This window comes from Hydrogenovibrio thermophilus, assembly GCF_004028275.1.
GTDB classification, from domain to species: Bacteria; Pseudomonadota; Gammaproteobacteria; order Thiomicrospirales; family Thiomicrospiraceae; genus Hydrogenovibrio; species Hydrogenovibrio thermophilus.
In genome coordinates, this window is sequence record NZ_CP035033.1 from 749,160 (window position 1) to 806,830 (window position 57,671).

The 57,671-nt window shown below is 50.9% G+C and carries 51 protein-coding genes (2 of these 51 cut by a window edge); 39 read left to right on the forward strand and 12 right to left on the reverse strand.

Features of this window, described 5'->3' with window-relative positions:
- The 16 genes from rsmH to EPV75_RS03520 all read left to right on the forward strand — a co-directional run.
- Positions 1 to 807 carry the 3' portion of a 16S rRNA (cytosine(1402)-N(4))-methyltransferase RsmH gene (gene rsmH / locus EPV75_RS03445; protein WP_128384473.1) on the forward strand. It extends 132 nt beyond the left edge of the window, so 807 of the gene's 939 nt are visible here — the last part of the coding sequence; its start codon lies beyond the left edge, outside the window; its stop codon occupies positions 805 to 807.
- A 96-nt stretch (positions 808 to 903) separates the two neighbouring features.
- Positions 904 to 2,100 carry a cell division protein FtsZ gene (gene ftsZ, locus EPV75_RS03450; RefSeq protein ID WP_128384474.1) on the forward strand — a complete coding sequence of 399 codons (1,197 nt, stop codon included), beginning with the start codon at positions 904 to 906 and terminating at the stop codon, positions 2,098 to 2,100.
- A gap of 49 nt (positions 2,101 to 2,149) precedes the next feature.
- Positions 2,150 to 2,506, forward strand: coding sequence for a cell division protein FtsL (gene ftsL / locus EPV75_RS03455; RefSeq protein WP_029939849.1), 357 nt, complete (start codon positions 2,150 to 2,152; stop codon positions 2,504 to 2,506).
- Positions 2,478 to 4,250, forward strand: coding sequence for a peptidoglycan D,D-transpeptidase FtsI family protein (locus tag EPV75_RS03460; RefSeq protein WP_225972384.1), 1,773 nt, complete (start codon positions 2,478 to 2,480; stop codon positions 4,248 to 4,250). The genes ftsL and EPV75_RS03460 overlap by 29 nt, the downstream gene beginning before the upstream one ends.
- Entirely contained in the window at positions 4,247 to 5,734 is a 1,488-nt protein-coding gene (locus EPV75_RS03465) for a UDP-N-acetylmuramoyl-L-alanyl-D-glutamate--2,6-diaminopimelate ligase (protein ID WP_128384475.1), read from the forward strand. The genes EPV75_RS03460 and EPV75_RS03465 overlap by 4 nt, the downstream gene beginning before the upstream one ends.
- Before the next feature lie 4 nt (positions 5,735 to 5,738).
- Entirely contained in the window at positions 5,739 to 7,145 is a 1,407-nt protein-coding gene (locus tag EPV75_RS03470) for a UDP-N-acetylmuramoyl-tripeptide--D-alanyl-D-alanine ligase (protein ID WP_128384476.1), read from the forward strand.
- 31 nt (positions 7,146 to 7,176) lie between these two features.
- Positions 7,177 to 8,262, forward strand: coding sequence for a phospho-N-acetylmuramoyl-pentapeptide-transferase (mraY, locus tag EPV75_RS03475; protein WP_029939853.1), 1,086 nt, complete (start codon positions 7,177 to 7,179; stop codon positions 8,260 to 8,262).
- 90 nt (positions 8,263 to 8,352) lie between these two features.
- On the forward strand, positions 8,353 to 9,702 hold the full coding sequence (gene murD, locus EPV75_RS03480; RefSeq protein WP_128384477.1) for a UDP-N-acetylmuramoyl-L-alanine--D-glutamate ligase: 1,350 nt from the start codon (positions 8,353 to 8,355) through the stop codon (positions 9,700 to 9,702).
- Entirely contained in the window at positions 9,699 to 10,883 is a 1,185-nt protein-coding gene (gene ftsW, locus EPV75_RS03485; protein WP_128384478.1) for a putative lipid II flippase FtsW, read from the forward strand. The genes murD and ftsW overlap by 4 nt, the downstream gene beginning before the upstream one ends.
- Entirely contained in the window at positions 10,880 to 11,941 is a 1,062-nt protein-coding gene (gene murG / locus EPV75_RS03490) for an undecaprenyldiphospho-muramoylpentapeptide beta-N-acetylglucosaminyltransferase (RefSeq protein ID WP_128384479.1), read from the forward strand. Before ftsW ends, murG begins: the two co-directional genes overlap by 4 nt.
- Positions 11,942 to 11,968: 27 nt before the next feature.
- Entirely contained in the window at positions 11,969 to 12,781 is an 813-nt protein-coding gene (locus tag EPV75_RS03495) for an SDR family NAD(P)-dependent oxidoreductase (RefSeq protein WP_128384480.1), read from the forward strand.
- Positions 12,782 to 13,083: 302 nt separating this feature from the next.
- Complete coding sequence (locus tag EPV75_RS03500; RefSeq protein WP_127120042.1) at positions 13,084 to 15,108, forward strand: HAMP domain-containing methyl-accepting chemotaxis protein; 2,025 nt, start codon at positions 13,084 to 13,086, stop codon at positions 15,106 to 15,108.
- 207 nt (positions 15,109 to 15,315) lie between these two features.
- A complete protein-coding gene (lgt, locus tag EPV75_RS03505; RefSeq protein WP_128384481.1) occupies positions 15,316 to 16,119 on the forward strand; it encodes a prolipoprotein diacylglyceryl transferase in 804 nt (267 codons plus the stop codon).
- Positions 16,120 to 16,154: 35 nt separating this feature from the next.
- Positions 16,155 to 16,988, forward strand: coding sequence for a thymidylate synthase (locus EPV75_RS03510; protein WP_128384482.1), 834 nt, complete (start codon positions 16,155 to 16,157; stop codon positions 16,986 to 16,988).
- Positions 16,985 to 17,503 (forward strand): type 3 dihydrofolate reductase, encoded by a 519-nt coding sequence (gene folA / locus EPV75_RS03515; protein WP_225972385.1) that lies wholly within the window; start codon positions 16,985 to 16,987, stop codon positions 17,501 to 17,503. Before EPV75_RS03510 ends, folA begins: the two co-directional genes overlap by 4 nt.
- Before the next feature lie 157 nt (positions 17,504 to 17,660).
- On the forward strand, positions 17,661 to 20,126 hold the full coding sequence (locus EPV75_RS03520) for a methyl-accepting chemotaxis protein (RefSeq protein ID WP_128384483.1): 2,466 nt from the start codon (positions 17,661 to 17,663) through the stop codon (positions 20,124 to 20,126).
- Positions 20,127 to 20,157: 31 nt separating this feature from the next.
- Here the strand turns inward: EPV75_RS03520 and EPV75_RS03525 are convergent, their stop codons facing one another.
- Positions 20,158 to 20,964, reverse strand: coding sequence for an iron chelate uptake ABC transporter family permease subunit (locus tag EPV75_RS03525; RefSeq protein ID WP_128384484.1), 807 nt, complete (start codon positions 20,962 to 20,964; stop codon positions 20,158 to 20,160).
- Positions 20,961 to 21,737 (reverse strand): ATP-binding cassette domain-containing protein, encoded by a 777-nt coding sequence (locus EPV75_RS03530; protein WP_128384485.1) that lies wholly within the window; start codon positions 21,735 to 21,737, stop codon positions 20,961 to 20,963. The genes EPV75_RS03525 and EPV75_RS03530 overlap by 4 nt, the downstream gene beginning before the upstream one ends.
- Before the next feature lie 99 nt (positions 21,738 to 21,836).
- Here EPV75_RS03530 and EPV75_RS03535 point away from each other — a divergent pair, with 99 nt between their 5' ends.
- From EPV75_RS03535 to argJ, 14 genes are all read left to right on the forward strand, one after another.
- Complete coding sequence (locus tag EPV75_RS03535; protein ID WP_128384486.1) at positions 21,837 to 22,838, forward strand: zinc ABC transporter substrate-binding protein; 1,002 nt, start codon at positions 21,837 to 21,839, stop codon at positions 22,836 to 22,838.
- Between the two features lie 6 nt (positions 22,839 to 22,844).
- Positions 22,845 to 23,540, forward strand: coding sequence for a hypothetical protein (locus EPV75_RS03540; protein WP_128384487.1), 696 nt, complete (start codon positions 22,845 to 22,847; stop codon positions 23,538 to 23,540).
- Positions 23,541 to 23,704: 164 nt separating this feature from the next.
- Positions 23,705 to 25,189 (forward strand): Fe-S cluster assembly protein SufB, encoded by a 1,485-nt coding sequence (gene sufB / locus EPV75_RS03545; RefSeq protein ID WP_128384488.1) that lies wholly within the window; start codon positions 23,705 to 23,707, stop codon positions 25,187 to 25,189.
- Positions 25,190 to 25,288: 99 nt separating this feature from the next.
- The gene (gene sufC / locus EPV75_RS03550) at positions 25,289 to 26,065 is read left to right on the forward strand and encodes a Fe-S cluster assembly ATPase SufC (RefSeq protein ID WP_127120033.1); all 777 of its coding nucleotides are present in this window, start codon (positions 25,289 to 25,291) and stop codon (positions 26,063 to 26,065) included.
- An 8-nt stretch (positions 26,066 to 26,073) separates the two neighbouring features.
- Entirely contained in the window at positions 26,074 to 27,387 is a 1,314-nt protein-coding gene (gene sufD, locus EPV75_RS03555; RefSeq protein ID WP_128384489.1) for a Fe-S cluster assembly protein SufD, read from the forward strand.
- A 53-nt stretch (positions 27,388 to 27,440) separates the two neighbouring features.
- Positions 27,441 to 28,655 carry a cysteine desulfurase gene (locus tag EPV75_RS03560; RefSeq protein ID WP_128384490.1) on the forward strand — a complete coding sequence of 405 codons (1,215 nt, stop codon included), beginning with the start codon at positions 27,441 to 27,443 and terminating at the stop codon, positions 28,653 to 28,655.
- A 95-nt stretch (positions 28,656 to 28,750) separates the two neighbouring features.
- Positions 28,751 to 29,092, forward strand: coding sequence for a hypothetical protein (locus tag EPV75_RS03565; protein ID WP_127120030.1), 342 nt, complete (start codon positions 28,751 to 28,753; stop codon positions 29,090 to 29,092).
- A gap of 109 nt (positions 29,093 to 29,201) precedes the next feature.
- Complete coding sequence (gene murC / locus EPV75_RS03570; protein WP_128384491.1) at positions 29,202 to 30,587, forward strand: UDP-N-acetylmuramate--L-alanine ligase; 1,386 nt, start codon at positions 29,202 to 29,204, stop codon at positions 30,585 to 30,587.
- Between the two features lie 24 nt (positions 30,588 to 30,611).
- A complete protein-coding gene (locus EPV75_RS03575) occupies positions 30,612 to 31,550 on the forward strand; it encodes a D-alanine--D-alanine ligase (RefSeq protein ID WP_128384492.1) in 939 nt (312 codons plus the stop codon).
- Between the two features lie 28 nt (positions 31,551 to 31,578).
- On the forward strand, positions 31,579 to 32,277 hold the full coding sequence (locus EPV75_RS03580) for a cell division protein FtsQ/DivIB (RefSeq protein WP_029939874.1): 699 nt from the start codon (positions 31,579 to 31,581) through the stop codon (positions 32,275 to 32,277).
- Between the two features lie 57 nt (positions 32,278 to 32,334).
- On the forward strand, positions 32,335 to 33,588 hold the full coding sequence (gene ftsA, locus EPV75_RS03585; protein ID WP_029939875.1) for a cell division protein FtsA: 1,254 nt from the start codon (positions 32,335 to 32,337) through the stop codon (positions 33,586 to 33,588).
- A 71-nt stretch (positions 33,589 to 33,659) separates the two neighbouring features.
- Complete coding sequence (gene lpxC / locus EPV75_RS03590; protein WP_128384493.1) at positions 33,660 to 34,580, forward strand: UDP-3-O-acyl-N-acetylglucosamine deacetylase; 921 nt, start codon at positions 33,660 to 33,662, stop codon at positions 34,578 to 34,580.
- A gap of 244 nt (positions 34,581 to 34,824) precedes the next feature.
- Complete coding sequence (secA, locus tag EPV75_RS03595) at positions 34,825 to 37,563, forward strand: preprotein translocase subunit SecA (RefSeq protein WP_128384494.1); 2,739 nt, start codon at positions 34,825 to 34,827, stop codon at positions 37,561 to 37,563.
- A gap of 369 nt (positions 37,564 to 37,932) precedes the next feature.
- Positions 37,933 to 39,141, forward strand: coding sequence for a bifunctional glutamate N-acetyltransferase/amino-acid acetyltransferase ArgJ (gene argJ, locus EPV75_RS03600; RefSeq protein WP_128384495.1), 1,209 nt, complete (start codon positions 37,933 to 37,935; stop codon positions 39,139 to 39,141).
- A gap of 127 nt (positions 39,142 to 39,268) precedes the next feature.
- On the opposite strand, the gene hisC is transcribed toward argJ, so the two are convergent.
- A complete protein-coding gene (gene hisC, locus EPV75_RS03605; RefSeq protein ID WP_128384496.1) occupies positions 39,269 to 40,327 on the reverse strand; it encodes a histidinol-phosphate transaminase in 1,059 nt (352 codons plus the stop codon).
- A gap of 157 nt (positions 40,328 to 40,484) precedes the next feature.
- Between hisC and EPV75_RS03610 the strand changes: the two genes are divergently transcribed.
- Entirely contained in the window at positions 40,485 to 41,435 is a 951-nt protein-coding gene (locus EPV75_RS03610; protein ID WP_128384497.1) for a Nudix family hydrolase, read from the forward strand.
- Positions 41,436 to 41,448: 13 nt separating this feature from the next.
- Here the strand turns inward: EPV75_RS03610 and EPV75_RS03615 are convergent, their stop codons facing one another.
- Positions 41,449 to 41,874 carry a hypothetical protein gene (locus EPV75_RS03615; RefSeq protein WP_128384498.1) on the reverse strand — a complete coding sequence of 142 codons (426 nt, stop codon included), beginning with the start codon at positions 41,872 to 41,874 and terminating at the stop codon, positions 41,449 to 41,451.
- A gap of 155 nt (positions 41,875 to 42,029) precedes the next feature.
- On the reverse strand, positions 42,030 to 42,620 hold the full coding sequence (gene coaE, locus EPV75_RS03620; protein WP_128384499.1) for a dephospho-CoA kinase: 591 nt from the start codon (positions 42,618 to 42,620) through the stop codon (positions 42,030 to 42,032).
- Between the two features lie 209 nt (positions 42,621 to 42,829).
- Between coaE and EPV75_RS03625 the strand changes: the two genes are divergently transcribed.
- Both EPV75_RS03625 and grxD read left to right on the forward strand, forming a co-directional pair.
- Positions 42,830 to 44,647, forward strand: a complete 1,818-nt coding sequence (locus tag EPV75_RS03625; protein ID WP_128384500.1) for an N-acetylglutaminylglutamine amidotransferase — start codon at positions 42,830 to 42,832, stop codon at positions 44,645 to 44,647.
- A gap of 157 nt (positions 44,648 to 44,804) precedes the next feature.
- A complete protein-coding gene (grxD, locus tag EPV75_RS03630; RefSeq protein ID WP_068647764.1) occupies positions 44,805 to 45,152 on the forward strand; it encodes a Grx4 family monothiol glutaredoxin in 348 nt (115 codons plus the stop codon).
- An 81-nt stretch (positions 45,153 to 45,233) separates the two neighbouring features.
- On the opposite strand, the gene rnt is transcribed toward grxD, so the two are convergent.
- Both rnt and argA read right to left on the reverse strand, forming a co-directional pair.
- Entirely contained in the window at positions 45,234 to 45,854 is a 621-nt protein-coding gene (gene rnt, locus EPV75_RS03635; protein ID WP_128384501.1) for a ribonuclease T, read from the reverse strand.
- Positions 45,847 to 47,103: an amino-acid N-acetyltransferase gene (gene argA, locus EPV75_RS03640; RefSeq protein ID WP_237260321.1), complete on the reverse strand. Its 1,257-nt coding sequence runs from the start codon at positions 47,101 to 47,103 to the stop codon at positions 45,847 to 45,849. Before argA ends, rnt begins: the two co-directional genes overlap by 8 nt.
- A gap of 131 nt (positions 47,104 to 47,234) precedes the next feature.
- Between argA and ilvD the strand changes: the two genes are divergently transcribed.
- Together ilvD and EPV75_RS03650 are read left to right on the forward strand one after the other, a co-directional pair.
- Complete coding sequence (gene ilvD, locus EPV75_RS03645; protein WP_029939887.1) at positions 47,235 to 49,088, forward strand: dihydroxy-acid dehydratase; 1,854 nt, start codon at positions 47,235 to 47,237, stop codon at positions 49,086 to 49,088.
- 46 nt (positions 49,089 to 49,134) lie between these two features.
- Entirely contained in the window at positions 49,135 to 49,533 is a 399-nt protein-coding gene (locus EPV75_RS03650; protein WP_029939888.1) for a TerB family tellurite resistance protein, read from the forward strand.
- A gap of 220 nt (positions 49,534 to 49,753) precedes the next feature.
- On the opposite strand, the gene soxA is transcribed toward EPV75_RS03650, so the two are convergent.
- The 5 genes from soxA to EPV75_RS03675 all read right to left on the reverse strand — a co-directional run bounded on the left by soxA (position 49,754) and on the right by EPV75_RS03675 (position 53,544).
- Positions 49,754 to 50,584 (reverse strand): sulfur oxidation c-type cytochrome SoxA, encoded by an 831-nt coding sequence (gene soxA / locus EPV75_RS03655; RefSeq protein WP_128384502.1) that lies wholly within the window; start codon positions 50,582 to 50,584, stop codon positions 49,754 to 49,756.
- Between the two features lie 104 nt (positions 50,585 to 50,688).
- Positions 50,689 to 51,000 (reverse strand): thiosulfate oxidation carrier complex protein SoxZ, encoded by a 312-nt coding sequence (gene soxZ / locus EPV75_RS03660; protein WP_029939890.1) that lies wholly within the window; start codon positions 50,998 to 51,000, stop codon positions 50,689 to 50,691.
- Between the two features lie 66 nt (positions 51,001 to 51,066).
- On the reverse strand, positions 51,067 to 51,534 hold the full coding sequence (gene soxY, locus EPV75_RS03665; protein WP_029939891.1) for a thiosulfate oxidation carrier protein SoxY: 468 nt from the start codon (positions 51,532 to 51,534) through the stop codon (positions 51,067 to 51,069).
- 37 nt (positions 51,535 to 51,571) lie between these two features.
- On the reverse strand, positions 51,572 to 51,946 hold the full coding sequence (soxX, locus tag EPV75_RS03670) for a sulfur oxidation c-type cytochrome SoxX (protein WP_029939892.1): 375 nt from the start codon (positions 51,944 to 51,946) through the stop codon (positions 51,572 to 51,574).
- A 182-nt stretch (positions 51,947 to 52,128) separates the two neighbouring features.
- Positions 52,129 to 53,544 carry a M48 family metalloprotease gene (locus EPV75_RS03675; RefSeq protein ID WP_128384503.1) on the reverse strand — a complete coding sequence of 472 codons (1,416 nt, stop codon included), beginning with the start codon at positions 53,542 to 53,544 and terminating at the stop codon, positions 52,129 to 52,131.
- 77 nt (positions 53,545 to 53,621) lie between these two features.
- Between EPV75_RS03675 and EPV75_RS03680 the strand changes: the two genes are divergently transcribed.
- The 4 genes from EPV75_RS03680 to EPV75_RS03695 form a co-directional block, all read left to right on the forward strand.
- The gene (locus EPV75_RS03680; RefSeq protein WP_128384504.1) at positions 53,622 to 53,852 is read left to right on the forward strand and encodes a sulfurtransferase TusA family protein; all 231 of its coding nucleotides are present in this window, start codon (positions 53,622 to 53,624) and stop codon (positions 53,850 to 53,852) included.
- A gap of 84 nt (positions 53,853 to 53,936) precedes the next feature.
- A complete protein-coding gene (gene galU / locus EPV75_RS03685) occupies positions 53,937 to 54,815 on the forward strand; it encodes a UTP--glucose-1-phosphate uridylyltransferase GalU (RefSeq protein ID WP_029939895.1) in 879 nt (292 codons plus the stop codon).
- Positions 54,816 to 54,874: 59 nt separating this feature from the next.
- Complete coding sequence (gene pgi / locus EPV75_RS03690) at positions 54,875 to 56,506, forward strand: glucose-6-phosphate isomerase (RefSeq protein WP_128384505.1); 1,632 nt, start codon at positions 54,875 to 54,877, stop codon at positions 56,504 to 56,506.
- Positions 56,503 to 57,671, forward strand: the 5' portion of a protein-coding gene (locus EPV75_RS03695) for a UDP-glucose dehydrogenase family protein (RefSeq protein WP_029939897.1). Its footprint extends 142 nt past the window's final position; 1,169 of the gene's 1,311 nt are visible here — the first part of the coding sequence; it begins with the start codon at positions 56,503 to 56,505; its stop codon lies beyond the right edge, outside the window. The genes pgi and EPV75_RS03695 overlap by 4 nt, the downstream gene beginning before the upstream one ends.

Below are 57,671 nucleotides of genomic sequence, written 5' to 3' on the forward strand. Positions count from 1 at the left end.
TTGAATCAGCTGGGGCCGGATGGTCGTTTGATGGCGATTGATCAGGACCCGGAAGCGGTGCAATACGCACAGCAATATTTCAAGGATGACCGTTTTCAGATTCAGCAAGGCAGTTTCGAGTGTTTGGCGCAGTATTGCGAACAACGCGACTGGCTGGGAAAAGTGGACGGTGTCTTGATTGATTTAGGGGTGTCGTCCCCGCAACTGGATCAGGCTGAACGTGGATTCAGTTTTATGCGTTCCGGACCTTTGGACATGAGAATGAATCCGGAAAGTGGTTTAAGTGCACGCGAGTGGCTTAAACAGATTGACGAAAAAACACTGGCACAAGTGTTACGGCAATACGGTGAAGAAAAGTTTTCCGGTCGCATTGCCCGTCAAATAAAAGAAGCGGTGGCGGCCGATGGCTTGCACACCACGAAGGAACTGGCGGAACTGGTGTCGAAAGCGACACCGAAAAAGGACAAAAACAAACATCCGGCGACACGCACGTTTCAAGCGATTCGCATTGCAGTGAATCGCGAGCTGGATGTATTGAAGACGGTGTTGGAAGCGTCTGTCGAGGTGTTGGCACCCGGCGGGCGTTTATCGGTTATCAGTTTTCATTCGCTGGAGGACCGAATCGTCAAACAATTTATCCGGGACCAATCTCGTATTCGGGATTTGTTTCCGGATTCGCCGGTTCAGCTGGAAGTGGTGGAACCGGTGTTGCGGAAAGTCGGGAAGCCGGTTTTCCCAACCGAAGAAGAATGTCAGGAGAATCCGCGATCGCGTAGTGCGGTCTTGCGGATTGCCGAACGAATTTAATGCGATGACAGCATCGCGTAATCGAATTTATTGATTCGCTGACGCCGGCGGTTCGATAAGTCATGGCAACATTGTGTTGATTAAGGGGAGTATCACATGAAGTTTAATTTACAAGAAACCATTTCCGCAGATGCGGGCATGCCGAAGATCAAAGTCGTTGGTCTAGGCGGTGGTGGCGGTAATGCCGTCGACTATATGGTGCGCTCGGAAGTCGAGGGCGTCGATTTTATCTGTGCCAATACCGATGTTCAGGCGTTGAAAAACGCCAATGTCGAAACCTGCATTCAGTTGGGTGCCAATGGTTTGGGCGCGGGTGCGAATCCTGAAAAGGGCATGGAAGCCGCTAAGGAAAATATCGAACAGGTGAAAGAAGCGCTGAAAGGCGCGGATATGGTGTTTATCACCGCCGGTATGGGCGGTGGCACTGGAACCGGTTCTGCTCCGGTTGTTGCACAAGCAGCCCGTGAAATGGGTATCTTGACCGTCGGTGTTGTCAGTAAGCCGTTCAGCTTCGAACGTCGTGGCAAGGTGGCGGAAGCCGGTATTCAGCAGTTGGCGGAACATGTCGATTCTTTGATTACGGTGCCGAACGACAAATTGCTTAAGGTGCTTGGAAAAGATTTTGTGTTGGCAAAAGCGTTTGATTACGCCAACGAAGTATTGCACGGTGCCGTGCAAGGGATTTCGGAATTGGTCACTCGTCCGGGCATGATCAATGTCGACTTTGAGGATTTGCGTACCGTAATGACGGAACGTGGTGTCGCCATGATGGGTGTCGGACATGCGACTGGTGAAGCCCGTGCGGTGAAAGCAGCGGAAAAAGCGATTGCCAACCCGTTGCTGGAAGACATTTCGGTTTCCGGTGCGCGAGGGCTGTTGGTCAATATTACATCCGGCTTGGATTTCACCCTGGGTGAATTCAACGAAGTGGGTGACGTGATTGACCAAGTGGCGTCGGAAGATGCCAAGGTCATTATCGGGACCTCCATTGACGAAAGCATGAATGATGAAATTCGTGTCACCGTCGTGGCAACCGGTTTGTGCGAAGTGGCGGAAGCCAAACGCCCGGAAGTGGTGAAGCCGAATTTGCAGGCGGTTGAAGCCAGCAAAGCCGAAGAAAAACAAGAAGTGCAACGCCATGCCGCGCCGAAAGCTGAGACTGCACCAGAGGTGTCCAAATCACCGGAAACGGTTCGTCCGAAAATGGTTGTGAACGGGGGTGTCACCGGCAGCGTGGATTCCAGTTCCAACTACTTGGACATTCCGGCGTTCTTGCGTCGCCAAGTCGATTAATCGTAATCGACGTCGCTAAACTCGTTTAGCACGCTCCAAACACTTGCAAATGGTGTCGCAAAAACTCCCCAGTCTGGGCCAGTTTTCTTCTGTGAACTGGCGTGGGCTTCTTGCGCTCCTTTTGCTTGTCATCGTTTTAATCTCCCTCATTGCCATTATTCTGGTTCAACATCAGGTTCGTCATTTGGAAACCCAGTATGCACGTGCTTTGAAGCAAGAAGTTGCTTTGCATGAAGAGCATGGCAAGTTGACATTGGAAAAACATCACTTGACCGCTCTGGCCCGCGTCGAGCACATTGCTCGTACCGAGTTGAAAATGACTTTGGATAAAACGCCGGAAAATCACAACGCCCAAACCATTATTTTGGAAAAGAAAGATGCATCTGCAGTCGAACACCAGAATTAGACGGGATTGGATTATCTATGGCTTGATTGTCTTATTGTTTTCGGCCATTTTCGCAAAAGCCTTCCATGTTCAGATTCTGGAAGCCGACTTTTTACAATCGGAAGGCAATAAACGTCAGATTCGCAGTTTGGAAATTCCCGCACCGCGCGGTGAAATTTACGATCGGAACGGCAAGGTGTTGGCGTTGAGCACGCCGATTGACTCGATTTGGGTCGATCCGAAAATTCTCTCCTTTTATCTAGATCCGGCTCAGCAGCAGGCGCAATTGCTCAAGGAAAATCTCACCACTCAGCAGGTGGCGAAACGCAAAGCGTTGATAGACGCTAAGTACCTCGCCTATCAACAGATGTTGAAACTGCTGAATGTCTCGGAGGAAACGTTTACCCGTCAGGTGTTGGCAAAGAAAAATCGGCGTTTTATGTATGTCGAGCGCGGGGTCCTGCCGGAACTGTCCGCGCAGATTGAAGATTTGGATGTACCCGGGTTGTATGTTCAAAACCAATATAAGCGTTATTATCCGGCCGGTGAAGTGGTCGGGCACCTGATTGGTTTTACCAATATCGATGATACCGGCATCGCCGGCATTGAAAAAACCTATGATGACTGGCTGTCCGGTCATGCCGGTAAAAAACAGATCATTAAAGACCGTGCGGGGCGGGTCATTGAGTTCGTAAAAGACATTGAACCCGCCGAACCCGGCCAGCCTCTGGTGCTGAGTATTGATGAAGATCTGCAGTTCTTTTTATATCATGCGTTGAAAAAAGCATTTATTCGTCACCAGGCGCAGTCCATTATGTCGGTGATTCTGGATGCCCAAACCGGGGAAGTGCTGGCGATGGTGTCCTTGCCGGGCTTTAACCCGAACGATCGCAGTCAATTGACCGGCAACCGCTTGCGAAACCGTGTGATTGCGGACCGTATTGAACCGGGTTCCACCGTCAAGCCGTTTATTGTCGCCAAAGCGTTGGATTTGGGCGTGCTTCACTTGGATGATGAAATCGATACCCGTCCCGGTTCCTTGCGCATTCAAGGACAACGCATTACCGATACCCGCAATCACGGTGTGATTACGCCGGGTGAAGTGATCAAATTATCCAGTAATGTCGGGGCCAGTAAAATCGCGTTTAAGATGACACCGCAACAAGAGTGGCAGATGTATCATGACGTCGGGTTCGGCCAGGATTTGGGACTTTTCCTGCCGGGTGAAACCCTCGGGTTTATTCGTCCGGCGACCGAATGGCAGAAAATCGACCAGGCCTCGGCTTCATTCGGCTATGGTTTTAACATCAATTTGATGCAATTGGCCCAGGCCTATTTGATTTTCGCTAATGAAGGCAAAATCAAACCGGTGAGTCTTTTGAAGTTGAACAAGGTGCCGGAAGGCACGCAAGTGGTGTCGAAGGAATCGGCGCAAGCGGTGCTGGGCATGATGGAAAAAGTGGCGGCGCGCAAGGGCACAGCCCCGCAAGCGAATATCGAGGGCTACCGTGTGGCTGGGAAAACCGGTACGGTGCACCGGACCAAAATCGGCGGCTACGAACAGAATAAATACATTTCGTTATTTGCCGGCATTGTGCCGGTGTCGAATCCGAAATACATTATGGTCACCGCCATTAACGAACCCAGTCGCGGCATTTATTATGGCGGGAAAGTGGCGGCGCCGGTTTTTCACGAAGTGATGCAGGAAGCGTTGCGCTTGAATAACATTCCACCGGACGAAGTTCTGGAGGAGGGAGCACCGTGAAAACCTTGTCCGCGTTGTGCGACTTTCTGAGGCTGGAGGTTTCCGGAGTTGCAGACCATTCAGTCACTCGTTTGACGATCGATTCCCGGCAGGTGGACGTTGGCACAGTGTTTGTCGCGCTGCCGGGCGCATCTTGCCACGGGATGACGTTTGCCGGTCAAGCCGAACAAGCGGGCGCCAGCGCCATCCTAACCGATGCGGCAGGCCTGGCGGATTTTGATGTTTCTGGGCTGAAGTGCCCGGTGTATTCGGTACCGAATTTACAAAACCGTTTACCGGACCTGGCGAAATGGTTTTACGACGATCCGAGTCGCCGGGTGAAAATTATTGGCATTACCGGCACCAATGGTAAGACATCGACCAGTCATTATATTGGCCAATTGTTGCAGTCAGCCGGTTACAAAGTGGCTTTAATGGGCACCTTGGGCAATGGCTTGATTGGAGATTTGCAGCCGAGTCGTAATACGACTTTGGAAGTGCTGGTGTTGAACGAATGGCTGGCACATTTTGCGGAACAGCAGGTCGATTATGTGGTGATGGAAGTTTCGTCCCATGCCGTCAGTTTGAACCGCATTGCCGGTTTGCAATTTGATGTGGTGGCTTTGACGCAGGTGACGCGTGATCATTTGGATTTTCACGGTTCCGAAGCCGGATACCGTGCCGCAAAAAAACAATTGTTCGAGGCGTATCCGAGCCGCTGTCAGGTGTTGAATCTGGAGGATGAAACCGGTGCGGATTTGGCTGAAAAAGCCCATCAAAGTATTTTGACTTACGCTCAAGTGGCGCCGAACGCCGATGTCCGTTTACAATCGGTATCGTTTCAACCGACGGGCTTGAAAGGCCGATTGCAATTGCCTGTCGGTGAGTGCGATTTCGATTTGCCGCTGATGGGCGGTTTCAATGTGGAAAATCTATTATGCGCCGTCAGTTGTGCTTGGTGCTGTGGGTTGGAGTCCGGCGATATTCAAAAAGCCGTCACACATTTACGGGCCGTGCCGGGCAGAATGGAAGTGTTGACGCGCTCGAATCAACCGACGGTGGTGATTGATTACGCTCATACACCGGATGCCTTACAAGCTGCTTTGGCGGCGGTCGGGCAACATTTACCGACGGGGCAAAACGACTTGTGGGTCGTGTTTGGTTGCGGCGGGGATCGGGATAAGGGAAAACGACCGCTCATGGGGCAAGTGGCGGCTCAATTGAGTGGTCATGTGATTTTGACCGATGATAATCCTCGGTCGGAATCGCCTGAAGCGATTGTGGCGGATATTCAAGCCGGCTTCGATAAACCGGCCGACGTGATTCATGACCGTGAGCAAGCGATAGCCACCGCCATCCAACAAGCCGGACCGCAAGCGGTGGTCGTCGTGGCGGGGAAAGGGCACGAAGATTATCAGGAAATCAATGGTCAGCGATGGCCGATGAGCGATCAAGGCGCCGTGGAAAAGGCGTTCCAATCGTTATCAAGACAAGGGGAGGCATAGGCAAATGGCCTGGACATTATCACAATTGGTGGAGGCGACAAACGGTGTCCTGACGGGTGAGCTGTTGGGGGAAGACCCGATTCGGTTCGACTCGGTCAGTACCGATACGCGGACGTTGAAATCGGGGGCTTTGTATGCGGCCCTGAAAGGCGCTAATTTTGACGGCCATGCCTTTATTGCCGAAGCGGTCAAACAGGGCGCGGTGGCGGTGTTGATTTCCGAACCGGTGGAAACGATTGTTCCATCGGTGTTGGTCGAAGACACTCGCATCGCGTTGGGCGAATTCGCCGCCTGGCACCGTCAGAAAATGCAGTTGAAAGCCTTGATTGGCGTGACCGGTTCCAATGGTAAAACCACCACCAAAGCCTTGCTGGCGAATATTCTCGCCAAGCAGGCGCAAGTGTTGGCGACGGCGGGTAATTTGAATAACGATTACGGTTTGCCACGCACCTTGCTGGAGTTGACGTCGTCTGACGATTACGCGGTGATTGAAATGGGTGCGAATCATCACCGGGAAATACATTATTTGACCAAGATCGCCCGCCCGGACGTTGCCGTCATCACCTTGGCGGCGGGCGCGCATTTGGAAGGTTTCGGGTCGCTGGATGGGGTGATCGAAACCAAGGGCGAAATCATGGACGGTTTGAAACCGGGCGGCACCATCGTGCTGAATACCGATTCGCCGGGGTTTGAGGTTTGGTGCGCCAAGGCCAAGCGTCTGGATTTAAAGGTCTTCAGTTTCGGAGAGAGCGAGCAGGCCAATGTCCGTTTGGCTGCGTTTCAGCAAAACCATGATCGCATCCATTTCACCTTGCGGTTGACCTGTCTGGACGGGGCGGAGCGTTCGGTTCAGACCAGCATGCCGATGCTCGGTTTTCATAATGCCATGAATGCGGCGGCGGCTGTGGCCGCGTGTTTGGCGGTCGGGTTGACGTGGGAACAAATTCAGCCAGGCCTGGAAGATTTTGATGGTGTGGCGGGACGCTTGCAAAAGTCAGCCTTACCGCAGGGTGTCTTAATCGACGATACGTATAATGCCAATCCGGCGTCGGTCAAGGCGGCGATTCGAACCTTGGCGGGCTTGCCGGGTGAGTCGGTGGCTTGCTTGGGGGCCATGGCGGAATTGGGCGCCGAATCGCAAAGTCTGCATGAGGACGTGGCCCGTTACGCCAAGGAAAAAGGTGTGGCGTCTTTGTTGGTGTTCGGCGTGGCCGCGCAATCCATGCCGGAGGCTTTTGGCGAAGGTGGAGAGTATTTCGAAACGCAGGACGCTTTAATCGCTCGTGCGATTCAATTACTCGAACAAAACCAGGTTCAGAATGCTTTGGTGAAAGGTTCGCGTTCAACACAAATGGAAAAGGTCAGCCAAGCCATAGTGGCGACGGTGGCGGACCGGAATGATAACGGGTGAGAGCCCCTGAAGCAGATTTAAGGAAATCAGCATGTTAATTTATTTGACGGATTACTTAGCACAATTCATTTCCGGGTTCGGGGTGTTTAACTACATTACCATGCGCACCATTATGAGTGTGTTGACCGCCTTGATCATTTCCTTCATCATCGGCCCGAGAGTCATCCGTTGGCTGGTTCGCCTGAAGGTTGGACAAAGCGTGCGTTTGGACGGGCCGGAAAGTCATTTGGTGAAAAGCGGTACCCCGACCATGGGCGGCGTGATGATTCTGTTCTCGGTGTCCATTGCGGTGTTGTTGTGGGGCAATCTGAGCAACCACTATTTGTTGATTGCCACCCTGACCATGTTGGGATTCGGCATTATCGGGTTTATTGATGACTATCAAAAAGTGGTGTACAAAGACCCGAACGGCATGCGTTCGCGGACCAAATTCTTTTGGCAATCGGTGATTGGGGTGGTGGCGGCTTACAGTCTCTACGCTCTGGCAAAGGTGCCTGCGGAAACCCAGCTGTTGATTCCATATATGAAAGACACCTTTATTTATCTGGGCGCCTGGACCGTGGTATTGGCGTACTTTGTGATTGTAGGAACCTCGAATGCGGTGAACCTGACGGACGGGCTGGACGGTTTGGCGATTATGCCGACGGTGATGGTGTCGAGTGCTTTGGGTGTGTTCGCTTATATGTCCGGGCATTTGTATTTTTCCGACTATTTGCAGATTCCGTATATTCCGGGCGTCGGTGAATTGGCGATTTTCTGTGCGGCTCTGGCCGGTGCCGGGCTAGGCTTTTTGTGGTTCAATGCGCACCCGGCACAGGTGTTTATGGGTGACGTGGGATCTTTGGCGATCGGCGCGGCCTTAGGGGTTGTGGCGGTCGCGGTGCGCCAGGAATTGGTGCTGTTCATTATGGGCGGTATTTTCGTGGCGGAAACCCTGTCGGTAATCTTGCAGGTGGGATCTTACCGTTTACGAAACGGCAAGCGCATTTTCTTGATGGCGCCGTTGCATCACCATTTTGAACAAAAAGGCTGGCACGAATCGCAGGTCATTGTGCGTTTTTGGATTATCACCATTATTTTGGTGCTAATCGGTCTGGCCAGTTTGAAAATTCGTTAACGAATCGCATTCGAAAATAAAAGTGTGTTTGAACACCTATAAGAAATTAACCAGCAAGTTAATCAGAACGTAAATCAAAAAAGGGTTGCCATGTATCTTGTTGCAGGGTTGGGAGTGACCGGCCAAAGTGTACTGAAATATTTCACCAGTCAGGGCGAAGCCTGTTACGCTTTCGACACCCGTGAGCAGCTTGACACGAGCGAACTTCAGGCACAGTTTCCTGAAGTGCAGTTTAAGACCGGGCAGATTCCCCCCAGTTGGTGCGATAAAATCGATACCATCGTATTGAGTCCGGGCATTGCCAAGTCCGAACCCTGGGTCAAAGCGTGTATTCAAGCCGGAAAGGAAGTCATTGGCGACATCGAGTTGTTTGCGCGTGCTGCCGGCCAACCGATTGTGGCAATTACCGGTTCCAATGGGAAAAGCACGGTCACCACCTTGGTAGCGGAAGCCTTGAGTGAAGCCGGTTATCAAGTCGGTGTGGGCGGCAATATTGGTTGTCCGGCGCTGGATTTGTTGACCGATGACACCGAATTCAATGTCTATGTGCTCGAACTGTCGAGCTTCCAGCTGGAAACCACCTATTCGTTACGAACCATCTCTTCAACGGTTTTGAATATTTCAGAAGATCATATGGACCGTTACGTCGGCCTGGAAGATTATATTCAAGCAAAAATGACGGTGTTGAACGATACCGAACTGGCCGTGTTGCCGCAGGAGTTCGAAATTTTGCATATGGCTAAACCGGATGAAGAAGTGCGTTTCGGACTGATGGAAGCCGAACGTCTGCCGGAAAAACGTTATGGTCTGATTACCCGAAACGGCCAGGCCTGGCTGGGTTGGGAAGACCATCCGTCGGTGCCGGTTTCTGCTATGGCGCAACAGGGGATGCATCACCAATTGAATGCCTTGGCGATGATGGCCTTATGCCGTCCGTTTCAGGTGTCGGATGCGGTGTTTGAAAAGGTTCTAAGTCATTTTCAGGGGCTGCCGCATCGCACTCAGTTGGTATTGGAAGCGGACGGGGTTCAGTGGATTAACGATTCCAAAGGCACCAATGTCGGCGCTACCGTCACGGCCATTGAGTCCGCGGCGGAAGCCTCGAAAGGTCGAGTGATTTTATTGGCCGGCGGTGTCGGTAAAGACGCCGACTTTTCCGAATTGGGCGACGCGGTGGAACAGTATTGCCGTCAGGCGGTCCTGTTTGGTCGGGATCGGCAATTGATTGCTCAGAGTTTACCGCCGGCTAAAACCGTCTTTGTGGAAACGTTGGAAGAGGCCATTCAGTTGGCAAAGTCGGTCGCGAAAGCAGGTGATATCGTGTTGTTTTCACCGGCGTGTGCCAGTTTTGACCAGTTTAAAAATTACGTTGAAAGAGGCTTGGCCTTTGAAAATTGGGTGCATGAAACCGTGGGCGGCTTGCCCAAGGTGGCGCCATGAGCGTTCGGGATTGGCGTGAACACAGTGCCGGTTGGCAGACCGATTATTGGTTGATTGGTGCGATAGCGGTGTTGATGACCCTCGGGCTGGCGATGGTGGCGTCGAGTTCGATTGCCATCAGTGAAAAACGTTTCGGGGACGATACCCATTATTTTTTACGGCAATTGTTTTCCATGGGGTTAGGGACTCTGGCCGCTTACATTGTTTTCCGAATCCCTTTGTCTTTTTGGCGAAAGCATCGTGGTCAGCTGTTTATTTTGGGCTTGGTCTTGCTGGTGGCGGTGCTGATCTTCGGGCGGGAAATCAACGGCAGTAAACGTTGGTTGCCGCTGATCGTCATGAATTTCCAAGTGTCGGAGTTTATGAAAATCGCTGTGGTGGTGTTTATGGCCGGCTACTTGGACCGGCACGCCACCGCCGTGCGGGAAAGCTTTGAAGCGGTGATTCGCCTGGCGTTACCGTTCGGGGTGATGGCGATTTTGCTCTTATTGGAGCCGGATTTCGGCAGTACCTTCGTGATCGCGGTCATTATTACCGGTATGTTATTGATTGCCGGCGCCCCCTGGCGTTTCTTCGCTATGACGGTATTGCCAATCGGCACCTTGCTGGTGATGATGGTCATTACCTCGCCGTACCGTATGGCGCGGGTGACCAATTTCCTTGACCCCTGGTCCGATCCGTTTGGTCACGGTTATCAGTTGACGCAGGCACTCATTGCGTCCGGTCGTGGTGAATGGTTTGGGGTCGGTATCGGTGAAAGTGTGCAAAAGCTGTTGTATCTTCCGGATGCGCATACCGACTTTCTGTTCTCGATCTATGCCGAAGAGTTCGGGTTGCTGGGGGTGGCGTTTCTGATTTTGCTGTATTTGTTTATTCTGCACCGTTGTTTCCGCATCGGTGGGAAGGCGTTTGACAAGCAGGAATACTTCGGCGGTTTGATTGCCTATGGTGTCGGTATTTGGGTGGTGTTGCAGGCGATGATTAACATGGGCGTGAACCTAGGGCTTTTTCCAACCAAAGGCCTGACCTTGCCTTTGATGAGTTATGGCGGTTCCAGTGTGTTGATTTTGATGGCGGCATTGGGGTTGGTGCTGCGCGTCGATTATGAAACCAAACAAAAACCCTTGTCGGCGCTGGAACCGGAAGAGACACGTGAAATGGAACGGGAGGCCGCGAGATGAAACGGGTGTTGATTATGGCCGGCGGAACCGGCGGGCATGTGTTTCCGGGTATTGCCGTGGCACAGGCCTTGGCAAAGCAGGGCGTGGAAACCGTTTGGCTGGGGACGGCCGGCGGAATGGAAAAAAATTGGGTAGAACAGGCGCAATTACCGTTTTATGCCATTTCCATTAAAGGGCTGCGCGGCAATGGTTTAGTGGGGTGGTTGAAAGCGCCGTTTAATATTGCACGTGCCTGGTGGCAGGCCAGAAAGATTATTTTGCAAACGCAGCCGGATTTGGTGCTGGGCATGGGGGGCTTTGTATGTGGCCCGGGCGGTTTGGCAGCTTTGTCGTTAGGGAAAAAGCTGGTGCTTCATGAGCAGAATGCCATTCCCGGTCTAACCAATAAATTGTTGGCACCGTTTGCTAAACGGGTAATTTGCGCCTTTCCACAACACAAAATTCAGGGCCGTCAGGTGGTTCAGCTTGGCAACCCGGTTCGCGAAGGTTTGGAAACCTTGCCGACGGTGAGGCCGCATCATCCGCGTCAGCTGTTGGTCGTCGGTGGTAGCCGTGGGGCTTTGGCGTTGAATGAAACGGTTCCAAAAGCGCTGGCGTTGTTGCCGCCGGACGTGCGCCCTTGGGTGCACCATCAAACGGGTGAGAAAACACTGGCCGCCGCGCAACAGGCGTATGCCGAGGCGGGGGTTGAAGCCGAAGTCGTCCCTTTTATTGACGATATGGTTCAAGCGTATCGCGAAGCCGATTTGGTGATTTGTCGATCCGGCGCCTTGACGGTCTCGGAATTGATGGCGGCGGCCCGTCCGGCGATTATGGTGCCTTATCCACATGCGGTGGACGATCATCAGACGGCGAACGCTGGCGCATTGGTGGATTTGAAAGGTGGGGAAGTGATTCAGCAAACCGAATTGACGCCGGAGCGATTGGTTCAAGGATTACAGCATTGGTTGGATGAAACCGTCTGCCGCGACGCTTCCGAATCGATTCGAGCCGGCGCGCCGAAAGCCGCCACTGAACGCATTGTCGCGGAATTGGAACAGGTGGCGAAAACGTCTTGAGGCATGATAATACTGAAAGGAGCAAGCATGACGAATAGCGTGACATCGACACCACAATTTCCAGATTTAAAGCATAAACGCATTCTGGTTACCGGCGCATCGAGCGGTATCGGTGCCGGGATGGCGAAAGTCTTGGCGCAAGCCGGATGCCGGTTGGTGTTGCACTACAACCGCAATGAGACCGGTATCGAACAGACGCTTGAAGCGGTACAGGCGATGGGGGCCGAAGCGGACGTCTTGCGGTGCGATTTTGCGGAGCTGTCATTGGTTCAACCCTTTTTTGACCAGGCCTGGTCGATTTTCGATGGGTTGGACGGGTTGGTGAATAATGCTGGCGTGGTGACCAAATCCTTGAGTTTGAAAGACAAACAGGGCGATCAGTTCAATCGAACCCTGGCGGTGAATTTACAGGCGCCGTATTTGTTGAGTACCGCCTTTGCCGATGCCTGTAAGCAAGCCGGGCATAAAGGTGCGATTGTCAATAACAGCAGCATTCACGGCCAGGCGACGTGCGAGTGGTTTGCCGCTTACGCCGCTTCCAAAGCGGGGATGGATGCCATGACCAAAGTCCAGGCTGTGGAATGGGGGCAGTTCGGGGTGCGCGTCAATGTACTGGCACCCGGTGTGGTGCCGGTGGAACGAACGTTTGATGTGTTGTATCGTCCGGAAATGGAACGTAAATGGGTGGGTGCCATGCCTGTCGGACGTTATGGTACGGTCGAAGATATGGGGATGGCGACGGCCTATTTATTGTCCGACGCCACGGAATGGATGACCGGTTCGATTCTGACGCTGGATGGCGGCTTGATTGCCCGAGGGCATTATCCGTATCGCGATTAAATCGAGCAGAACTCGGAAATGAGATAAAGAGATGACGTTGCTTGTGATTTTGCCATTGGAAAGGATGTGGTATTTTTTACCGGGTCGAGAGAAAATCATGACAAAATTTTGACGAACATACGGAAAAAGCTGTATTTTTATAAAAGCCACGGATGTGGCTTTTTTCATTTTTAGATGTTAAATCTATTGTTTTTAAAGGTTTTTTGGTTTTTTAAGAATCGGCTCTGAAAAGACGTTTCTTAAAGTGGCACTGGCCTTGCTTGTTGCCACTATCGAATCAATGGTTTCAAAGTGGAATGGATATGGAAAAGTTTTTACAGAAACTCACCATTAAACAAAAAATGCGTTTCGGCTTCGGGGTGATTTGGGCGGTATTGGCCATTATCACCATTCAGGCCGCGGTGAATTTGTTTATTGTGCGTCAGAATGTGGAAGAAGTGGTGGAAGTGCGTCAGCCGATTGCGCTGCAAGCCAATGCCATGACCAATGTGCTGGAAAAAAGCATGAATGCCTTGAGCATGTATATGCTGACCGGCGATTCGGAAAACCTCCAATCCTATGCGAAAGGCATCGAAGCGTCCGAAGCCATGTTGGTCCAACTGACCGAAAAAATGAGTGGTGAAACCTCGGCCGAAGATATGGCGATTTTGAAACGTATTTCAGAAGACCTGAAACGCTTGCCGCAATTCATCGAGCAGGTACAGGTGTTCCAAGCCGATCGCAGTAAAAAGTTCCCGGCCTTCGATTTCGTGAATCGCGAAATGATGCCTTATGCCGTGATTATCCAGCAGCAAATCAACTTAATGCTGAACTCGGAACTGGCGGACTTGAATGCCGAGCGTCAGCCGATTCTTAATACCTTGTTGGGCATGCAGAAAGATTGGCTCAACGTGCTGAGCGGTTTGCGCGGCTATGTGGCTTTCCGTAACGAAGGCATGGCCGCGGATACGGAAAATTATCTGAATTCGTTCGAGCGTGCCTTGGAGTTCATGATGACCCAACAGGATTACGAACTGACGTTGGAAGAAGAAGACGGGGTGGAAAAAGCCAAGACCGCTTATGAAGCTTACCGTGAAAACTTTATGCGTTTGAAGCAGATTCATCAGGGACCGAAGTGGCGGATGGACACCTGGATGATGAAGAACCAGATTCAGCCGGTTTTCTTGGCGCTGGAACACGATTTGGAAACCATTTCCACCAGCTCCGTCGGCCATATGCAAGAAACCAGTCAGGATGTATTGGACAGCACTCTGCGCAATCTCATCTTATTGTTGAGCTTGTCGGTCATCGGCCAGTTGGTGGGCATGCTGATTTCGCGTAAAGTAACCAACTCTGTGGTGCGCCCGGTGATTCGTTCCGCCAATGCGATGAAAGACATCGCTTACGGCGAGGGCGACCTGACTCGTCGTTTGCATGTGGACGGCAAAGATGAACTGGCCGATTTGGCACGTTACTTCAATGAGTTCATTGGTCGTATTCAGGATACATTGCGTGAAGTGACGGAAACGGTTCGCGAGCTGGAAATTTCGTCGCGCGGCCTATTGGAAGTGTCGCATGAAGCCAAAGAAGGCGCGGAACAGCAGTTGGCGGCGTCGCATCAATTGACGCATTCGATGGTGAGCATGTCCGAGAAAGCGAAGAGTGTGGAAGACCATTCGCACAATACATCGCGCGCCACGGATCAGGCGGCGGCCAGAGTCAAAGAAGGTGGCCAGGTGGTTAAGGATGCCGCGGAAGACATTCGTAATGTGTCTGAAGGCATGGAAAAAATCACCCAGGCTGTCATGCAGTTGAGCGACGACAGCCAGACCATCAGCACGGTCATCAATGTGATTCGCGAAATTGCCGAACAGACCAACTTGTTGGCCTTGAACGCGGCGATTGAAGCGGCGCGTGCCGGTGAGCACGGGCGTGGCTTTGCCGTGGTGGCCGACGAAGTTCGCGGTCTGGCGCAACGAACTCAGGAGTCTACGGTCCAGATTGAACGTGTGATCGAGAAGATTCGTAAAGCCACGCATGAGACCGTGAAAGTGGTTGAGCTGGGGCGCGAAACCACTCAGTCGGGCTACGAGTCGGTGATGACGGTCGAGCGCGTGTTGAGTCCGGTGGTGATTTTGATGGACGACATTAACAAAATGAGTTCGGAAATGCTGACGTCGGCTCAGTCTCAGACCGGTTTGGCCAAAGAAGTCAACGAGCACATTAATCAAATCCATAATGTGACCGAGCGGACGGTGGAAGGTACCGTCAATACCGAATCGTCCAGTAATCGTCTGCAACAGTTGGCGGATAAACTGGATCAACTGGTCCACCAGTTCAAAATTTGATTTTCGAGTCTTGTACGGTTTTGAAAAAGCGGTCTTTGGGCCGCTTTTTTTATGGGCGTATTGCTGGTCCAAAAACCGAAAGCCACCAGGCCTGGCGGTTTTGTCTGTTTTAGGATTCACGGCGCGAAATCCTAGTTTTTTGTGTCTGATAACGGTATGATTAAGTCCGTTTTAAATTCCCTTTCCTAAGAGATTCCAAGAGAACGTATGTGGACTTATCCTGAAATCGATCCCGTTGCCCTCAGTCTGGGGCCCTTGCAAATTCATTGGTACGGATTGATGTACCTGTTCGGCTTTGCTTTCTTTTGGATTTATGGCTCGCTGCAGGCCCGTACCTCGCCGAACTGGAATAAGGATCTGGTGAGTGACTTCCTGTTTTACGGCGCTCTCGGGGTGATTCTCGGCGGCCGTCTCGGTTACATTCTGTTTTATGACTTGGCGCACTATCTGCAACAGCCGCTGGACGTTTTTCAAGTTTGGAAAGGCGGCATGTCGTTCCACGGCGGTATGTTGGGGGTGATTCTCGCATCCTGGCTGTTCGCGCGCTATAAGATGAAAGTATCGATTTTCGTGGTGTCGGATTTTGTGGTGCCGATGGTGCCGGTCGGACTGTTTTTCGGGCGAATCGGTAACTTTATCAATGGCGAACTCTGGGGGCGTACCACCGACTCTAACCTGGGAATGAAAGTCTATGACCCGACCGTACAACAAGTGGTCGCCAAGTATCCGACGCAGTTATTGGAAGCCCTTTTGGAAGGGCTGGTATTGTTCATTATTTTATGGGCTTATACCCGTCAACCACGCCCTTTGGGCGCGGTGTCCGGTTTGTTTGTCGGTTTCTACGGGTTGTTCCGTTTTTACGTGGAATTCTTCAGAATGCCCGACCCGCAGCTCGGGTACCTGCTGTGGGGCTGGGTGACGATGGGGCAGATTTTGTCCCTGCCGATGATCCTGCTCGGGTTCGGTTTGGCGGTTTGGGCCTATCGTCGCAGCCCGGTCGTCAGACCTTGAACGGCGTGAATATATATTAAGTAAATGAGGTAAGCATGAAACAGTATCTGGAATTGTTGAAACACATCACTGAAAACGGTGTACAGAAAGGCGACCGGACCGGCACCGGAACGCGTTCGGTGTTTGGCTATCAGATGCGTTTCAATCTGCAGGACGGCTTTCCGATGGTGACCACCAAGAAGCTACACTTGAAGTCGATTATTTATGAATTGCTGTGGTTTCTGAAAGGGGACACCAATAATACTTATCTGAAAGAGCACGGCGTCCGAATCTGGGACGAGTGGGCGACCGAAAACGGTGACTTGGGACCGATTTACGGCAAGCAATGGGTGGCTTGGGAAAAGCCCAACGGCGAGACCATCAACCAGATTGCGGAAGTCATTGAAACGTTGAAAAACAATCCGAACAGTCGCCGTATGTTGGTGTCTGCCTGGAACCCGGCGGATTTGCCGGACGAATCCATGAGTCCGCAGGAAAACGTTCAGCAAGGACGAATGGCTTTGGCCACCTGTCATGCGTTTTTTCAGTTTTACGTTGCGGACGGCAAATTGTCCTGCCAGTTATATCAGCGCAGTGCAGATACCTTTTTGGGTGTGCCGTTCAATATCGCCAGTTATGCCTTGTTGACGCACATGATTGCGCAGCAGGCGAATCTGGATGTGGGCGATTTTGTCTGGACCGGCGGGGATGTGCATCTTTATAACAACACCTTGGAACAAGCAGAGCTGCAAATGGCTCGTACGCCTTATGCGCTGCCGAAACTGGTCATCAAACGCCGCCCCGAATCGATTTTCGATTACGAATTCGATGACTTCGAAGTGGTGGGCTATGAGTCGCATCCGCACATCAAGGCCGAGGTGTCGGTATGAAGCTTGCTAATGAATTGAAAGGATTGAATATTTCCTTGATTGCCGCGATGGATCGGAATTTGGTCATCGGGGCCGATAATCAAATGCCATGGCATTTGCCGGATGATTTGAAGTTCTTCAAGGTCAATACGTTGGATAAACCGGTGATTATGGGACGCAAGACTTTCGAGTCTATTGGCTCCAAAGCCCTGCCGAAACGCCGTAATCTGGTGGTGACTCGTCGGGACGATTTTTCCGCGTCGGGTGCCGAGGTTTTCGATTCGTTGGAAACCGCGGTGCTCAGTTGCTCGGATGCCGATGAAATTATCATTATGGGCGGTGGGGAACTGTATCGGCAAATGTTGCCTTATGCCAATAAACTTTATGTCACCTTGGTGGATGCCGATGTGGCGGGCGATACCCATTTCCCACAGTGGTCGGAGTCGGAATGGGATGAAGTCAGCCGGGAAAAACATCCTCAGGACGAGCGTCATGCCTTTGCTTTTGAGTTTGTGATTCTGGAGCGGACCAAATAAGGAATTGGTTCTATAAGTCGACCCTCTCTCGTCCATAAGGAAAATCAATCCTGTAAACGGTTATTTTCTATAGAATGACCCATTAAAAAAAGAACCTTTACTTCCCTGTAACAGTCGTATTTTCAGGGAAAATATTACAGAGTGGATCGAATAAGAAATGGGAATCAAAACTAGAATGTTCATTGGCATCTTCGGTGCCGTCCTTTTCCTGCTGGCCTCAAACCTGGTGGCGCAGTATGTCTTCGGGGAAACATCCAAAACCATCAATCAAATTGTCAATGTCAATGAAGTGAAAGTGGCGTTGTTGAACCGCCTGAAAAACTTGGCGGACGAACGGGCGATTTTGTCACGCGATTTGGTGGTATTGGAAAACGAAGAATTGATTCAAACCTCACGAGCGCGTTTGACGGAAACCGCCAATGAAATCGCCGAGGTGTTCGATGCCTTGGAAAAAGCCAGTCTCGATCCGAAAGAGCAAGCCTATTTCGATGCCATCCGCCAAAATGTCGTGTCCGCGAATACGGCGTTCGGCAGTTTTATGGTGATGGTGGATGAAGGCTTTATTGAGGATGCGGTGGATATTTTGGTCGGAGAGTTCGGTTCCAAGTATCAAGCCTTTTCCGACATCGTTTCCGAGTTCAAAGTCTATGAAGAAAACAAAAACAAGGCGTCCGTCAACGGTTTGGCTGAGCAGGAATCCTTCGGAACCTCTTTGCTTTGGGGGGTATTGATTGCCAGTGTGGTGATCTTCTCGATAGCCGGTACGATCGTCGCACGCAGCTTTATGAATCCGATTAACGCCATGCGGGAAACCATGGCGAAGATTATCGAAACCGGAGAGTTGAATCATCGTGTTGAAGTCTATTCCAAAGATGAACTCGGAGAGACGGCGCACTCCATTAACGACCTCTTGAAAACCATCCACGATGCGATTGATGATGTGAACAGTGTGATGCACGAGGTTTCAAACGGCTCGTTCCACCGTAAAATCGAGCATGAATATCAGGGCGATTTCATGACCTTGAAGCAAGGTGTGAATGAATCGGTGGTGCAGATTCATAATATGGTGCAGATGCTGCGTGATACCGCTGCGAATTTGCGAAATGGTGTGCTGAAGTCGGTGAAGGCGAGCGATGTCGAGCTTAGCGGGGACTATGCCAGTGTCATGGGCGACTTGGAAATTTCCATGAATCAAATGGCGAAAACGGTGAATGATATTTCCGTCACGCTGGGCGCTTTGTCACACGGGGACTTCTCGAAACGGGTGGAAACCGATGCGCGTGGTGAATTTACCGTTTTGAAAGACGCCATCAATACCACCGTCGAAGGATTGGAAGCCTTTGTGGAAGAGGTGGCCGTGGTTCAGACTCGCATCAGTGAAGGGGATTTGACCGAGCAGGTATCCGGACATTACCAGGGTAAGATGGCGGTCCTGAAAGACAGTTTGAACAGTTCGACGCGCAATATGTCGGAAATGATCGGTAAGGTCGGTGAAGTGACGCGGCTGGTCGCGGACGAATCCCGTAGCATTGCCGATGGCAGCGAGTCGATTTCCAACCGCATTCAGCAACAAACGGTGTCATTGGAGCGGACTTCAACCCAGATGATGCAAATGACCAATACGGTTCGAAATAACGCCGACAGCGCCAATAATGCGAATCAGATGACACAGGAAGCCCAACAGAAGTTGGAGGATGGGGTTGGCATCATGCAGAAAGCCCTGCAGTCAATGGACGAAATGAGCGAAGCCAGCCAGAAAATCAATGACATCATTACGTTGATTGACGGTATTGCGTTTCAGACCAATTTGTTGGCCTTGAATGCGGCGGTGGAAGCGGCCCGAGCCGGTGAGCACGGTCGCGGTTTTGCAGTGGTGGCCGGTGAGGTGCGTAACCTGGCTGGAAAATCGGCTGATGCGGCGTCGGAAATCAAGAAATTGATTGAAAACTCGGTCAGTATCAGTGAGCAGAGCGGTGATTATGTCCGCCAAACCAGTGATGCTTTGACGCACATCAATACCTCGATGGGGGAGATTTCCGCGATGATTTCGACCATTGCCAAGGCGAGTAACGAACAAGCCGAAGGCATTGATAATGTCAGTCAGGCGATTAGCGAAATGGACACGACCACTCAACAGAATGCCGGTCTGGTTGAAGAAGCGGCCGCCGGTAGTCAGGACTTGCTGCAACAATCTTCCGACCTGCTCGGTTTGGTGAGTGAATTCAAGGTCGATCATACGGTGTTGGAACGGGTGCATAAGTTACAGCAATCTGCGTCGGCGCAAGAATTCGATAAAATGGTTCAGGCACACTTGGCCTGGAAAGCGAAAATTCGTGGTTTCGTCGATGGCATGGACATCGGTGTGACTTATGAAACCGCCACCGACCACACCGCCTGTGTGTTAGGAAAATGGTATTACGGTGAAGGGCAGGCGTATGCGCAATTGCCACTGATGCAGGAGCTTGGCAAAGAGCACGAGGAAATGCATCAAGGCATCAAGAAAGTCATGGATGCCAAGGAAATCGGTGATACCGAAATGGTGGAAGCCGGCTTGGCCCAAGTGGACGACAAATCCGAAAAAGTGGTGGCGATTCTCCACCAGTTGATGGATGAGGTCGGTTGATTCTGGGTTGGCTAACGGCGATGAGCCCGGCTTAGGCCGATTCTTTTCGTAATAAGCTGATTAAGAAAATCATCGTGGCAATGGCGACGATGCTGGGGCCGGTCGGTAAGTCAATCAGCAGAGATGCCAGAAGCCCCAGTAAAACCGACATGAAACCAATCAAAATGCTGATGCCGAGCATTTGTTCCGGAGAATGCGCGTACTTTCGAGCGGCAGCGGCCGGAATAATCAATAACGATGTAATCAGTAACACGCCGACAATCTTCATCGCGACCGCGATAATCAACGCCAATAACAACACGTAATACAATTGTACTTTTCGGGTGGGTACGCCTTCGATTTGCGCCAATTCCGGGTTTAAAGTCAAGTTCAGCAAATCCTGCCAGTGCAGCTTGAAAAACAGTGCGACCAAGCCACCCAATATTACGATGAAAAACACATCCAATCGTTCGATACTTAAAATGTCACCAAACAGGTAGGCCAGAATATCAAGCTGGATGTCGGTTTGAAAGCTCAATAGAATTAATCCGATGGCCAGGGAGCTGTGCGCGAGGATGCCCAGTAAGGTGTCGGACGACAGCTTGGTTTTCTCCTTGATGAGGTGAACGCTGATCGCCACCAACAACGAAATGAGGATGACGGCGAAGGTCAAGTTGATTTCCAGCAGCAGGCCGAAGCTGACGCCGAGCAACGCCGAGTGTGCCAAGGCCGCCCCGAAATAGGATTGTTTTTGCCAGACCATGAAGACACCCAGTGGTGCGGCAATCAGCGCGATCAGCAGGCCGCCGACTAAGGCGAGAATCAAAAAGAGCGGAGGGTTCAGCAGAAGGTCGATCATGTTTGGGTTGGCCTTTCATCTGGCGTATGCGCGTGTCCGTGCGTGTGCTGGCATAGGTGCGAATCATGATGATGTTCATAGACGGCGACTTCTTCAAAGCCGTCACCGAACAGGGCTTGGAAAGCCGGGCTTTCCGAAACGGTCTGAGGGTGCCCCGAACAGCAAACGTGTTGGTTGAGGCAGATGACCCGGTTGGTATTGCGCATCACGATGTGCAAGTCGTGGCTGACCATCAGGATGCCGCAACCGTATTTTTGGCGAATGTCTTCGATGTACTGATACAGTTCGGTCTGGCCTTGCAAATCCACGCCTTGTACCGGTTCGTCCAGTACCAGCAGTTCTGGCGAACGCAGTAAAGAGCGCGCCAGGAGAATTCGTTGCATTTCCCCGCCGGAGACTTGTTGAATGGGTTGCGTCAACAGGTTGTCCAACTTCAAGTCGTTGATGATTTCGTGAAGCTCTGTGGTATCATTCGCTTTTTTGGGAAGCCCCAGCTGTAAAAAGCGCAGTACTGTCAGGGGCAGGGAAGCATCCAATTGAATTTTTTGTGGCATGAAGCCCACACGCAGTCCTTTTTTGCGTTCTACGGTGCCGGACGTCGGATGAATCAGGTTCAACAGAATTTTGAGCAGCGTGGATTTTCCCGCACCGTTTGGACCGATTAAGGTGATGATTTCATTGGCATGCAATTCCAATGAAATATCGTTCAGGACGGTTTTCGGGCCGTAAGCGTGGCAAATGTGCCGGGCGGTGATCAGCGGTTCGTTATTCATGATGCTTTATTCTAATTCATGAAAGGAAAAATAGGGCGGACTTTTTTAAACGATTCGGCAAGGGTGCCGGGTGTCATCGATAATACATAAGGAGTTTCAGTGAAAACACTGATGTTTATTTTGACCGGGTTGGTGAGCTGGCAAGCTCACGCACTCCAAGTAACGGTCACCATTCCGCCTTTGGCGGCCATGGTGAAGCCTTATTTGACACCGGACGATACCTTGACGGTGTTGTTGTCGCCGGGAGCTTCGCCGCACGGTTTTCAGTTCCGTCCGTCGCATTTGACGGCTTTGAACGAAGCGGATCTGATTTTGACCGTCGGGTCGGGGGTTGACCGCTGGGCGGATAAAGCGATTCGACAAATGATGGCGGAGCGAGCGGCGTCTGCGGATGATAAAACGCCTACGCCTGTCTGGGTGGTGATGCAAAAACAACCAGGCCTGGCCGTTTTGCCGAAACGGGCTACGGCCGATGGTGGGGATGCGCATCAACATGGTCATGAGGCACACGATGCCCATGATTCTCACGGGCATGAAGAAACCGAAACCCAAGAAAATCAAATCCATGGCGATGCGCAAACGGTGGCCCCACTGAAAATGGATGGCCACACCTGGCTGTCGGTTCACAATGCCGGTTTGATGATTGAAGCCATTGGCGAAGCCATCGCCACGTTGAAACCACAGGAGGCAGAGCGGATACGCGCTCAGCAAGAAACCAACCTGGTGGCGTTAGCGGAAGCCGATCAAGCTATTCAAACGCAATTGGCGTCGGTAGAGAAAGTGCCTTATCTGGTGTTACACGATGCCTTCCAGTATTTTGAAAAACGTTACCATCTGAACAATCAGGGTGCGATTCAGGTGTCTGCCGAAGTGAAACCGAGCGTAAAACGCGTGTTGGCACTGCGTCAGCGTATTCAAAGCAACGGTATTCAGTGTGTGTTCAAGGAACCGCAGTTTTCGGACAAGCAGTTGCGTTACATTACCCGCGGTCTTGATGTGAAAATCGGTGAACTGGACCCGTTGGGTCGTAATCAATCGCATCAGTCCTATCCCGAATTTATTCAAGGCTTGGCGATGCAATATCGTGCCTGTTTGGAATGATTGCCTGTGTCGGATGCGATTCGTTTAATCGGTTTGCCAGGCAGCGGCAAAACCCGGTTTAAAAATGCATTTCAGGCCGCTTTTCCGGAGGCGGTTGTGGACGAGGTTCCGGCGGAGGCGGCTTCGAGTGCGCAGGCGCAACGAACCTGGTGCGTGATTGATGTGCGTAGTCCGGTGCAGGATGCAGAAGCTCAGGCCTGGTTAAAAGCCATGTTGCAAACCGCTACCGGTATTGTATTCAGTTTTGTGGAAACCGCCGATATGACAATGCAGGCGAAATGGCAGGCCTGGCTGAAATTGGCCTGTCCGGACGCGTTACCGCGTTATCGCTGGTTCAGCCATGCGGCATTGGGCGATTGGAATTGGCGCGAGTTTGATGTGCCAGACGAGGTTTGTTCGGTCGATTTTGCGGTGCCGTCGCTGGATACTTTCCGTTTCGATTTCGACTCTGGCTCCCTGCATTTGGAACATTTGCTGTTTGGTCTGGATACGATGAAGCAGAATCTCGGTGCGCGACTTTGGCGGGTTCAGGGCGTGGTGATGACCTCCGAATACCAAAATCCGGTTGCGATTGAGGGGCAAATCGATCGTTGGGATACCTATGCCGGTGTTCTGGACGGGTCAGGATATTTGTGCCTGCAAGGGGAGAATCTGCAACGGGCATTGTTGCAGGAAATTATCGACGCCAGTCGCTTGTCCTAAACACTGGAATCGGGATGGATTCGATTAAGGAAAAAATCGTATGGATGCTTTATAATCGGCGCTTTTCATCGATTTTAGAGCGAAACAATCACTGGACAAAAAAGCAATTTCCGACTAGAATGGTCAGAAATTAAATGATTCAGTTGGAAAACGAATAACAGACCATGTCAGAAGCGACTCAATACCAAGAAATCAACGACTTGTTGAGCAAGAATAAAGGCTACAAGGAAGGCTTTTTTACGCAAACGACCGTTGAAACCTTTGAAAAGGGCTTGAACGAAGCGGTTATCCGTGCGATTTCGGCGAAGAAGAACGAGCCGGAATGGATGTTGGATTTCCGTTTGAAAGCGTTTGCGCATTGGCAGACCATGAAAGAGCCGCACTGGGCCAAGGCCGAATACGAGCCGTTGGATTATCAGGATTACAGTTATTATTCCGCGCCGGAATGTTCCGCCTGCGGTGACCAGTGTGCGACGGACGAACCCATCGAGCCGGAAATGGACCCGGAAGTGGCGAAGGCGTTTGCGGCGTTGGGTGTTCCGGTGTTCGGTGACGAAACGGCGGATAAAACCGATATCGCCGTGGATGCAATTTTTGATTCGGTGTCGGTCTCGACCACCAAACGTGAAGAGTTGTCCAAACTTGGCATTATCTTCTGTTCTTTCTCGGAAGCGGTTCAGGATCATCCTGAGCTGGTGCAACAGTATTTGGGCACGGTAGTGCCGTATCATGACAACTATTTTGCAGCCTTGAACTCCGCGGTGGCTTCCGACGGAACGTTTGTCTATGTACCGGAAGGCGTTCGCGCGCCGATGGAATTGTCGACTTATTTCCGCATCAATGAAGCGAAAACCGGACAATTCGAGCGCACCATCCTGATTGCGGACAAGAACAGTTATGTCAGCTACCTAGAAGGCTGTTCGGCACCGGTGCGCGATTCGTACCAGCTGCATGCGGCGGTGGTCGAAGTCATCGTGCATGAAAATGCCGAAGTCAAATATTCCACGGTTCAAAACTGGTATCCGGGCGACGAGGACTGCGAGGGCGGGATTTTGAATTTCGTGACCAAACGCGGGGTCTGTGAAGGCAAGAACTCGAAGTTGTCCTGGACACAAGCGGAAACCGGGTCGGCGATTACCTGGAAATATCCGAGCTGTGTTCTGAAAGGGGATAATTCTATCGGTGAGTTCTATTCGGTGGCCTTGACGAATCGTCGTCAACAGGCCGATACCGGTACCAAGATGATTCACATCGGTAAGAATACCCGCAGCACCATTATTTCCAAAGGGTTGTCGGCTGGAAAATCCGACAACACCTATCGTGGCTTGGTGAAAATTCTACCGACGGCCGAGAACGCCCGGAACTTCACCCAGTGTGATTCCATGCTGATCGGTGACCAATGCGGGGCGCATACTTTTCCATACATTGAAGTGGAAAACTCCACCGCGAAGATGGAACACGAAGCCACCACGTCCCGAATTGGTGAAGATCAGTTGTTCTATTGCCAGCAGCGCGGTATCAGCGAGCAGGACGCCATTTCCATGATTGTGAACGGTTTCTGTAAGGAAGTGTTCAGCGAGTTACCTCTGGAGTTCGCGCAGGAAGCGGAAGAGCTCTTGGCCATCAGCCTGGAAGGCTCGGTCGGATAAAAAGAATAACGATAATATTTTAGACTGCCATGCATTGAGCGGTAATGGATTGAATTAAGTCGTTTGAAAGTTGTGCTTTCATCGAGTGAGAGAGATTAGATGTTACTAAAAGTTGAAAACCTACATGCGGAAGTCGCTGAAGATAGCGGCAAGCAAATTCTGAAAGGATTGAACCTGGAAGTGAAGCCGGGTGAAGTGCATGCCATTATGGGGCCAAACGGGGCCGGTAAGAGTACTTTGTCCAGTGTGTTGGCCGGACGAGAGGATTATGAAGTCACCGAGGGGGCGGCTGAGTTCGACGGCGAAGATTTATTGGATATGGACCCGGAAGAACGTGCCCGTAAAGGCTTGTTTTTGGCGTTTCAATACCCGGTGGAGATTCCGGGTGTCAGTAACAAACTGTTTATGCAGACAGCCGTGAACGCCATTCGCGAAGAAAAAGGCTTGCCGGCGTTGGACATGTTCGACTTCGACGAATACGCCCAAGCGAAAATCGATTTGTTGAATATGCGCAAAGATTTGTTGGAACGTTCGGTTAATGTCGGCTTCTCCGGTGGTGAAAAGAAGCGTAACGATATTTTCCAGATGGCACTGTTGGAGCCGAAGTTATGCATTCTCGACGAAACGGATTCCGGCCTGGATATCGATGCCATGAAAGTGGTGGCGAATGGTGTGAATTCCTTGCGCGACGATGAGCGTAGCTTTATCGTCGTGACGCATTATCAGCGTTTATTGGATTACATCAAGCCCGATCATGTCCATGTGTTGTATGACGGAAAAATCGTCAAGTCCGGTGGCTTCGAGTTGGTGCATGAACTTGAAGAAAAGGGCTATGACGACATCATTCAAGCCCACGACGCATCTGGCTCGGAGTAAGGTGTCTCATGACTGTAGCGGTTACCCCTAAAATGAGTCCGGCGGCGCGCCAAATGCTTGATCATCTGGTCGCCGAAGCCCGTAAGTTAAACGATAACACTCAAGCCGAAGCGCTTGTGCAAAAACGCTTGGAGGCTGAAAGCCGTCTGTTGGCGAAAGGTCTGCCGACCCGTAAGGACGAAGACTGGCAATACACCTCGTTACTGCCGTGGTTGCAGCACCATTTTGAAATCAAAGCGCCGGGTGCGGAACCGAGTTTGGAAGCTTTGCAGGCCCATTTTCTGCCGGAAGACGCGATTCGGTTAGTGTTTGTCGACGGGACTTTCTCGGAAGCGCTGTCCGCCGGTTTCGATTTGATTCCCGATGCTTTGTCGATTGAAATGGCCGACGCCGATGCGATTCAAACCATTGCTCCTATGGCGGAAGCGGATGCCTTTGAACTGATGAATGAATTGGTGTTGGATCAGGGGCTGACATTGCGACTGGAAGATCAGGCGGCCTTGGACGTTCCGGTGTATGTGGTCCAAGTACAGACTCAGTCGGAACGTTTGACCAATCTGCGCATGCAGGTGGAAGTGGGTGAAAATGCCGAAATGGCATTGATCCAGCAGTATGTCTGTTTGGACGGCGTTGAATCTGTGTTTGTGAATGAGCTGGCGCACCTGCACTTGGCCAAGCACGCCCGTTTGAAACAGGTCGTCTTACAAGACTTAAGCCGAAACAGTTTTTACTTTAACCATCAGTATTTCCGTCAAGCAGAAGCGTCGGACTTGTCGACGGTGTATCTTGGTTTGGGCGCGGAGATTTCGCGTCACCAGAACCAAGTGGCTTTGACAGGCTCCTATGCCGAATGTGAGCAGAACTCTATCGGGTTTGGTGCTGATAAGCAAGTGGTGGATTCCCGCACGGAAACCTTGCATCAGGTGGCGCACTGTAATAGCCGTCAGTTACACAAGTTTGTGTTGGACGGTCAAGCCCGCGGCGTTTTCAACGGCATGATTTACGTGGCGAAAGACGCTCAGAAAACCGATGGCCAAATGGATAATAAAAACCTGTTGTTGTCCAATGACGCCAAAATGGACACCAAGCCGCAATTGGAAATTTATGCCGATGATGTGAAATGTTCGCATGGTTGTGCTTCCGGTCAAATTGACGAAAACCAATTGTTTTATGCGCAGGCGCGGGGCATTCGCAAACCGGATGCGATGCGGCTGATCACCCAGGCCTTTTTGTTGGAACCGCTGGAAGGCGTGTCCAATTTGGCGCGACATCAGTGGCTGGCGTCTCAGGTCATGCGCAAACTTGACCAAGCTATGGCTTGATGGTTTCTGGTAAGACAGATGACTTTTTACAACCACGATAATAAGAACAGAATATGAACCTTTCGGACGTTAAAGACGCCTTTCCCATCCTGAAACAACTCGAAAACGGCCAGCCGCTGGTCTATCTGGACAGTGGCGCCACGGCGCAGACACCGGTATCGGTCATTGATACCATTGCCCGTTATTACCGTGAAGAAAACGCCAATGTGCATCGCGGCGTTTACGGTTTGAGCGAACGGGCGACCGACGCTTATGAAGGCGCTCGCAGTAAAGTCCGACGGTTTTTGAATGCCGCGTCGGACAAGGAAATTATTTTTGTACGCGGGACAACCGAAGCGATTAACCTGGTCGCGCAAACCTGGGGACGCCGTCACCTGAAAGCCGGAGACGAAGTGGTGATTACCGAAATGGAACATCACTCCAATATCGTGCCTTGGCAGTTGCTGCGTGAGGAGCTTGGTATCAAATTGGTGGTGGTGCCGATGACGGATGACGGTGAAATCCGCCTGGCCGATTTCGAAGCCTGTCTGACGTCAAAGACCCAATTGGTGTCGGTGGTGCATATGTCCAATGCGCTCGGTACGATTAACCCGGTGGCGGACATGGTGCAAGCCGCCAAAAAGGTGGGGGCCAAGGTCTTGTTGGATGGCGCGCAGGCCGTGCCGCATATGAGCGTGGATGTCCGAGCATTGGATTGCGATTTTTATGCTTTTTCCGGTCACAAGCTGTATGGTCCGACTGGCATCGGTGTGCTCTATGGCAAAGAAGCGCTTTTGGACGCCATGCCGCCGTATCAAGCCGGTGGTGATATGATTTATTCCGTGACCTTTGACAAGACCGAATACAACGTGTTGCCGTACAAGTTTGAAGCCGGTACGCCGAACATTTCCGGTGCCATCGGTTTGGGGGCCGCCATTGATTTCGTCGAATCCATCGGGTTGGATACGATTGCCGCCTATGAGCACGAGCTGCTGACCTATGCCACCCGTCAGTTGCAAACCATTGATGGATTGCGAATCATCGGAACGGCGCCGAATAAGGGCGGTGTCATTTCCTTTATCGTCGAGGGAACGCACCCGCACGATATGGCAACATTGATGGATCAGGATGGCATCGCTTTGCGGGCCAGCCACCATTGTGCCATGCCGGTGATGCAGCATTTTGATGTGCCGGCTACGCTGCGAGCGTCTTTCGGCGTCTACAACACTCATGAGGATATCGACCGTTTGGTCGCGGCTGTTGAAGAAGCCCGAACTATGCTAGTATAGGGTTTGAACCTTCATTATTGAACAGTCGTCAGTTTGCCCAGCGATTTTGAACGCTTCGCTCAAACGCATGTACGACGGCTTGAATGAGACGTTTTATGAGCCCGTCAGACGAGTTGAACACATCCTCGGAGCCTTTTCACTGGATTCGACTGGATTTAGTGCCATTGCCCGATTCCAATCGGTGTGAAAAAACCTTGTTTTGGAACCCGAGTACCGAAGCCTTATTGGGCGATGGCGCGGAAGAGATTCTTGCTTTGGTCGATGAAGCCCTTCAAGCCGGACACCTGAACGGCGCCACCCTATCTCACTTTGAAATTACTCAGCCACTCAGCAAACCTTCCGAGCTCGCCGCGATTTTAACCCAGCATTATTGGGTGGTGCCCGAACCGGTAAAATCACCAGGCCTGGCCGAAATCGAACCGGAATTACTGCATTGACGTCGGGCGGAATACGCAGGTTGATTTCGACCGACTTTTTACCGAATTTCGTGAAAAAACACCCCGGAAGGCGGTATGATATGCCAGATTCAGAAGGGTTGTTTTTTTAATGAAAGATCAAGTCAAACAAATTCATTTCGTCGGTATCGGCGGCGTTGGTATGGCCGGTATTGCGGAAGTCTGTCTGAACCTGGGATTCACCGTTTCCGGTTCGGATTTGAAAGAAAATCCGACGGTGAATCGCCTGAAATCCCTCGGGGCCCTCATTCAAATCGGTCATGCGGCCGAGCATGTTCAGGACAGTGATGTGGTGGTGGTCTCCACCGCCATCGCCAGAGATAATCCGGAAGTCAGCTTCGCCAAGGAAAGCCGAATTCCGGTCATTCCCAGAGCCGCCATGTTGGCGGAGTTGATGCGCATGCGGTTCGGCATCGCCATTGCCGGTACCCACGGCAAAACCACGACCACCTCTTTAGCGGCGGCCATTCTGACGCAAGGCGGTCTGGATCCGACGTTTGTGATTGGTGGCAAGCTAAACCAAGTCGATTCCAATGCCCGCTTGGGTGGAAGTCAGTATTTGGTCGCCGAAGCGGATGAGTCCGACGCTTCTTTTTTGCATTTGTCGCCGATGATGTCGGTGGTCACCAATATCGACGAGGACCACATGGACACTTACCAGGGCGATTACCAGAACCTGGAAACCACCTTTATCGAGTTCATTCATCGCCTGCCGTTTTATGGCTTGGCGATTTTATGTTACGAAGACTCGAATGTCCGTGAGATGTTGCCGAAGTTGTCACGTAAAACCCGTACCTACGGTTTTTCGGACCAGGCCGATGTGTATGCCGCGAATGTCCGTCACGACGGTTTGGCGATGCTGTTTGACGTGCATGCCGAGAATAAACCGGTGTTTGAAGTCCGTTTGAATCAGCCGGGGCGCCATAATGTCTTGAATGCTTTGGCCGCCATCACTGTCGGTTTGGAGCTGGACGTGTCGGTGGAGGCCATTCAACAAGCGTTAGGTGAATTCGGTGGCGTCGGACGTCGTTTCGAAGTCTATCCGCATCGCTTGATTGGCGGCAAAAACGTGACGTTGGTGGACGATTACGGTCACCATCCGACGGAATTGTCGGCCACCATATCTACCGCGCGTCAGGCGTTTCCAAATCGTCGTTTGGTGCTGGTGTTTCAGCCGCATCGTTACAGTCGTACGCGCGATTTGTTCGATGACTTTGTCCAAGCCCTGGTGGAGGCCGATTTAGTGGTGTTGACGGATGTCTATGCGGCCGGCGAAGCGCCTTTAGCGGCCTTCGATTCCAAAGCCTTGTTGCAGGCGATGCGGTTGCGAGGGCATAAGGACAATCTGCACGTCGAATCCTTAGAGGAACTCAATGAATTGATGACGCCGGTGTTGTTGGGCGATGATGTGGTGTTGGTGATGGGTGCGGGCGATATCGGCCAAGTCGCACGTCAATGGAAAGAACAATCCGCGTAATGCGCGAACGAAGAGATGGAAAGCATGCAAGAACCTTGGAACAGAACCGATTTGAATGATGCGCTGGGGCGGGTTGCGGTCTTGATGGGCGGCACCGCCGCTGAACGTGACATTTCGTTGAAGAGCGGGACCGAGGTTGCCAAGGCCTTGCAGCAAACCGGTGTGAATGCGACGGCGTGTGATGTGAAAAGTGTTCAGGACGTGCTGGCGGTGACCGAGCAGTATGACCGGGCTTTTATCGCGTTGCACGGTCGTTGGGGTGAGGACGGTGGTGTTCAAGCCCTGCTGGATGCGTTGGATTTTCCGTACACCGGCAGTCAAATGACGGCGTCAGCCTTGGCGATGGATAAGTTGCGCACCAAATGGTTATGGCAGGGTGTAGGCTTGCCGACGCCCGGTTTTCAGGTGGTATCGCCGTCCCGGCCGTTTGATAAAGGCGGGTTCGATTTGCGCTTTCCGGTCATTGTGAAACCGAGTCACGAAGGTTCCAGTATCGGCATGCGAAAAGTCGACGATTTGGATTCTCTGGAAGACGCCATTGCATTTGCGCAGGATTACGATACGGAAATTTTGATCGAGCAATGGGTGACCGGGCGGGAATATACCTGTGCGGTTCTGGGCGATTCGGCCTTGCCGATGATTCATTTGAAAACCGATCACGATTTTTACGATTTTGATGCCAAATACCAATCCAGCACCACGCAGTATATCTGTCCCTGCGGGTTGCCGTCGGAACAGGAAGCCAGCATTCAAGCCTTGGTGGTGGAAGCGTTTCATGCCATCGGTGCGCGTCATTGGGGGCGAGTGGACTTGATGTTGGACGAAAACGACCAGGCCTGGTTGATTGAGTTGAACAGCGTGCCGGGGATGACCGACCACAGTCTGGTGCCGATGGCGGCAAAGGCGGCGGGCATCGATTTTCCGGAGCTGGTGCGTCGAATCCTGTCGATGACCTTGGCGTAATCTCATCAAGATAGGGCCGGAGTTTGAAGTGAAAAAGACATTATCCTTAGCGCTGGGCCTGGTTTTAGTGGCCTTAATTGCCGTATGGGTGGCTTTTTCACCGGCACGAGTGATTACCGAGGTGCAGCTCAACGGCGATTTGGAACGTTTGAAGCCGGCCGATATCGAACAAATGGTGTCGCCGTATGTAGGGCAATCGTTCTGGCGCATCGACTTGGAACGATTGCATGCCGATATTCTGCACTTGGATTGGGTGTATAAAGTTAAGGTCAAACGTCGTTGGCCGAATAAGCTGATTTTGGAAATCACCGAACAGAAACCGGTGGTGCGTTGGGGTGATGATGGCTTATTGAATCAGGAAGGGGATATTTTTTACCCTTATAACATTGAACCGTTTCAACGCATGGTGGTGCTGGATGGCGAGGCGATACAATCTCGCGCTTTATTGCAAAAGTTAACGGCGTTTCAGAACGCTTTTTCAACACTGGGTTGGACGATTGATGCCATGACAGCTCAGGCTGACGGGGTGTGGCGAATTCACTTTCTGTCGGGCGCCACAGTACTGTTGGATAATGAGGATTGGCAAGGCAAGTTGGACCGCTTTATTCGGGCCTACCCGAAGACCAATCCGGACTTAAGAAAATTCGCACACGTATTCGATTTACGCTATAGTAATGGCTTTGTAATCAAGCAAAAAACGCCGCAAAGTCGCCCGGCCTCCGAATAACGAAAAATTCGCAAAAATGCGGTCTCGGCATTATGCATAGAAAGGTGAAAAAAACGAATGGCAAGAAAGCAGCAGACTCCTCATTCCAATATTGTGATCGGACTTGATATCGGGACGTCGAAAATCGCCGCGATTATCGGTAAAGTGAAACCGGATGGTGGGATTGAAGTCGTTGGAATGGGCACCCACCCTTCAAAAGGTTTGAAAAAAGGGGTGGTGGTGAACATTGATTCGACGGTCGAGTCGATTCAGCGAGCCATTGACGAAGCCGAAAGAATGTCCGGTATCAAAGCGGAATCGGTTTCGGTGGGCATTGCCGGCAGTCATATCGGCAGCTTCAATTCCAACGGGATGGTCGCCATCAGCAATCAGGAAGTTCAGGAAGAAGACGTCCAACGCGTGATTGATGCGGCGCAAACCATTGCCATTCCCGGTGACCAGGAAGTGTTGCACATTTTGCCGCAGGAATTCATGATCGACAACCAAGGCGGCATTCGTGAACCCATCGGGATGTCCGGTGTGCGTTTGGAAGCCAAAGTGCACATGGTCACCGGTTCGGTCAGTGCGGCCCAAAACATTACCAAGTGCGTTGAACGCTGTTCCTTGAAAGTGGATAACCTGATTCTGGAACAACTGGCGTCTTCGGAAGCGGTGTTGTCGGAAGATGAAAAAGAATTGGGCGTATGTCTGGTTGATATCGGTGGCGGCACCACCGACATCGCCATTTTCCAGAATGGCGCCATCCGCCATTCCGCCGTGATTCCGGTGGCGGGCGACCAGGTCACCAATGACATTGCCATGGCGTTGCGCACACCGAAACAAGCCGCGGAAGACATCAAGAAGAAATACGCTTGCGCACTGCCACAGTTGATTTCGCAGGATGAAGAAATTGAAGTCCCGAGTGTGGGCGATCGTCCGGCTCGATGCTTGTCCCGCCATACCTTGGTCGAAGTAATCGAACCGCGTTATGAAGAACTGTTTCAGTTGATTCAAGCCGAGCTACGCCGTACTGATTTTGAAAATAAAATCGCCGCGGGTATTGTGTTAACCGGGGGCAGTTCACTGGTAGAAGGCGCGGTTGAGTTGGCCGAGGAAGTGTTCCACATGCCGGTTCGTCTTGGCATGCCATTGGAAGTTTCCGGTTTGAAGGAAGAGGTGCGCAGTCCGTCTTTCGCCACTACGGTCGGTTTGTTGATGTATGCGAAAGAACACCAACCGACGCCGGTTTCCGCTGAAAAACCGCAAAAAGCCAGCTCGGACAGAGAGTCGGTTCTGAACCGAATGAAAAACTGGTTCAGCAATAATTTTTAGAATGGGCAATGTGACATTTGTGTTAAAATTTCACGCTTGTCGTTTGATTAAGCAAAATTGAAGAAAGTCACGTGAAACAAAGAACGCTTGCCAATTCCATCAAAGCCAAAGGCGTGGGGCTGCACACCGGTCATAAGTCGGTGATGACACTTCGTCCGGCGCCGGTGAATACCGGAATCGTTTTCCGTCGGGTCGATTTGGATCCCATCGTCGAGTTTCCGGTTTCGCCGGAACTGGTTAAAGAAACCACCTTGTGCACCACCATCGTTCAGGAACAACAAGACAAGCGCATCAAAATCGCTACCATTGAGCATTTGATGTCGGCGTTGGCCGGTGTCGGTATCGACAATCTCTACATCGACATTACCGCCGATGAAGTCCCGATTATGGACGGCAGTGCGTCGCATTTCATCTTCTTGTTGCAGTCGGCCGGCGTTGAGCTACAGGATGCGTCGAAAAAGTTCATTCGTATCAAAAAGCCGGTCAAGGTTACGAATGACAAGGGCGGCGTCGCTCAGTTTGAACCTTATGACGGTTATCGCTTGAACTTCTCGATTGAGTTCGACCATCCGGCGTTTGACCAGACGGCGGAAAAAATGACCTTGAGTTTTTCCTCGACCGCCTATTTCAAAGAAGTCAGCCGTGCTCGTACCTTTGGGTTCATGAAAGACATGGAAAAGCTGCGCGCACAGAACCTAGGTCTGGGTGCGGGGTTGCACAACGCCATCGGCCTGGATGAGAACGGTGTCGTCAACCAGGAAGGGTTGCGGGACAAGGACGAATTCGTCCGCCATAAAATTTTGGATGCCGTCGGCGATTTGTTTATGGCTGGTCACGCTATTATCGGTGAGTTCACGGCGCATAAGTCGGGTCACGCGTTGAACAATCAATTGTTGCGCGCGTTGATTGCCGATCCGGAAGCTTATGAAGTGGTGACCTTCGAAAACGAAGAGCCGCCGGTTCAATATGGCAGCAGCAAAATCCTGTTGTAATTCTCAAAAATGACAGCGCATTCCATCCCTTTGGAATGCGTCAAAAACACGTAAAAGTTCCCTTCATTTTTCCGCCCTTGAAATGTGTTAGAATTGTCCCCATTTAAAAGTGGCTTGTCAGGCTTTACAAGTCCGTCTTAAGGCGTAAACTGTGACAACACTGTAATCGTTAGACATCACTCCGGTGAGGCGTGCCGAATGACGCCGATCTGGTTTTTAAACTCTTTACTGGATTCAAGCGCTAATGGCTCTTAACATTTTCAAAAAACTTTTCGGCAGTCGTAATGAACGACTTCTCAAGCAGTATCGCAAAAAAGTACAGCAAATCAACGCACTCGAAGACACCTTTGCCCAGCTCAGTGACGAAGACCTGAAAGCGAAAACCGATGCGTTCAAACAGCAGATTGCCGACGGGATGTCGTTGGATCAGTTGTTGCCGGAAGCCTTTGCCGTAGTGCGTGAAGCTGGGAAGCGGGTCATGGGCATGCGCCATTACGACGTTCAGTTGATTGGGGGGATGGCGCTGCATGACGGTAAGATTGCCGAAATGCGCACAGGGGAAGGGAAAACCCTGGTCGCGACCTTGCCGGCGTATCTGAATGCCTTGGCTGGCAATGGCGTACACGTCATTACCGTCAATGATTACCTGGCGTCACGTGATGCGGAATGGATGAGCCAGCTTTATGGTTTCCTTGGTCTGACGACCGGGGTGATTCTTTCCGGCCAGCCGGCCAGTGAAAAGCAAGCCGCTTACAATGCCGACATCACTTACGGTACCAATAACGAATTTGGGTTCGATTACCTGCGCGACAACATGGCAATCTTCGTGGAAGAGCGCGTGATGCGCGGCCAGCCGTTTGCGATTGTCGATGAGGTGGATTCCATTTTGATCGACGAAGCACGAACTCCATTGATTATTTCCGGACCGGCCGAAGACAAATCCGAGCTGTATCAGAAAATGAATCCACTGGTACAAGGCCTAGAGCGTGGTGAAGAAGACCTGGAAACCAAAACCGCCAGCGGCGATTACACCATTGACGAAAAGACCAAACAAATCCATTTGACTGATGAAGGTCACTCGAAGGTCGAAGCCATGCTGGTGGAAATCGGCCTGCTGAATGAAGGCGACTCGCTTTACGACGCCGAACACATCAGTTTGATGAAATACGTCAATGCGTCTTTGCGGGCGCATTTGTTGTTTGAAAAAAACACCGATTACATCGTTCAAGACAATGAAGTCGTGATTATCGATGAATTCACTGGCCGTAAAATGGCCGGGCGCCGTTGGGGCGACGGCCTGCATCAGGCGGTGGAAGCGAAAGAAGGCGTCGCGATTCAAGCGGAAAGCCAGACTTATGCTTCCATTACCTTCCAAAACTATTTCCGTCAGTACGATAAGTTGTCCGGCATGACCGGGACGGCCGACACCGAAGCCGGCGAGTTTCTGTCTACTTATCAGTTGGAGGTGGTGGTGATTCCGCCGAATAAAACGCCGTTACGTCAAGATTTACCAGACCTGGTGTTTTTGGATATTGAAGGCAAGTTGAATGCCATCGTGCGCGACATCAAAGCCATGAAAGAATCCGGGCAGCCGATTCTGATCGGGACGGCTTCCATCGAGATGTCCGAAGTCTTGTCTTCCTTGTTTGAAAAAGAAGGCATTAAACACAGTGTCTTGAACGCCAAGCAGCATGAGCGCGAAGCCAATATCATTGCCGATGCCGGGCGCCCGGGGGCCATCACCATCGCCACCAATATGGCGGGGCGCGGGACGGACATTGTGTTGGGCGGTAATCTGGAGTCCGAGCTGGAAGCCTTGGACAACCCGACCGACGAGCAAATTGCGGAAGTCAAAGCGGCTTGGCAGAAGCGTCATGATGAAGTCTTGGAAAAAGGCGGCTTGATGGTGCTGGGCTCCGAGCGACATGAATCGCGTCGTATCGACAATCAGCTACGCGGGCGTTCCGGTCGTCAAGGTGACCCGGGTGTGACGCGTTTTTATCTGTCGTTGGACGATGATTTGATGCGTCGTTTTGCGTCGGAAAAAGTCAAAAACATGATGCGCCGTCTGGGCATGAAATCGGACGAAGCCATCGAACACAATATGGTCAGTAAATCGATTGAGCGTGCTCAGAAACAAGTCGAGCGCATGCATCAGGACGAGCGTGCTAACCTGTTGAAGTTTGATAACATCGCCAATGAACAGCGTAAGGTGGTGTATTCACAACGCAATGAATTGATGGAAGAGGAAGACGTCTCCGAAATCGTCGATTCCTTGCGTGCCAATGTGATTGAGTCGATTATGGCGAACTACATTCCGCCGGGCAGCATCGAAGAACAATGGGATGTGGCCGGGTTGGAAAAACAGTTGCAGGATGACTTGGGCCACACGTTACCGATTCAACAGTGGTTGGAGGAAGACAAAGGGCTGTTCGAAGAAAAACTACGCGAACGTCTGGTGGACGAAGTCAAAGCCCTTTATCAGACCAAAATGGCTGTGGTGGACGAAAAAACGCGTCACCATTTCGAAAAAGAAGTGTTGCTGCGTACCATCGACAAACAGTGGCGTGAGCATTTGAACGAAATGGATTATTTGCGTCGCTGGATTCACTTGAAAGGCTTTGCTCAGAAAGATCCGTTCCAGGAATACCGTTCCACGGCGGCGGATATGTTTGAGGCCTTTCTGGATGAAGTCATGTTCGAAACGGTGCAAACCTTGTCGATGGTTCAAATTCAAGGTGTGGACGATGTCGATGCCTATGAACAGCAGCAAATCGACGAACGTCCGCAGGCGTTGGAAGCGACGCATCCGGCTGCGCAAGGCATTGCCGATGCGATGGGCATGCCGTCGGGAGAGGCTGAAGCGGAACCAACGGAAAAAGAAGGCACTTACCGACGTGAGGCGCCGAAAGTGGGGCGTAACGATCCGTGTCCGTGTGGTTCCGGTAAGAAATATAAACAATGTTGCGGTAAATTGAGTTAATATTTACCGAAGGAACCTCTTATTGAATCGGTTTGATTTCTGGCAACGCCAAACTTTCCAGATCTAGGCGTGAAGTTGAAGTAATGTCTAGACCTTACAAGACTTCACAACGCAGAACTGGTAATTTTGGCTAAGCCCCTTCGGGCGGGGCTTAAAGCCCATCTCTTCGTTGTTATGACTCTTGACCTTAGAATGACTAAGGTCGGCGAGCCACGCCTAGAATAGGTAGGCTTTAAGTCCCGCAGAAGCTCAAACCGATTCAATCAGAGGTTCCCTAACGGAGATTGAAAAAATCCACGTTGAGCGGAGTGTCGAGAAGCGATCGGACATTTCCATTCACGTGGATTTTTTAGTTTGGAGAAAGAAAACATGTCGCAACAACGTTTGATTCATCCGGTGGCGGGAGTGTACTTGGGCGCCACTCAAGCGAAAATTAAAAAAGCCGACAAAACCGATTTTGTCGTGGTGTCGTTTGTTGAAGGGAGCCGCACGGCAGCGACCTTTACGCAAAACGCTTTCTGTGCCGCGCCGGTGACGGTCGCGAAAGCGCATTTGCAGGCGACTGCCTGCCAAGCGCTTGTGATTAATAGTGGCAACGCGAATGCCGGAACCGGTCAGCAAGGTCTGAAGGACGCCACGCAAACCTGTGAATGGGTGGCCAGAGAGTTAGGGTTGCCAACGGAAGCGGTGCTGCCATTCTCCACCGGCGTCATCGGCCAGAACCTACCGATGGATAAAATTGAAATCGCCATTCCGGATGCGATTGCCAATCAATCGATTGATGGTTGGGAAATGGCGGCGAAAGGCATTATGACCACCGATACCTGCGACAAAATCGTCAGTCGTCAAATCGACATCGATGGGGTACAGGTGACGGTGACCGGAATTTCCAAGGGGTCCGGCATGATTCACCCGAACATGGCAACCATGCTTGGGTTTGCGGCGACGGATGCCAAAATCTCCCAGGCCTGCCTGCAACAAGCACTCAGCGACGCCGTGAATGCCTCCTTTAACCGTATCACGGTGGATGGCGATACCTCCACTAACGATGCTTGTACGTTGACGGCGACGCAGCAAGCGGCGATGCCGGAAATCACCGAGACCGAGTCGTCCGCCTATCAAGCCTTTGCAGGCCTGGTCAAAGGGGTCATGACTGAATTGGCGCAAATGATTATCCGTGACGGCGAAGGCGCCACCAAGTTCGTCACAGTGCAGGTGGAAGGCGGCCAAAACTCGGACGAGTGTTTAAAGGTGGCGCATGCCGTGGCCTTATCGCCATTGGTGAAGACCGCGTTGTTCGCGTCCGACCCGAACTGGGGGCGGATTCTCGCCGCGGTCGGTCGGGCAGGCCTGGTCGATTTGGATATTGACGCTTTGCAGATTTATCTGGGAGAGGTTTTGTTGGTGGAAAACGGTGGGCGTGCTGATTCTTACACTGAAGAAGCCGGTCAAGCGGTGATGGATGAAACCGATATTCTAATTCGCATTGTCTTGAACCGGGGTGAGGCGTCGGAAATTGTTTGGACCACTGACTTTTCATACGACTATGTGAAAATCAATGCGGAGTATCGAACGTAATCGAACGTAAATTGAACCTAAACCCAACTTAATTAGAGTGGAAATCTGTTCTAACGAAGCATAAAAAAACGCCGGTCACGGCGTTTTTTTTGTTTTGGGGCATATGAACGAACAAGTCGATACGTTTTTAGGCCAGAATTTCCATTAAGGCTTGGCATAAGGCATCGGTTTCCGCATCGGTGCCGATGGTGATGCGCAGGTATTCGTCAATGCGCGGTTTATTGAAGTAACGCACGATAATGGCCCGTTCGCGTAAGGCTTGGGCAATGTCGGCCGCGGCCTTATCCGGATGCGACGCAAACACGAAGTTGGCCGCCGAGGGGATGACCTGAAAGCCTTGTTGTTGCAGGAATTCGGTCAGACGATTTCGGGTGGCGATGATTTTATCGCAACTCGCTTCAAAGTAGCTTTCGTCTTCCATTGCGGCAACGGCACCGGCCACTGCCAACCGATCCAGCGGGTAGGAATTAAAGCTGTTTTTGACACGTTCCAGCGCTTCGATTAAGTCCGGATGGCCCAGTGCGAAGCCCACACGCAACCCGGCCAAAGCGCGGGATTTTGAGAAGGTTTGCACCACCAATAGGTTTGGATAGCGATGAATCAATTGTGCAGCGGATTCACCTCCAAAATCGATGTAAGCTTCATCCACCACCACCACGGAATTCGGGTTGCCCTGCAAAATTTGTTCAATGGCTTGCAATGGCAAGAGTCGGCCGGTCGGTGCATTCGGGTTTGGAAAAATAATCCCGCCGTTGTCGATTTGATAGTCGGCCGGTTGAATGGCAAATTCTTCATTGAGCGGTACGGTCTGGTACTCGACATCATACAGTCCGCAATAGACCGGGTAAAAGCTGTAGGTGATGTCGGGAAACAGAATCGGTTTATCCTGTTTCAGCAAGCCCATGAAAATATGCGCCAGGACTTCGTCCGAGCCGTTGCCGACGAAAACCTGATTGGTTTCCAACTGGTAATAATGCGCCAGCGACTGTTTCAGCGCATCCGAATTCGGGTCCGGGTACAGGCGGAGTTTGTCGTTGACCTGTGCTGAAATGGCTTCCAATACTTTCGGCGACGGCGGATAGGGACTCTCATTGGTATTGAGCTTGATGAGATTGTCCACTTTCGGTTGCTCACCGGGAACGTAAGGGGTCAGTTGATGAACGCGTTGGCTCCAGAATCGACTCATGGCGTGTTTTCCGTTTCGTTTCTTTGAATTAGATTAATGCTGGCTATTTTAACGTTTATCGATTATGGCTTCATGAAAAATGAATACTTTCAGGCCTGGCCGTTTTTTGCCAAAATAGAAGCATTCGAACCAAGGTTTCATAAAGGAAAAGACACGAATGAGTGAAAGACTTCAGATTGCCATTGGCGTTTTACGGCGGGGGAAACAGGTGTTGTTGGCGCGCCGTCAGTCTCACCAGCATTTGGCCGGTTTGTGGGAATTTCCGGGCGGAAAGTTGGAAGCGGGCGAAACGCCTGAAGCCGCGTTAACGCGCGAATTTGAGGAAGAGGTCGGGGTGACGACGAGAGATTGGCAACCATTGATTCAAATTCCGTGGGATTATGAAAAGGTCTCGGTGTTGTTGAATGTCTATGAAACCGAGCAGTTTGACGGTGAGCCGCATGGTGCCGAAGGCCAAACGGTGCAATGGGCATCTATTTCCGAGTTAAGCCATTTTGAATTCCCCGACGCCAATCGAGGTTTGGTGCAGGCCTTGCAGTTGCCCGAGCATTATATGATTTCCGGTGGTTTTCACGATGCCGAGGATGCGCTCAATCGATTGGAAGCGGCGCTGGACGAAGGCATTCGTTTGGTGCAATTGCGGGCCAAAACCTTGGATGAATCGGCGTTTCAGGCGCTGGCGAAACAGGCCGTGGCGTTAACGCATCGTTATGCGGGCGCGCGGATTGTGTTGAATGGCAAACCGGAGGATTTGCAGGCGGTGCCGGACGCAGACGGCTTGCAATTGGCTTCAACGGCGATTATGGGATTGACGGAACGTCCGATTCCGGATGACAAATTGTTGGGCGTGTCCACTCACAGCGATGTTGAAATCGCGAAAGCGTTGGAATTGAACGCCGATTTTATTCTGCTGTCACCGGTGAAAAAAACCCAATCCCATCCGGAACTTGAGGGTTTGGGCTGGCCGACGTTTGCCGAGCAAGTGGCCAATGTGCCGGTGCCGGTTTTTGCGTTGGGCGGCATGAAACCAGCGGATGTTGGTGAAGCGCGTCAGAATGGTGGTCAAGGGATTGCCGCGATTTCCGGTTTGTGGCCGGAACCGATTTAATTCTCTAATGTCTCTAAGTGTCCAGTTGCGCCCGTTCGGCATCGGAAAGCGGGGTTTTGGTCTTGAGGCTGTGGCTGATGTCCCGGCTTTTGATGGTGGTGACTTCAATGCGGTAAGCGGCGAGCGCTAGAGTCATTTTTTGCCAGTTGAGGCTTGAGACGGTCCAGTTGGTGTGAAAGTACATGCGTTCGTTGTTTTTCAAACAAAGGCTTTCGTAAATCAAGTCCATTTCCGGGTGGATTTCCACCAGTTCCAGATAAGCGGCTTCGTCCAGAATGTGTGCCGGGCTCAGTTCGCTGTCGTGCACCACTTGTTTGAATTCGTTGAGAGTGAGTCCCAGGTCCGCCAGAAACTTGATGATGGTGTAGGCCAGTTCGCGTCTGGGAACGATGGCGGTGTAGCGGTAGTTGTCTCGAATGGATGTGACTTGGTAAGGCATAAAAGGCCTCGTTTAAACCCGCGTTAAGAGGATTGGATCGCTCGGTAAAAGCTCGAAAATGTGTTTCGAATCGACTCTGTTTGGTTCGCATGACTTCGAATAGCTTAACTCGAAAATTAGCTTAACAGATTTGAAATACTCTGAATAGAGTAAGTTTAATTGCGATCTTCGAGTAAGGTTTGCAGGGTTTGCTTGATGCGTTCAAGCGGTGGGTCGGTGCGGATCACATGGTCGGCGATGGCTAAGCGCGCCTCTCGTGAAGCCTGGTTTTCCATCAGGCGCCGAATGTCCGCCTCGGGCAGGGTGCCGCGTTGTAATGCACGTTGCAACTGCATGGCTTCCGGCAAATCCAGTACGATGGTTTCGTCGATGTAATCGGGTTTTCCGGTTTCGGCCAGCAGTGGGATTTCCACTACAATGGCCGGAGGATTCTGCCGACGAAGCTGTTCGATGGCCGCTTGAGTGCGTTCGCGAATCATTGGATGCAGAATGGCTTCCAGCTTGTGCTTGGCGTCTGGATTTTCGAGTATGCGTTGCCGTAACGCGGCGCGATTCAGTTCGCCCTGTTCCGTCAAAACATCGGAACCGAACGTTTGAACGATTTTGACCAGGCCTGGCTGATTGGGCGCCACCAGTTCTCTTCCGATGGCATCGGCATCCAAGGTCGGAATGCCGAGTGCTTCAATGAGTTGTCGGATGGTGGTTTTACCACTGCCGATGCCGCCGGTGAGTCCGTATACTTTCATAATTGACCGATATGGGTTGGGAACGAATCGCAAAATCGTAACGAAATCGCTTTTGGCGACTTTAAAGTGTCCGGCGGAAAGAGTCAATAATTTGCGGTGGGATTCGTTAAAATAGAGCCCCCTTGATTCGACCGCCATTTTCAATGGCATCAAGAGGAAGCGAAAACTCAGACAAAGGCATAAACAGGTAAGTAGCAGGTAAAAACTCTATGTGCGGAATTTGCGGAGAAATCTATTGGGACGGTCAACTATCCAGTGAAGCCGGATTGCGCCCGATGTTGTGCGAAATGGAACGTCGTGGTCCGGATGATGGCGGCACTTGGGTGCAAAACCATGTCGGTTTGGGGCATCGCCGTTTGTCGATTATCGATTTATCCGATGCCGGGCATCAACCGATGGTCGACGACGAGTTGACCCTGGTGTTCAATGGCTGCATATACAATTACGAAGCGCTGCGCTTGGAACTGATCGAGCTGGGCCATGATTTCCGGTCGCACTCCGACACCGAAGTGATTTTGAAAGCCTACCGCCAATGGGGCATGGACTGCGTCACACGTTTTGAAGGCATGTTTGCGTTTGCGATTTGGGACGACCATCAGCACCAGTTGTTGTTGGCACGCGATCGCTTCGGCATCAAACCGCTGTATTATGCGCCGGTCAAAGGCGGGGTGAAGTTCGCGTCCAATACCCAGGCGTTGTTGGCGTCGGGCGGCATCGATACCGAAATCGACCCGGTTGGATTACATCACCAATTCACACTGCATGCCGTGATTCCGGCACCGCACACCATTTTGAAAGGCATTCGTAAGCTGGAACCGGGCCATTGGATGATTGTGAACCCGGACGGCCAAATCTTTAAGAAGGCATATTGGCACTTAACGGCACAACGACCGCAAACGCCGGAGGCGCCGCAAACCGAGCAGGAATGGGTGGATGCGGTGCACGAATCTTTGAAACAGGCGGTGCATAAACGTTTGACGGCAGCCGACGTGCCGGTGGGTGTGCTGTTGTCCGGCGGGTTGGATTCCAGTTTGATTGTCGCCTTGTTGGCCGAAGCGGGTGTGGAAAATATCCGCACTTTCTCCATCGGGTTCGAAGACGTGCCGGAAGAAAAGGGCAGTGAATTTGAGTACTCCGATCAGGTGGTCGAACGTTACCAGACCCGGCATCAAAAATACTTGATTCCGAATGAGACGGTGTTGCCGAGATTGACCGAAGCGGTGGACGCCATGGCGGAACCGATGTTTGGACAGGATGCCGTGGCGTTTTATCTGTTGTCGGAACAGGTTTCGCAAGACGTGAAAGTGGTGATGTCCGGTCAAGGCGCGGACGAAGTGTTTGGCGGCTATTTTTGGTATCCGCTGATGGCGCAGGCCGCGGCGGAATTGCCGGAAGGCGCCGACCCGGTCGACGCATTTGCACCATTTTATTTTGATCGCAGTCATGCAGAATGGCTGGAAATGATTGAAGACGATTACCATGTCACGGACGTGACCCGAGCCTTGATTAATGACCGTTTATCTGAAGAAGGCGCGGAGACGTATTTGGATCAAGTTTTGCGTTTGGATACCACTACGCTGATTGTCGACGATCCGGTGAAGCGCGTGGATAATATGACCATGGCGTGGGGCCTAGAAGCACGTGTGCCGTTTTTGGACCATAAATTGGTGGAATTGGCGATGTCGGCGCCGGCGGAATTAAAGTTGAAAGACTTTAAGCACCTATTGAAAAAAATTGCCCGTGGATTGGTTCCGGATTCGGTGATCGATCGTCCGAAAGGTTATTTTCCGATGCCGGCTCTGAAATATGTGCGTGGTCCGTTTTACGACATGATGAAACGCGTATTGACCGCCCCGGAAGCTCAGGCGCGCGGTATCTTTAAGCCGGACTATATTCAGCGCTTGCTGGATGCGCCGGAAGCGGAAGAAAACTTCACCGCCATTAAAGGCAGTAAGTTGTGGCATGCGGCGTTATTGGAGTTGTGGTTGCAACGACACGTTGATCCATATCGTGATATTAATAATTGATGGATTGATGATTGCCCGAGTCGGAGTTCAAATACCGGCCTTATCCAATGGACAAGGTGAAATCCGGCCTCGATTTTTGAGTGGACTTTGTTATAATAACCCAGCAAACAACTCAGGTATTGGCTAAAACGCCCAGGCCTGACTTTAGGAGAACAGAATGGAAAATCAAGAAACCGAAACCCTTGCGAGAATTCACGAACAAGTCAGTCAAAACCCGGTCGTGCTGTATATGAAAGGTACGCCGCAAATGCCGTCTTGCGGCTTTTCAAGCCGTACAGCAGAAGCGCTGGTGCAAACCGGTGAGAAATTTGCGTTTGTGAATGTCCTGGCGGATCCGATGATTTTTGAGTTCTTGCCGAAATATCAAGATTGGCCAACCTTTCCACAGCTGTATATCGGTGGTGAACTGCAAGGCGGTTGTGATATCACTTTGGAGCTGGCCGAGTCCGGTGAGCTGAAGAAAATGATGGCTGACGCCAACGCGCAAGCAACACAAGACGCTTAAGTGTTTTGAGCGGTAACCACGGTTGCCGAACTAAAAAACCGCCAGGCCTGGCGGTTTTTTTATCGATGGAATTTTGGCTATTTAGAGGCCGGATGGCAAATTCAGCGGCCATTGATTGACGATTTTGCAAAACAAATCGGCGGTCTTAATGGTGTCGTATTCGGCTGAATGCGCTTTACTGTTGTCCCAGTCGATTTCTGCCATCTTGACGGCTTTGGCCAGCACGGTCTGACCATAGGCCAGGCCGGCCAGCGAAACGGTATCGAAGGTGCTGAATTCGTGAAACGGCGATTTGATTTTGCAGCGGTCGGCCGCGGCTTTGACAAAGCTTAAATCGAAAAAGGCATTGTGTCCGACCAGAATGGCGCGGCTGCAAGCGGTTTCCTTTAAACACTGGCGAATCGGTTGGAAGCATTTTTCCAACGCCTCTTTTTCGGAGACGGCCATCCGAAATGGGTGGGTCGGGTCTTCGACGCCGATGAACTTTAACGCACTGGGATCCAGTTTGGAGCCTTTAAACGGTAGCACATTGGCTTGGACGGTTTGATCGCGTTCCAGATGACCGTCGCTATTCATTTTCAAGGTGACGACGGCGATTTCGATGAGGGCGTTTTCCTGTGGATCGAACCCGGCGGTTTCGACGTCGACGACGACCGGTAGAAACCCACGGAAACGGTCTTTGATGTGTATCACGTTATTCATGCAGTGTTTTTTGTAAGACCTTTGATTGTCTTTGATGGTTGTAAAAGGATTTTCGATTGACCGGCAGGCTGTCCGGTGAGGTTTCGTTGAAACCATGGCCGATAAACCAATGATGGGTGTGAGTGGTCAGCAAAAAAAGTGTATTCAGCCCAGATTGAAGTGCCTTGGTTTGGATGGCTTGTAGCAGTTCCTGGCCCAGCAGCATTTTTTGATAAGCCGAGTCAACGGCCAAACAAGCCAGCTCGCCATTGTGTTCGTCAATCGGGTAGAGTGCAGCGCAACCGATAATCTGTTGGTCGATTTCGACGACCATGAAGTTGTCGATTTCCAGCTCGAGATTTTCGCGTGATCGCTTGGTGAGAATACCTTGTTCTTCCAGTGGCGCAATCAACGTGAGGATGCCGGCTACGTCTTCGATTTGCGCCGGGCGCAACTGATGATAACGGTCGGTGTAAATCAAAGTGCCGGAACCGTCGCGGCTGAAGAGTTCCAGCAACAGGGCGTTCGGATTGCTTTCCGCCATAAGGTGGATACGTTTGATTTGCTGTCCTTGGCTTTGCGCCAATTGCAGGATGCGCTGTGTTTCCGTATCTTGCGCGTCCAGATAATGGGAAATGTCTTTCAAGGACATGGCCTGCGGTAAAGAAGCCAGTGTTTCATCGGCTGAGAACAGCATCAGTTTGTCGGCTTGCAAAGCCGAGGCGATGGCAAACGCCTGTTCCAAAGTGTTGAGGTTGAACACCTCGCCGGTCAGGGAATAAGCCAAGGGTGTTAATAACGGGATTTGCCCGGCGTTCAGCAGACTTTCCACGGCGGTATTGTTGATTTTGCGCAGAATGCCGGTGTGTTGGAAATCGACGCCCTGAATCACGCCTTTGGGTTGGGCGATGACCCAATTGCCGGACACGATCGGTAAATGCAGATGGTGTTCGGCGCAGGCCTGGCTAAAAGCGGCTTCGAGTTGGGAGCGAACGTAACCGATGGTTTCCTGGAAGGTTTGAAGATGTTCCCGTGCCGTGATGCGCACGTTTTGGTGACTTTCCCACTGAAGCCCTTTGGCTTCGAAAGCCTGGTCGATTTGGTGCGTGGCGCCCAGCGTCAAGACCACTTTTAAGCCGAGGTTGTTGAGCAGCACGCAATCCTTGGCCAGCTGCAGCAAGGCGGCCGAATGCGAAATGAGTTCGCCCGGCAGGTAGATCACGATGGTTTTATTGCGATGCTTGGCGATATAAGGCGAAGCTTGCCGCAAGTTATTCGTAAAATCTAATTCAGATTGCTGCATAGATATGAGAAAATGTTAAAAATTATAATTATATAAGTATAACAGGCCCGCGCGAAAAACGACACAGTCTGCGCGCCTGTGGGAGTAAGGAGAAAATAATGCCGGAATATCGCTCAAAAACGAGTACCCATGGACGAAACATGGCAGGCGCACGCGCTTTGTGGCGTGCGACCGGAATGACAACGGAAGATTTTGGAAAACCGATTATCGCGGTGGCGAATTCGTTTACCCAATTCGTGCCGGGGCACGTTCACCTGAAAGACATGGGGCAGCTGGTAGCTGGCGTGATTGAGCAGTCCGGCGGGATTGCCAAAGAATTCAATACCATTGCGGTCGATGACGGCATTGCAATGGGGCATGACGGCATGTTGTATTCCTTGCCGTCGCGCGATTTGATTGCGGATTCGGTCGAGTACATGTGCAATGCGCACTGTGCCGATGCCTTGGTGTGCATTTCCAACTGTGACAAAATCACTCCGGGGATGATGATGGCGGCGATGCGTTTGAACATTCCGACTATTTTCGTAACCGGCGGGCCAATGGAATCCGGGAAAACCGTCTTGGGCGGTACCGAAATCAAACTGGATTTGGTGGATGCCATGGTCATGGCCGCCGATGAACATTGCTCCGATTCGGATGTGGACGATGTGGAAATTTCCGCTTGCCCAACCTGTGGGTCCTGTTCCGGGATGTTTACCGCTAACTCCATGAACTGTCTGGCGGAAGCTTTGGGGATTGCGTTGCCGGGGAACGGCACGACCCTGGCGACGCATGCAGATCGTAAACATTTGTTTGAAGAGGCCGGACGACGCATTGTTGAGCTGGCCAAGCAGTATTACGAAAAGGATGATGCATCGGTTCTGCCACGCTCGATTGCGACCTTGGAGGCGTTTGAGAATGCCATGGCATTGGATGTGGCCATGGGCGGTTCCACCAATACGGTCCTGCATTTGTTGGCGATTGCGCGTGAAGCGGAAGTGAATTTCAGCATGGCCGATATTGATCGTATTTCACGGAATGTACCTTGTTTGTCGAAAGTGGCGCCGAACTCGAAAGTTTTTCATATGGAAGACGTTCACCGTGCCGGTGGCATCATGCGGATTCTGGGTGAACTGGACCGGGGCGGTTTGATCAATCGTGATGTATCGACGGTGCACGCTTCGTCAATGGGCGCGGCATTGGAGTTATGGGATATTACCCGCACCGACGATGAAGCGGTTCACACCTTCTTTAGAGCGGCGCCGGGTAATGTGCGTACTACAGAAGCTTTTAGCCAGAACAAACGCTGGAAAGAACTGGATGACGACGATGAAAACGGTTGTATCCGCAGCGTGGAGCATGCGTACACCAAAGAAGGCGGTTTGGCCGTGTTGTACGGTAATATCGCCCTGGATGGCTGTATCGTCAAAACCGCCGGTGTGGATGAGGAAATTTTTAAATTTTCCGGGCCGGCGCGTATTTACGAAAGCCAAGATGCGGCCGTCAGCGGTATTTTGGACGGCGAAGTGAAGTCGGGCGAAGTGGTCTTGATTCGCTATGAAGGGCCGAAGGGCGGGCCGGGGATGCAGGAAATGCTGTACCCGACCAGCTATCTGAAGTCGAAAGGTTTGGGCAAAGAGTGTGCCTTGTTGACCGATGGACGTTTTTCCGGCGGGACATCCGGTCTGTCGATCGGGCACTGTTCACCGGAAGCAGCGGAAGGTGGCAACATCGGTTTGGTTGAAGCCGGTGATATCATCGAAATCGATATTCCAAACCGTACGATCAACGTCAATCTAACGGATGAAGAGTTGGCCGAAAGACGTCAGGCGATGGTGGCGAAAGGTAAAGCGGCCTGGAAGCCAGCGAAGCCGAGGGAACGTAAAGTCAGTGCGGCTTTGAGGGCCTATGCGGCCATGACAACCAGTGCGGCGTTTGGCGCTGTACGAGATGTCGAGCAGATCGAACACTGAGCATTGAAAGATTTAATTAATTACATTGATTTAAAGGATTAAGACCATGTTTGCAGACCGATTGACATCAGAGCAGCGTCAAGCTGTGTTTGATTTGACCGTGTTGCTTGCTCATGCCGACCATGATGTGTCGGAAGAGGAGCAACAGTATTTGAAAAATTTCAGCGATGCCTTCGGTATCGAGTATGATCTGGATAAGTCGTCGTTGAATATTGATGATACGTTAACGGCATTCCATGATAAACAATCCAAAATCATCCTGTTGCAAGAACTGGTGAAGCTGTCATATAAAGACGGTCACTTCGGTGAAGAAGAGCAGGAGAATGTGTTTATGATTGCGCAGAAAGTCGGTCTCAACGATCCTGAATTGATTATTCGAATTGAACGATGGGTTCGACAGGGCTTTGACTGGGTCTATGAAGGTGAGCAGATGCTGGAAGCCTGATAGAGGCAGAAGGTCTTTATGAATCATCTAAAACGCCAGGCCTGGGCGTTTTTTATATCCAGAAGAGTGTAAATAGAAGCCGCATAATGCGGCTTTTTTTGTGATGTCATCTCAGCTATGTTTTAGAGTATTGGGGTGATGTCTAGCAGCGTTTGTTTGCATTAATTTCAGATAATAAAAAACCCGCCGTAGCGGGTTTTTTATTAAAGCGGGTAAAAGCTTACTCGCGGTAACCAGGTCCGTCGATTTCCAGGCCGTTTGACATATAAGCTTGGAAGAACTCTAGGTTACGGTAGGTTTCACCCTGTGCCTTGAATGGCTTAGCACGCATGTTTTTGTTACAACCACCGTAACGACGGTGTAGCGTACCCAATTCTTGCCATTTCGCACGGAAAACCGGGAAGTGAGTCGTGTGACCCAACGCTGGCGAAAGGATGTTCGCACGCGCTTTACGACCGGCGTTATATACGTGACATTTTGCACAAGACAAGTTCAGCTGACCACGCGGCTGGATGAAAAACTCTTGGCCGGCTTCAAAGGCTTTACGAGCCCCTTCAGAATCGATTTTAACATCGATTTTTTGACCACGAGCGTTGTAAGCGTAGTAAGCGGATAGTTTGGCGATATCGCCTTTTTTCCACTTGAAGGCTTTCAGGCCAGCGTCGGTACGACATTTGTTGATTTGTTGTTCCAATGTTTCAACTTGCTGTGTTTTTTCGTTGAAAAGTGGATACTTCACACGTACTTTAGATACGTCCGAACCGAAGCACTTGTCGTAAACGGCTTTGTCTTTGTTGTAAAGCGCTTCACCCGCATCGACGGCGTCTAGATACGGAGGGAATTCTTCAACCGATTCCCATTGCGCCATTTTGTCTTCAGAGTAATTATAGGCACCGAGTCTATAATTTTCGAATTCGATATTTGGATTCTTTGCTTTGAAATAGTCAACGAATTGTTTGTGACTTTGCTCAGGATCCACGTTACCTGCGACAGCTAGATTAGCTGTTGCTGTTGCACCTAATGTTAAGGCGACTAGCAATGTTTTCTTCATCCCATTCCTCCGTCCGAGAACTCTTTATTTATAAAGTATTATTATATGTAATATGGTTTTAAACACCCCCTTTCTGAGAAAGAGGGTGTGGGACAATCAGTTGCTTATTTTAGCTTGATTGTTTCAGTACCTTTAGCACCAGTGTTGTCAGTTAGGTTAAGGGTAACTTCGTCACCTTTGTTTGCTTTAACCATAACACCCATGTAAGGGTTAGCGGAAACCGCACCAGACCATTGAGATTCGATCGCTTTAGTTCCGTTTACCAGAACTTCAACGTTGTTGATGAACTCAGCTGGATATGGCTTGCCAGTTTTTTTGTTCATACGAGCACCGGATTCCATTTTGTGCTTGATTAGAGCTTTAACTTCAGCTACGCCACCTTTTGACTTTCCACGCATTCTGATTTTAATTGACATGTTATTTCCTTTAAATTTTGTTTGCAGTATTTAAAAAATTCTAAGTAACTTCGTTACTGTGTTGGATTAACCGCCACAACCACCGATTGTTACTTTAACTTCTTGTTCTGCTTTGTATAGTTTTCCGCCTGCTTTTACGATAGCGATAACGTTTTGAGTTTCACCCATTTTGATACGAGTGGAAACATAACCCATAGCAGGACCAGAGAAGCTGTATTCGCAAACCAAAGGCATAGGGTTTTTAGCGGCTAGGATTGAGATAGACTCAACGCCAGACATTTTAGTTGCGTCAACTTTGATTGGTGTAACCGCACCGTTTTCTGCGATAGCTGGCGCACCTAGATCGATGTCTCCAGATTTAGCTGCAGATGCACTTCCATATACTGCATTTAGAGCGTCATCAGTTGATTTTGCTTCGAAAGCTTTTTTATTCCATGCTGCCAAAACAGTTGAAGGTGTTAGAAGACCAGCGTTCACTGCAACAGCAGCTGCACCAGTTGCAAGGGTACCTTTAAGGAAAGATCTACGTTTCATAAGGTTTAAAACTCCCGGTTAAGGTTTAAAATAAAAATTATAGTGTGTACATGAAATCAACAATTTTTGCGATTTCATCGTCTGACAAGATTCCGTTTTGTCCGAACGGAGGCATCATGCTGTCTGGAATCTGAGTTTCAGGTTTACCCCAAATTTTGTCGTATAGCTTTTGTTTATCAGGGTAGCGTAATTTCATAGCAATTAACGCTGGTCCGATATTACCCGGTAGATTCCCTCCTGGAACCATGTGGCAAGCTAAGCAGTTTCCTTTCGAGCGACTAAAAGCCAATTCTTTACCTGCTTCAACGTTGCTCGCACCTTTGTCGGCGGCTTGAGTCGCTAGAGGTGCAGAGACCATTGCTGTCGAGATAGTCAAAGCAGTTAACAATTGCTTCATTTTCGTTTTCAACATTCTTATCCTCCTAAAAAAAGCTCTCGCTTTTCTAATATATTCTTCCCTATTATGGGTAGTTATTTTTGAGCACTTACCGCTCTTAGAAGCATAGGTTACTCATATAAACGAGTTTCGCAAGTTTTTTGTGGTGTATCTTCTATAGTAATATTTAATACTGATTAAATTATTTTTTATGACACTTAAGAGGGCTGACGTTTTTTATCCATCGGTCCTAGTTCGGTTTCCAGGCGTTTGATCTTTTCTTTGAGTTTAACGTCCTTGGCGCTTAAGTTTTGTTTGGCCTGTTTAAGCAAATAGATGGTTTTGGCGGTGTTTCCGATATTGTAGCTGGCAAGGGCGTCGTAATAGTAAGTGCGTCCGCGGTCTTGTTTTTCCGCATAGAGTTTGGCCAGTTCCGAATACAGCATGTATTGGTAATGGAAACTCGGTGTTTGCGTCTCCAGTAGTTTGATGGCTTGTTCACGTTTCCCTAACGTCGAAAGGGCTTTGGCGTGCAGGTAAACGATGCTGAAGTCCGACGGGTAGATGGCTTCCAGGTAGTCGTAGTCTTTGAGTGCGGTGGCATCGTTTTGGGCGACCTTGATCTGAGCTTTCAATAAGCGGTAGAGACGTTCGTTTGGGTGTGACTCTATGGCTGAATCCAAGCATGGCCGGTCAAATGACACGGTTTGGTTTTGATAAGCATAAAGCGCTTTGAGGTTTTTCAAATAGCAGGCCTGGTCGTTTGTTAGGTTTTTGATTTGAAAGTCATCCAGTGTCGTGCGCGTGGTGAAGTTCAGGCGTAATTGAATCAGCGCCAGGGTTGCGTTTTCTTCTTTTCGGCTGGCGTCGTTGAATTGTCTGGCGCGATCGTCGGCCTTGGCTAAACGGTTGGCGGTGACCGGGTGGGTGGAGAGGATCTCGGGCATCGAACCCTCATAAATCTGGGCTTCTTTGGACAGGCGAGCGAAAAAGTCGCCCATGGCATAGGGGTTGTAACCCGCTTCGTTGAGGTATTCGATGCCGAAGTAGTCCGCTTCGTTTTCGTGGATGCGGGAGTTCTTGAGTTGTTGTTGGATGCTTAGCCCCATGCCCCCCATATAGGTGGCGATGCCGGCACTGGGATCTTGGGTTCCGATCAGAATCGCGGCAATCAAGGAGGCGATGCTGGTCATGTTGATTTCGCTTTGGTACTCATAGGTACGTGACAGATGGCGCTGGGTGACGTGGGCGACCTCGTGGGCGATGACCGAGGCCAATTCGTCTTCCGAGCGCGCACTGGCAATCAAGCCGGTATGAATGCCGATAATGCCGTTAGGCCCGGCGAAGGCGTTGATTTCCGGGTTGTCGATGACGAAAAAGTTGAAATAGCGGCTTTTACCGGTTTGGCTGGTGATTTTTTCACCGATACGGCGGATATAACTCAACGTTTCCGGGTCGTAGTCCAAGTCGTAGTAGGTGTGCAGTGCGGTCGAAAAGGCTTGGCCGAGTTGGGTTTCGGTTTGCGCGTCGTAGTCTTTAAGGTCAGGGGCGCCGAGGTCGGGCAGGTTATTGGAAGCCCAACTGGTGGAAGCGATGAACAGTAGCAGGAATGCGGCCCTAAAAAGCTTGGTCATAATTGACTTGAATATATTGTTATTACGTCATGCTATTGTAAGATAAGTCCATTAGGATTGCATGGTAAGGAGTATGAATGAATTCTGAACCCGATGTACTGGACGTTTCCGGATTACCTTGTCCGATGCCGTTGGTGAAGCTGAAGAAATATTTGTCGCAAAATCCAAATTCGGAATGTGTGACCTTGATTGCGACCGATAAAGGCGCCTTGAAGGATATTCCGGCCTTTTGTCAAGTATATGGCTTGCCTTGTGAACTTGTTTCCTCGGAGGAAAAAATTACCTTTTTAATTGGATTGAAAAACTAATTCCCACTTTCATTTTAGGTATTGCGTATTTTCGATTAGAATGTCATAGAGAGATTTGAAAAATAAAAGAGTTGAAGAGTTCATATGGCCTATAAGAAATTGACCAAAGCTGTCATTCCCGTTGCCGGTCTCGGCACCCGTTTCCTTCCTGCTACCAAAGCCATTCCTAAAGAGATGTTGACGGTTGTCGACAAACCCCTGATTCAATACATTGTGCACGAAGCGGCCGAAGCCGGTATCACCGATATCATTCTGGTGACCCATTCCAGTAAAGGCGCCATCGAAAACCATTTCGATAAACATTACGAGCTGGAAAACGAGTTGGAAGTGCGCGGTAAGGAGGACCGAATGATTCCTCTCAAGGAAATTACCCCAAAAGGCGTGCGCATTGTCAGTGTGCGCCAGCCGGAAGCCTTGGGATTGGGGCATGCGATTTTATGCGCTTCGCCGATCATAGCCGATAACGAGCCGTTTGCGGTGTTGTTGCCGGATGTATTGATGTATCACCCGAAAAAAGGCTGTTTGGCCCAGATGGCTGAGCAGTATCGAAAAATGCATACCAGTGTTGTGGCCCTGGAAGCGGTACCCGACGACCAAGTGGAAAAGTACGGCATTGCCGCGGTGAAGGGGCCGGATTTACGCATCGTGGAATTGGTCGAGAAGCCGAAGCCGGCTGAGGCGCCGTCGAATTTGTCCGTTGTGGGGCGTTATATTTTCACGCCGAGAGTGATGGAAATCCTGAAAACGACCAAGCCTGGCGCCGGTGGTGAAATCCAGTTGACGGATGCCATGGACGAATTGTTGGGTGAAGAGGTGATGTTCGGATTCGAATTCAAAAACGGTAAGACGTATGACTGCGGCGATAAGCTCGGTTATTTGCAGGCTAACGTCGAATATGCCTTGAGAGATAAAAAACTGGGCGGTGATTTCAAAAAATACCTGAAAACACTCGAATTGAAATAAGACCCGGCCACAAAGGTGGTGGATCAAGGAAAACAACAATAAAGCATTGAGAGGATTGGATGGGCGTTGAAACATCAGCAGCATGGCAAGCATTGCAGTTGCATTGTGATTCCGGTATGGGCGCGATGCACTTGTCCAGTTTGTTTGGCGAAGCAAACCGGGTAGACCGCTTTTCGTTGGAGCTCGACGAGCTGTATATCGATTTTTCCAAGAACCGTATCACTGAAGAGACTTTGAGTCTTTTGCAAGCGCTGGCCGAACAGCAAGGCCTTAAACACGAAATCGAGCGTCTGTTGGTCGGTGAAGAAGTCAATGATACCGAGGAACGCCCCGCGCTTCATTCAGCCCTTCGTGCCCAAGGTCAGGATGTTTCCGGAGTGGCGGAACAGGTGCAGGGTGACGTGGAAGCCGTTTTGCAAAAAATGACACAAATGGTCGACAAAATTCGTGCCGGGCATTGGCGAGGCTACAGTGGCAAACCGATTACGGATGTCGTGAATATTGGTGTGGGGGGGTCCGACCTGGGGCCGCTGATGATTACCCACAGTTTGCAAACGGTGCATTCGCCGGTCAATTTGCATTTCATTTCGTCGATTGACGGAACGCAAACTTCTAACTTATTGCGCGGTTTGAACCAGGAAACCACCTTGTTCATTCTGGCATCCAAGTCGTTTACCACAATCGATACCCTGTCGAATGCCGAAACCGCTAAAGATTGGTTGCGTGAATGCATCAAAAGCGACGATGTCATCCACGCTCAACATTTTATCGGGGTGTCGACCAAACCGGACAAAATGACGGAGTGGGGCATTCCCCCGGAAAACCAATTGCTGTTTTGGGATTGGGTCGGCGGACGTTATTCGCTTTGGTCCGCCATCGGCTTCCCGATTGCGTTGAAAATCGGCATGCCCGGCTTCCGTGAACTGTTACAAGGCGCGCACTTGATGGATCAGCATTTTGCGACGGCGCCTTTATCGGAAAATATTCCGGTCGTTTTGGGCCTGATTGATATTTGGAACATCAATTTCCTGAATATTCATGATAAAGCGATTCTGCCGTATGACGCGCGTCTGAAATACTTGCCCTCTTATTTGGAGCAGCTGGTGATGGAAAGTAACGGTAAGTCGGTCGCGAAAAGCGGCGACAGTGTCGCCTATAAAACCTGTCCTGTTTTGTGGGGCGAGGTTGGGCCGAACGCACAGCACGCTTTCTATCAGTTACTGCATCAGGGAACACAAGCCGTGATGTGCGATTTTATCGCGCCGGTGGAACGGGATGATTTTGACGCTACGTCACATGCCGAGAAGGATGAAAGCTTACGCCATCAGCATGAGTTGGCCTTAGCCAACTGTTTCGCTCAATCTCGGGTATTGATGCTGGGGGATGGTGCGATTCCGGATAATTTAAAATCCAGTTTCGATTCGCCGTTCAAACACTATCCTGGCAACCAACCCTCGAACACCATTTTAATGAAAACCATTTCTGCGAAAACTTTGGGGATGCTGGTGGCGATGTATGAACATAAAACCTATGTCGAAGGTGTGATGTGGGGAATTAATTCGTTTGACCAGTGGGGGGTTGAACTCGGAAAACTGATTGCCAAGGAAACCTACAGTGCGATTAAAGAAAAAACATTGGCCGAGCGTTTTGACAGCTCGACGAAAGCGTTAATTGATAGGGTGGCAAAATGAGAGTAACCGTTTTTGGATGTGAGTTGAGCGGTTTGGTAACCGCAGGGTCCTTGGCGCATACCGGTAATGAAGTGCTGGCGTTGCCAATCGGAAACTTGAAGGTCGAGGATTTACGGCAGGGCATTTTGCCGCGCGATGAACCCGGGTTGGATCAACTGATTTTAAGTCAGTTAAAAGAAGGGCGTTTGGCGTTTTCCGATGATTGGAAAGCGGGCATCGAACACGGTGAAGTGTATATGCTGAGCATGCCGTCCTGGCGTGCCGATCGCGCTGAATTGGTGATTGATGAAATCGGCAAGCAGGCGCAAGGCGATGTATTGGTGGTCAATCAAAGTACCTTTCCAATCGGCACCGCCGATCGCTTTGAAGCCTCGATTAAGTTGGCGTTTGCCCAGCGCGGTCTGGTGGCGAAAGTGTCCGTGGTGTCCATGCCGGAATTCATCAGTGAAGGCTCGGCCATCAACGATTTTTCCAAGCCGTCGCGAGTCATTCTGGGGAGTCAGGATGAGGATGCGATTGCGATTATGCGGGATTTGATGCGCCCGTTCAATCACGTGACCGATCAGGTCAAGGTGATGTCGACGCGTGCTGCCGAATACACCAAATACGCCGTCAATGCTCTGTTGGCCACGCGGATCAGTTTGGTGAACGAACTGGCCAATAATGCCGAACATTTCAATATCGATATGGAAGAGGTGCGGCAAGGTTTAGGGTCCGATTCCCGCATCGGGTTCAGTTATCTGTTTCCGGGGTGCGGTTTCGGCGGGCCGAATTTTGCGGCCGACGTGCAAGCCCTGGTGGGTACTTTGCAGTCGAAAGGCTATGATGCGGACTTGTTGAAAGCGGTGCTGCAAAACAATGAAGTCCAGAAAGAGGTTTTGTTCCGCAAAGCCTGGCGTTATTTCAAAAACGATTTGCGCGGTTTGAAAATCGGTATCTGGGGTTTGTCCTTTAAACCGAATACAGCTACGGTCGATAATGCACCCAGCGTGAAAACCATTGAAGCCTTGGTGGCTCAAGGGGCTGAAGTGGTGGCGTATGACCCGAAAGCCAATCCGTCGTTCAAGGCTTATTGGGGGGAGCGTAACAGTGTCACACTGGTTGAGGATATGTACGAAGCTTTGGAGCAAGTGGATGCCTTGATGATCCTGACCGAGTGGCGACG

Coding starts and splice junctions, on each gene's coding strand:
- ftsZ (WP_128384474.1), top strand. CDS start 904: ATGAAGTTTAATTTACAAGAAACCATTTCCGCAGATGCGGGCATGCCG.
- ftsL (WP_029939849.1), top strand. CDS start 2,150: ATGGTGTCGCAAAAACTCCCCAGTCTGGGCCAGTTTTCTTCTGTGAAC.
- EPV75_RS03460 (WP_225972384.1), top strand. CDS start 2,478: ATGCATCTGCAGTCGAACACCAGAATTAGACGGGATTGGATTATCTAT.
- EPV75_RS03470 (WP_128384476.1), top strand. CDS start 5,739: ATGGCCTGGACATTATCACAATTGGTGGAGGCGACAAACGGTGTCCTG.
- mraY (WP_029939853.1), top strand. CDS start 7,177: ATGTTAATTTATTTGACGGATTACTTAGCACAATTCATTTCCGGGTTC.
- murD (WP_128384477.1), top strand. CDS start 8,353: ATGTATCTTGTTGCAGGGTTGGGAGTGACCGGCCAAAGTGTACTGAAA.
- ftsW (WP_128384478.1), top strand. CDS start 9,699: ATGAGCGTTCGGGATTGGCGTGAACACAGTGCCGGTTGGCAGACCGAT.
- murG (WP_128384479.1), top strand. CDS start 10,880: ATGAAACGGGTGTTGATTATGGCCGGCGGAACCGGCGGGCATGTGTTT.
- EPV75_RS03495 (WP_128384480.1), top strand. CDS start 11,969: ATGACGAATAGCGTGACATCGACACCACAATTTCCAGATTTAAAGCAT.
- EPV75_RS03500 (WP_127120042.1), top strand. CDS start 13,084: ATGGAAAAGTTTTTACAGAAACTCACCATTAAACAAAAAATGCGTTTC.
- lgt (WP_128384481.1), top strand. CDS start 15,316: ATGTGGACTTATCCTGAAATCGATCCCGTTGCCCTCAGTCTGGGGCCC.
- EPV75_RS03510 (WP_128384482.1), top strand. CDS start 16,155: ATGAAACAGTATCTGGAATTGTTGAAACACATCACTGAAAACGGTGTA.
- folA (WP_225972385.1), top strand. CDS start 16,985: ATGAAGCTTGCTAATGAATTGAAAGGATTGAATATTTCCTTGATTGCC.
- EPV75_RS03520 (WP_128384483.1), top strand. CDS start 17,661: ATGGGAATCAAAACTAGAATGTTCATTGGCATCTTCGGTGCCGTCCTT.
- EPV75_RS03525 (WP_128384484.1), bottom strand. CDS start 20,964: ATGATCGACCTTCTGCTGAACCCTCCGCTCTTTTTGATTCTCGCCTTA.
- EPV75_RS03530 (WP_128384485.1), bottom strand. CDS start 21,737: ATGAATAACGAACCGCTGATCACCGCCCGGCACATTTGCCACGCTTAC.
- sufB (WP_128384488.1), top strand. CDS start 23,705: ATGTCAGAAGCGACTCAATACCAAGAAATCAACGACTTGTTGAGCAAG.
- sufC (WP_127120033.1), top strand. CDS start 25,289: ATGTTACTAAAAGTTGAAAACCTACATGCGGAAGTCGCTGAAGATAGC.
- sufD (WP_128384489.1), top strand. CDS start 26,074: ATGACTGTAGCGGTTACCCCTAAAATGAGTCCGGCGGCGCGCCAAATG.
- EPV75_RS03560 (WP_128384490.1), top strand. CDS start 27,441: ATGAACCTTTCGGACGTTAAAGACGCCTTTCCCATCCTGAAACAACTC.
- EPV75_RS03565 (WP_127120030.1), top strand. CDS start 28,751: ATGAGCCCGTCAGACGAGTTGAACACATCCTCGGAGCCTTTTCACTGG.
- murC (WP_128384491.1), top strand. CDS start 29,202: ATGAAAGATCAAGTCAAACAAATTCATTTCGTCGGTATCGGCGGCGTT.
- EPV75_RS03575 (WP_128384492.1), top strand. CDS start 30,612: ATGCAAGAACCTTGGAACAGAACCGATTTGAATGATGCGCTGGGGCGG.
- ftsA (WP_029939875.1), top strand. CDS start 32,335: ATGGCAAGAAAGCAGCAGACTCCTCATTCCAATATTGTGATCGGACTT.
- secA (WP_128384494.1), top strand. CDS start 34,825: ATGGCTCTTAACATTTTCAAAAAACTTTTCGGCAGTCGTAATGAACGA.
- argJ (WP_128384495.1), top strand. CDS start 37,933: ATGTCGCAACAACGTTTGATTCATCCGGTGGCGGGAGTGTACTTGGGC.
- hisC (WP_128384496.1), bottom strand. CDS start 40,327: ATGAGTCGATTCTGGAGCCAACGCGTTCATCAACTGACCCCTTACGTT.
- EPV75_RS03610 (WP_128384497.1), top strand. CDS start 40,485: ATGAGTGAAAGACTTCAGATTGCCATTGGCGTTTTACGGCGGGGGAAA.
- EPV75_RS03615 (WP_128384498.1), bottom strand. CDS start 41,874: ATGCCTTACCAAGTCACATCCATTCGAGACAACTACCGCTACACCGCC.
- coaE (WP_128384499.1), bottom strand. CDS start 42,620: ATGAAAGTATACGGACTCACCGGCGGCATCGGCAGTGGTAAAACCACC.
- EPV75_RS03625 (WP_128384500.1), top strand. CDS start 42,830: ATGTGCGGAATTTGCGGAGAAATCTATTGGGACGGTCAACTATCCAGT.
- grxD (WP_068647764.1), top strand. CDS start 44,805: ATGGAAAATCAAGAAACCGAAACCCTTGCGAGAATTCACGAACAAGTC.
- rnt (WP_128384501.1), bottom strand. CDS start 45,854: ATGAATAACGTGATACACATCAAAGACCGTTTCCGTGGGTTTCTACCG.
- ilvD (WP_029939887.1), top strand. CDS start 47,235: ATGCCGGAATATCGCTCAAAAACGAGTACCCATGGACGAAACATGGCA.
- EPV75_RS03650 (WP_029939888.1), top strand. CDS start 49,135: ATGTTTGCAGACCGATTGACATCAGAGCAGCGTCAAGCTGTGTTTGAT.
- soxA (WP_128384502.1), bottom strand. CDS start 50,584: ATGAAGAAAACATTGCTAGTCGCCTTAACATTAGGTGCAACAGCAACA.
- soxZ (WP_029939890.1), bottom strand. CDS start 51,000: ATGTCAATTAAAATCAGAATGCGTGGAAAGTCAAAAGGTGGCGTAGCT.
- soxY (WP_029939891.1), bottom strand. CDS start 51,534: ATGAAACGTAGATCTTTCCTTAAAGGTACCCTTGCAACTGGTGCAGCT.
- soxX (WP_029939892.1), bottom strand. CDS start 51,946: ATGTTGAAAACGAAAATGAAGCAATTGTTAACTGCTTTGACTATCTCG.
- EPV75_RS03675 (WP_128384503.1), bottom strand. CDS start 53,544: ATGACCAAGCTTTTTAGGGCCGCATTCCTGCTACTGTTCATCGCTTCC.
- EPV75_RS03680 (WP_128384504.1), top strand. CDS start 53,622: ATGAATTCTGAACCCGATGTACTGGACGTTTCCGGATTACCTTGTCCG.
- galU (WP_029939895.1), top strand. CDS start 53,937: ATGGCCTATAAGAAATTGACCAAAGCTGTCATTCCCGTTGCCGGTCTC.
- pgi (WP_128384505.1), top strand. CDS start 54,875: ATGGGCGTTGAAACATCAGCAGCATGGCAAGCATTGCAGTTGCATTGT.